The sequence below is a fragment of the Arthrobacter sp. PM3 genome, assembly GCF_003352915.1.
In the GTDB taxonomy this organism is placed as follows: Bacteria; Actinomycetota; Actinomycetes; order Actinomycetales; family Micrococcaceae; genus Arthrobacter.
Genome location: NZ_CP022314.1, coordinates 1,121,915 through 1,178,617 on the forward strand (window position 1 = coordinate 1,121,915; position 56,703 = coordinate 1,178,617).

At 68.7% G+C, this 56,703-nt stretch carries 51 protein-coding genes, 1 pseudogene and 1 riboswitch (1 of these 53 running past the window's edge); of the genes and pseudogenes, 30 read left to right on the plus strand and 22 right to left on the minus strand.

What is annotated here, in order from left to right; genetic code table 11:
* The 3 genes and pseudogenes from CFN17_RS05195 to CFN17_RS05205 form a co-directional block, all read left to right on the plus strand.
* A pseudogene (locus CFN17_RS05195) lies at positions 1-304 on the plus strand (lipoyl synthase); the annotation flags it as partial.
* A gap of 34 nt (positions 305-338) precedes the next feature.
* Positions 339-1,733, plus strand: a complete 1,395-nt coding sequence (locus tag CFN17_RS05200; protein ID WP_208750291.1) for an ATP-binding protein — start codon at positions 339-341, stop codon at positions 1,731-1,733.
* Between the two features lie 44 nt (positions 1,734-1,777).
* On the plus strand, positions 1,778-2,401 hold the full coding sequence (locus CFN17_RS05205; protein ID WP_208750292.1) for a dihydrofolate reductase family protein: 624 nt from the start codon (positions 1,778-1,780) through the stop codon (positions 2,399-2,401).
* Between the two features lie 16 nt (positions 2,402-2,417).
* On the opposite strand, the gene CFN17_RS05210 is transcribed toward CFN17_RS05205, so the two are convergent.
* Positions 2,418-4,880 (minus strand): bifunctional lysylphosphatidylglycerol flippase/synthetase MprF, encoded by a 2,463-nt coding sequence (locus CFN17_RS05210; protein WP_261792372.1) that lies wholly within the window; start codon positions 4,878-4,880, stop codon positions 2,418-2,420.
* 419 nt (positions 4,881-5,299) lie between these two features.
* Here CFN17_RS05210 and CFN17_RS05215 point away from each other — a divergent pair, with 419 nt between their 5' ends.
* From CFN17_RS05215 to CFN17_RS05225, 3 genes are all read left to right on the plus strand, one after another.
* Positions 5,300-6,682, plus strand: a complete 1,383-nt coding sequence (locus CFN17_RS05215; RefSeq protein ID WP_208750294.1) for an esterase family protein — start codon at positions 5,300-5,302, stop codon at positions 6,680-6,682.
* A 69-nt stretch (positions 6,683-6,751) separates the two neighbouring features.
* A complete protein-coding gene (locus CFN17_RS05220) occupies positions 6,752-7,450 on the plus strand; it encodes an ABC transporter ATP-binding protein (RefSeq protein WP_208750295.1) in 699 nt (232 codons plus the stop codon).
* The gene (locus CFN17_RS05225) at positions 7,447-8,733 is read left to right on the plus strand and encodes an ABC transporter permease (protein WP_208750296.1); all 1,287 of its coding nucleotides are present in this window, start codon (positions 7,447-7,449) and stop codon (positions 8,731-8,733) included. Before CFN17_RS05220 ends, CFN17_RS05225 begins: the two co-directional genes overlap by 4 nt.
* A gap of 47 nt (positions 8,734-8,780) precedes the next feature.
* Here CFN17_RS05225 and CFN17_RS05230 read toward each other — a convergent pair whose 3' ends face one another.
* The 4 genes from CFN17_RS05230 to CFN17_RS05245 all read right to left on the minus strand — a co-directional run bounded on the left by CFN17_RS05230 (position 8,781) and on the right by CFN17_RS05245 (position 13,374).
* Positions 8,781-11,357, minus strand: coding sequence for an AMP-binding protein (locus CFN17_RS05230; protein ID WP_208750297.1), 2,577 nt, complete (start codon positions 11,355-11,357; stop codon positions 8,781-8,783).
* A gap of 120 nt (positions 11,358-11,477) precedes the next feature.
* Entirely contained in the window at positions 11,478-11,762 is a 285-nt protein-coding gene (locus CFN17_RS05235; RefSeq protein WP_208750298.1) for a DUF1540 domain-containing protein, read from the minus strand.
* A gap of 128 nt (positions 11,763-11,890) precedes the next feature.
* Positions 11,891-12,424: a GNAT family N-acetyltransferase gene (locus CFN17_RS05240; RefSeq protein ID WP_208750299.1), complete on the minus strand. Its 534-nt coding sequence runs from the start codon at positions 12,422-12,424 to the stop codon at positions 11,891-11,893.
* Positions 12,421-13,374, minus strand: coding sequence for a DMT family transporter (locus CFN17_RS05245; RefSeq protein WP_208750300.1), 954 nt, complete (start codon positions 13,372-13,374; stop codon positions 12,421-12,423). The genes CFN17_RS05240 and CFN17_RS05245 overlap by 4 nt, the downstream gene beginning before the upstream one ends.
* A 70-nt stretch (positions 13,375-13,444) precedes the next feature.
* Here CFN17_RS05245 and CFN17_RS05250 point away from each other — a divergent pair, with 70 nt between their 5' ends.
* Positions 13,445-14,341, plus strand: coding sequence for a LysR family transcriptional regulator (locus tag CFN17_RS05250; protein WP_208750301.1), 897 nt, complete (start codon positions 13,445-13,447; stop codon positions 14,339-14,341).
* Between the two features lie 23 nt (positions 14,342-14,364).
* Here CFN17_RS05250 and CFN17_RS05255 read toward each other — a convergent pair whose 3' ends face one another.
* On the minus strand, positions 14,365-15,690 hold the full coding sequence (locus tag CFN17_RS05255) for a carboxylesterase family protein (RefSeq protein WP_208750302.1): 1,326 nt from the start codon (positions 15,688-15,690) through the stop codon (positions 14,365-14,367).
* A gap of 5 nt (positions 15,691-15,695) precedes the next feature.
* Positions 15,696-16,406 (minus strand): FadR/GntR family transcriptional regulator, encoded by a 711-nt coding sequence (locus CFN17_RS05260; RefSeq protein WP_208750303.1) that lies wholly within the window; start codon positions 16,404-16,406, stop codon positions 15,696-15,698.
* A gap of 124 nt (positions 16,407-16,530) precedes the next feature.
* Between CFN17_RS05260 and CFN17_RS05265 the strand changes: the two genes are divergently transcribed.
* The 3 genes from CFN17_RS05265 (at position 16,531) to CFN17_RS05275 (ending at position 20,804) form a co-directional block, all read left to right on the plus strand.
* Positions 16,531-17,922: an SLC13 family permease gene (locus CFN17_RS05265; RefSeq protein WP_208750304.1), complete on the plus strand. Its 1,392-nt coding sequence runs from the start codon at positions 16,531-16,533 to the stop codon at positions 17,920-17,922.
* A gap of 78 nt (positions 17,923-18,000) precedes the next feature.
* Positions 18,001-19,227 (plus strand): CaiB/BaiF CoA-transferase family protein, encoded by a 1,227-nt coding sequence (locus CFN17_RS05270; protein ID WP_208750305.1) that lies wholly within the window; start codon positions 18,001-18,003, stop codon positions 19,225-19,227.
* A gap of 20 nt (positions 19,228-19,247) precedes the next feature.
* On the plus strand, positions 19,248-20,804 hold the full coding sequence (locus tag CFN17_RS05275) for an acetyl-CoA carboxylase carboxyltransferase subunit alpha/beta (protein WP_261792438.1): 1,557 nt from the start codon (positions 19,248-19,250) through the stop codon (positions 20,802-20,804).
* Positions 20,805-20,828: 24 nt separating this feature from the next.
* Here CFN17_RS05275 and CFN17_RS05280 read toward each other — a convergent pair whose 3' ends face one another.
* On the minus strand, positions 20,829-21,575 hold the full coding sequence (locus tag CFN17_RS05280) for a lipoyl protein ligase domain-containing protein (protein ID WP_208750307.1): 747 nt from the start codon (positions 21,573-21,575) through the stop codon (positions 20,829-20,831).
* A gap of 16 nt (positions 21,576-21,591) precedes the next feature.
* Between CFN17_RS05280 and CFN17_RS05285 the strand changes: the two genes are divergently transcribed.
* Entirely contained in the window at positions 21,592-21,981 is a 390-nt protein-coding gene (locus CFN17_RS05285) for a DUF2177 family protein (protein WP_208750308.1), read from the plus strand.
* Positions 21,982-22,010: 29 nt separating this feature from the next.
* Here CFN17_RS05285 and CFN17_RS05290 read toward each other — a convergent pair whose 3' ends face one another.
* Positions 22,011-22,814: a thioesterase family protein gene (locus CFN17_RS05290; RefSeq protein ID WP_208750309.1), complete on the minus strand. Its 804-nt coding sequence runs from the start codon at positions 22,812-22,814 to the stop codon at positions 22,011-22,013.
* Between the two features lie 172 nt (positions 22,815-22,986).
* Here CFN17_RS05290 and CFN17_RS05295 point away from each other — a divergent pair, with 172 nt between their 5' ends.
* From CFN17_RS05295 to CFN17_RS05305, 3 genes are all read left to right on the plus strand, one after another.
* On the plus strand, positions 22,987-23,694 hold the full coding sequence (locus tag CFN17_RS05295; protein ID WP_208751346.1) for an endonuclease/exonuclease/phosphatase family protein: 708 nt from the start codon (positions 22,987-22,989) through the stop codon (positions 23,692-23,694).
* Between the two features lie 105 nt (positions 23,695-23,799).
* Positions 23,800-25,065, plus strand: coding sequence for an alkaline phosphatase family protein (locus CFN17_RS05300; protein ID WP_208750310.1), 1,266 nt, complete (start codon positions 23,800-23,802; stop codon positions 25,063-25,065).
* Positions 25,062-26,237: an alkaline phosphatase family protein gene (locus tag CFN17_RS05305; protein WP_261792373.1), complete on the plus strand. Its 1,176-nt coding sequence runs from the start codon at positions 25,062-25,064 to the stop codon at positions 26,235-26,237. Before CFN17_RS05300 ends, CFN17_RS05305 begins: the two co-directional genes overlap by 4 nt.
* Positions 26,238-26,281: 44 nt before the next feature.
* On the opposite strand, the gene CFN17_RS05310 is transcribed toward CFN17_RS05305, so the two are convergent.
* Positions 26,282-27,448 carry an alkaline phosphatase family protein gene (locus tag CFN17_RS05310; RefSeq protein WP_261792374.1) on the minus strand — a complete coding sequence of 389 codons (1,167 nt, stop codon included), beginning with the start codon at positions 27,446-27,448 and terminating at the stop codon, positions 26,282-26,284.
* A gap of 224 nt (positions 27,449-27,672) precedes the next feature.
* On the opposite strand from CFN17_RS05310, the gene CFN17_RS05315 reads away from it, so the two are divergent.
* A complete protein-coding gene (locus CFN17_RS05315) occupies positions 27,673-28,707 on the plus strand; it encodes an isopenicillin N synthase family oxygenase (RefSeq protein WP_208750311.1) in 1,035 nt (344 codons plus the stop codon).
* 37 nt (positions 28,708-28,744) lie between these two features.
* Here the strand turns inward: CFN17_RS05315 and CFN17_RS05320 are convergent, their stop codons facing one another.
* The 3 genes from CFN17_RS05320 to CFN17_RS05330 are packed head-to-tail and all read right to left on the minus strand — an operon-like array spanning position 28,745 to position 31,514.
* Entirely contained in the window at positions 28,745-29,212 is a 468-nt protein-coding gene (locus tag CFN17_RS05320) for an SRPBCC family protein (protein ID WP_208750312.1), read from the minus strand.
* 49 nt (positions 29,213-29,261) lie between these two features.
* Positions 29,262-30,974 carry a DUF5671 domain-containing protein gene (locus CFN17_RS05325; RefSeq protein WP_208750313.1) on the minus strand — a complete coding sequence of 571 codons (1,713 nt, stop codon included), beginning with the start codon at positions 30,972-30,974 and terminating at the stop codon, positions 29,262-29,264.
* A 30-nt stretch (positions 30,975-31,004) separates the two neighbouring features.
* The gene (locus tag CFN17_RS05330; protein WP_208750314.1) at positions 31,005-31,514 is read right to left on the minus strand and encodes a hypothetical protein; all 510 of its coding nucleotides are present in this window, start codon (positions 31,512-31,514) and stop codon (positions 31,005-31,007) included.
* Positions 31,515-31,619: 105 nt separating this feature from the next.
* Between CFN17_RS05330 and CFN17_RS05335 the strand changes: the two genes are divergently transcribed.
* Positions 31,620-33,077 (plus strand): DUF5129 domain-containing protein, encoded by a 1,458-nt coding sequence (locus tag CFN17_RS05335; RefSeq protein ID WP_208750315.1) that lies wholly within the window; start codon positions 31,620-31,622, stop codon positions 33,075-33,077.
* A gap of 63 nt (positions 33,078-33,140) precedes the next feature.
* Here CFN17_RS05335 and CFN17_RS05340 read toward each other — a convergent pair whose 3' ends face one another.
* On the minus strand, positions 33,141-33,335 hold the full coding sequence (locus CFN17_RS05340) for a DUF1918 domain-containing protein (protein ID WP_208750316.1): 195 nt from the start codon (positions 33,333-33,335) through the stop codon (positions 33,141-33,143).
* A 241-nt stretch (positions 33,336-33,576) separates the two neighbouring features.
* Here CFN17_RS05340 and CFN17_RS05345 point away from each other — a divergent pair, with 241 nt between their 5' ends.
* Genes CFN17_RS05345 through CFN17_RS05360 form a run of 4 tightly spaced genes read left to right on the plus strand, consistent with a single transcriptional unit; the run spans position 33,577 to position 41,270 of the window.
* Complete coding sequence (locus CFN17_RS05345; protein ID WP_261792375.1) at positions 33,577-36,717, plus strand: efflux RND transporter permease subunit; 3,141 nt, start codon at positions 33,577-33,579, stop codon at positions 36,715-36,717.
* Positions 36,714-37,181 (plus strand): hypothetical protein, encoded by a 468-nt coding sequence (locus tag CFN17_RS05350; protein ID WP_208750317.1) that lies wholly within the window; start codon positions 36,714-36,716, stop codon positions 37,179-37,181. The genes CFN17_RS05345 and CFN17_RS05350 overlap by 4 nt, the downstream gene beginning before the upstream one ends.
* Position 37,182: 1 nt before the next feature.
* Positions 37,183-40,338 (plus strand): efflux RND transporter permease subunit, encoded by a 3,156-nt coding sequence (locus tag CFN17_RS05355; RefSeq protein ID WP_208750318.1) that lies wholly within the window; start codon positions 37,183-37,185, stop codon positions 40,336-40,338.
* Between the two features lie 11 nt (positions 40,339-40,349).
* Entirely contained in the window at positions 40,350-41,270 is a 921-nt protein-coding gene (locus CFN17_RS05360; protein ID WP_261792376.1) for a hypothetical protein, read from the plus strand.
* 27 nt (positions 41,271-41,297) lie between these two features.
* Here CFN17_RS05360 and CFN17_RS05365 read toward each other — a convergent pair whose 3' ends face one another.
* From CFN17_RS05365 to CFN17_RS05375, 3 genes are all read right to left on the minus strand, one after another.
* Positions 41,298-42,311 (minus strand): class A beta-lactamase-related serine hydrolase, encoded by a 1,014-nt coding sequence (locus CFN17_RS05365; RefSeq protein ID WP_261792377.1) that lies wholly within the window; start codon positions 42,309-42,311, stop codon positions 41,298-41,300.
* Positions 42,312-42,595: 284 nt separating this feature from the next.
* Positions 42,596-43,789: a type II toxin-antitoxin system HipA family toxin gene (locus CFN17_RS05370; protein ID WP_208751352.1), complete on the minus strand. Its 1,194-nt coding sequence runs from the start codon at positions 43,787-43,789 to the stop codon at positions 42,596-42,598.
* Positions 43,790-43,800: 11 nt separating this feature from the next.
* Positions 43,801-43,998, minus strand: coding sequence for a helix-turn-helix transcriptional regulator (locus CFN17_RS05375; RefSeq protein WP_208750319.1), 198 nt, complete (start codon positions 43,996-43,998; stop codon positions 43,801-43,803).
* A gap of 221 nt (positions 43,999-44,219) precedes the next feature.
* Here CFN17_RS05375 and CFN17_RS05380 point away from each other — a divergent pair, with 221 nt between their 5' ends.
* The 5 genes from CFN17_RS05380 (at position 44,220) to CFN17_RS05400 (ending at position 48,189) form a co-directional block, all read left to right on the plus strand.
* The gene (locus CFN17_RS05380; RefSeq protein ID WP_208750320.1) at positions 44,220-44,777 is read left to right on the plus strand and encodes a dihydrofolate reductase family protein; all 558 of its coding nucleotides are present in this window, start codon (positions 44,220-44,222) and stop codon (positions 44,775-44,777) included.
* 111 nt (positions 44,778-44,888) lie between these two features.
* Positions 44,889-45,710, plus strand: coding sequence for a phosphatase PAP2 family protein (locus CFN17_RS05385; RefSeq protein WP_208750321.1), 822 nt, complete (start codon positions 44,889-44,891; stop codon positions 45,708-45,710).
* A gap of 2 nt (positions 45,711-45,712) precedes the next feature.
* The gene (locus tag CFN17_RS05390) at positions 45,713-46,510 is read left to right on the plus strand and encodes a VTT domain-containing protein (RefSeq protein WP_208750322.1); all 798 of its coding nucleotides are present in this window, start codon (positions 45,713-45,715) and stop codon (positions 46,508-46,510) included.
* Positions 46,511-46,514: 4 nt separating this feature from the next.
* Entirely contained in the window at positions 46,515-47,189 is a 675-nt protein-coding gene (locus CFN17_RS05395; protein WP_208750323.1) for a response regulator transcription factor, read from the plus strand.
* Entirely contained in the window at positions 47,182-48,189 is a 1,008-nt protein-coding gene (locus tag CFN17_RS05400; RefSeq protein WP_261792378.1) for a HAMP domain-containing sensor histidine kinase, read from the plus strand. The genes CFN17_RS05395 and CFN17_RS05400 overlap by 8 nt, the downstream gene beginning before the upstream one ends.
* 172 nt (positions 48,190-48,361) lie before the next feature.
* Here the strand turns inward: CFN17_RS05400 and CFN17_RS05405 are convergent, their stop codons facing one another.
* Positions 48,362-49,033 (minus strand): hypothetical protein, encoded by a 672-nt coding sequence (locus CFN17_RS05405; RefSeq protein WP_208750325.1) that lies wholly within the window; start codon positions 49,031-49,033, stop codon positions 48,362-48,364.
* Between the two features lie 3 nt (positions 49,034-49,036).
* Positions 49,037-49,239, minus strand: a riboswitch (cyclic di-AMP (ydaO/yuaA leader).
* A gap of 174 nt (positions 49,240-49,413) precedes the next feature.
* Here CFN17_RS05405 and CFN17_RS05410 point away from each other — a divergent pair.
* Together CFN17_RS05410 and CFN17_RS05415 are read left to right on the plus strand one after the other, a co-directional pair.
* A complete protein-coding gene (locus tag CFN17_RS05410; RefSeq protein ID WP_208750326.1) occupies positions 49,414-49,668 on the plus strand; it encodes a hypothetical protein in 255 nt (84 codons plus the stop codon).
* Between the two features lie 35 nt (positions 49,669-49,703).
* Entirely contained in the window at positions 49,704-50,846 is a 1,143-nt protein-coding gene (locus tag CFN17_RS05415; RefSeq protein WP_208750327.1) for a cation:proton antiporter, read from the plus strand.
* On the opposite strand, the gene CFN17_RS05420 is transcribed toward CFN17_RS05415, so the two are convergent.
* On the minus strand, positions 50,843-51,571 hold the full coding sequence (locus tag CFN17_RS05420) for a DNA alkylation repair protein (RefSeq protein ID WP_208750328.1): 729 nt from the start codon (positions 51,569-51,571) through the stop codon (positions 50,843-50,845). The two genes, CFN17_RS05415 and CFN17_RS05420, sit on opposite strands and share 4 nt — an antisense overlap.
* Positions 51,572-51,831: 260 nt before the next feature.
* Here CFN17_RS05420 and CFN17_RS19895 point away from each other — a divergent pair, with 260 nt between their 5' ends.
* Positions 51,832-52,857 (plus strand): glycoside hydrolase family 16 protein, encoded by a 1,026-nt coding sequence (locus CFN17_RS19895; protein WP_261792379.1) that lies wholly within the window; start codon positions 51,832-51,834, stop codon positions 52,855-52,857.
* Between the two features lie 80 nt (positions 52,858-52,937).
* Here the strand turns inward: CFN17_RS19895 and CFN17_RS05430 are convergent, their stop codons facing one another.
* Positions 52,938-53,567, minus strand: a complete 630-nt coding sequence (locus CFN17_RS05430) for an aspartate/glutamate racemase family protein (protein WP_261792380.1) — start codon at positions 53,565-53,567, stop codon at positions 52,938-52,940.
* Between the two features lie 351 nt (positions 53,568-53,918).
* Here CFN17_RS05430 and CFN17_RS05435 point away from each other — a divergent pair, with 351 nt between their 5' ends.
* Positions 53,919-54,239 carry a hypothetical protein gene (locus CFN17_RS05435; protein ID WP_208750330.1) on the plus strand — a complete coding sequence of 107 codons (321 nt, stop codon included), beginning with the start codon at positions 53,919-53,921 and terminating at the stop codon, positions 54,237-54,239.
* Between the two features lie 30 nt (positions 54,240-54,269).
* Here the strand turns inward: CFN17_RS05435 and CFN17_RS05440 are convergent, their stop codons facing one another.
* Positions 54,270-55,031 carry a glycoside hydrolase family 16 protein gene (locus CFN17_RS05440; RefSeq protein ID WP_208750331.1) on the minus strand — a complete coding sequence of 254 codons (762 nt, stop codon included), beginning with the start codon at positions 55,029-55,031 and terminating at the stop codon, positions 54,270-54,272.
* A gap of 48 nt (positions 55,032-55,079) precedes the next feature.
* The gene (locus CFN17_RS05445) at positions 55,080-55,508 is read right to left on the minus strand and encodes a nuclear transport factor 2 family protein (RefSeq protein ID WP_208750332.1); all 429 of its coding nucleotides are present in this window, start codon (positions 55,506-55,508) and stop codon (positions 55,080-55,082) included.
* A gap of 273 nt (positions 55,509-55,781) precedes the next feature.
* Here CFN17_RS05445 and CFN17_RS05450 point away from each other — a divergent pair, with 273 nt between their 5' ends.
* Positions 55,782-56,703: the beginning of a primary-amine oxidase gene (locus tag CFN17_RS05450; RefSeq protein WP_261792381.1), read on the plus strand. The gene runs 1,007 nt beyond the window's last position; 922 of the gene's 1,929 nt are visible here — the first part of the coding sequence; its start codon is at positions 55,782-55,784; the stop codon falls past the right edge of the window.

Below are 56,703 nucleotides of genomic sequence, written 5' to 3' on the forward strand. Positions count from 1 at the left end.
CGAGGCCGGCTGCGACCTGATCACCATCACCCAGTACCTGCGCCCCTCCGAACGCCACCTCCCCGTGGACCGCTGGGTCAAACCCCAGGAATTCGTCGACCTCCAGCACGAAGCCGAAGAAATCGGCTTCCTCGGCGTCATGTCCGGCCCCCTCGTCCGCTCCTCCTACCGCGCCGGCCGGCTCTGGGCCACCGCCATGCGCAAAAAAGGCCGCGACATCCCCGCCGAACTCGCCCACATCGCCGACGGCATCCAGGACTCCGGCACCACCCGCCAGGAAGCCAGCACCCTGCTCGCGGGATGAAACCGGCGTGAGGGGGTGCTGGTAGGGTCTGCGCATGGATGAAATTTTGGGGAAGTTCGTCGACAATTTCGCACGCTTGGTGGAGCTGGCACAGTCCGGGCGGCACCGGGTGCAGGCCGGGAATCAGCTTCTCACAACGCTCACCGAGCATTTGGGAGTCCCGGCGGAATCTGTGTCCGTCGTGGTGGAAGAGATACCGCCGCACCGGTTCGTGGACGCTGACATCCTCATGGCGGACCTCGCCGGCGAAGACCCCGGCTTCCGGCTGGCGGGGATCGGCGGCGGGGACCAGCGCCACCATCAGTCGCTGAGCGACATGCTGCAGCAGTCCTTGATGTATCCGCACTTCCCCCTGGCCCAGCCCGACTACACGAACCTGGCTGTCGGTCCGGACGAGCAGCGGCAAGCCGTGGCGCTGGGACTCTGGCTGTTCAGCCACGAAGGAAGCCCGATCGGGGTGCTGCAAAGGGATGCCATTCCCCGGTACGGCCGGCAGGTTGCGTCGCTTGAAGTCCTGGCCGGCAGCACGGACAACGCCGCGCGCTTCCTCTCCGAGTTCCGACGGCGGATGCAGCACCGAAGCGTACTCAAGGGTCAGGTCATTTCGCTCGTGATGGGCGAGTACGGTCCCAGCGCCGCCGGGATAACCTTCCACGCCCGCCCCACCTTGGCAGGGGACGCCGTCGTATTTCCCGCTGGTCTCCTTACCAAGGTGACTGACCACGTTGTGGGAATCGCTGAGCACCGGGAGTCCATCAAGAGACACGGCCAGCACCTCAAGCGCGGGATCCTGCTCTACGGCAAACCGGGGACCGGCAAGACGCACACCGTACGGTACCTGCTGGGCCGGAGCGACGGCGTCACTGCGATCCTCCTGTCAGGAGGATCGCTCGCCCGGATCTCGGAGGCCGCGGCCATGGCCCGGGCCCTCCAGCCCTCCATCGTCGTTCTCGAGGACTGTGACCTCATCGCCGAGGACCGGAGCTTTGGTCACGGTCCCCAGCCCCTGCTCTTTGAGGTGCTCGATGCCATGGATGGTCTGGCCAGCGACGCCGACGTCGCGTTCATCCTCACCACCAACCGCGTGGACATGCTGGAACGCGCCTTGGCGCAGCGTCCCGGGCGCGTGGACCTTGCCGTGGAGATTCCCCTCCCGGCCCTGCCGGAGCGTGTCTCCTTAATCAAGTTGTACGCCCGCGACGTTCCGTTCAGCCCTGACGCGGTTGAGGCTGCGGCTGCGCGCACCGAGGGGACCACCGCCTCGTTCGCACGCGAACTCGTCCGCAGGGCGGTCGTGGCCGCAGCACTGGAAGGCGTTTCGGTTGCCGACAGGCATCTGGGTGTGGCGGTCGAAGACCTCATGGCCGACGGTGCGGCCCTGAACCGGAGCCTTCTCGGAAGCGGCACGGACGGCGTACCCTCGAAATGATCCCGTCGTCGGGGCGATGACGGGCGGCAGGGAAAGAGCACGGCATGGGGCTGATCCATATTGACCTGTTCACTACTCTCGACGGCGTCGCGCAGGCGCCCGGCGGCCCGGACGAGGACGCCGGGAACGGGTTCGCCTTCGGCGGCTGGCAGGCGCCGCTCTTCGACGACGTCGTCGGCGGGCAGGTCGAATCCGGGATGGCGGGAATGGACGCGCTGCTGCTGGGGCGCCGCACTTACGACATCTTCGCCTCCTACTGGCCGCACCAGGACGGGAACATTGCGCGCCTATTCAACCGCATCCCGAAGTACGTGGCCTCCCGCCAGGCACCCGGCCTCGACTGGGCCGACTCGACTCTGCTCGGTCCCGATGTCGTCGCTTCCGTGCGTGCACTGCGCAACCGGCACGAGCACATCCATGTGATCGGCAGTCTCGACTTCGCGCAGACCCTGTTCGCCGAGCGGCTCTTTGACCGGCTCACCCTGTGGGTCTATCCGATCCTCCTCGGCAGTGGAAAGAAGGTCTTCGCCGACGGGGTGGTTCCGACAAACCTCAGACTTATCGAACCTGTCATCGCCTCACCGAAGGGCGCCGTGATGCAGCGCTACGCACTCGCCGAAGGCACGCCCGGCGTCGGCGACATGTCAGCCGCCGTCCAGGACGGCTGAGCCGGGACTCCCGCCCTCAGTTCTGCCGCCGGGCGGCGCGTCCCGCCGCACCAACCCGTTCACTCATGATGCTGCGAACGAGCCGGAACCCTTCGCCCAGCGACAGGTCCGGCAGGTATGCGCGGGTGAGGGCATTGGCGATCCCGGGCAGGGCCGCCGAGTCCGGATAGACCATGTAGAGAGGGACATAGCGGGGGTGGAACTTGGTCTTGAACGCCAACAGGGACCGGAACCCGTAGACGGGTTCCAGGGCGGAGCCCAGGCGATCCAGCAGCCGGTCCAGTCCGGCGGTCCCCGGCGCGAGTGCCGGGGTGCCGTCCGGCGGCGGGGCCGGCGTCACACGCGCCAGCGGCGCCCCGGAAAGGCTAATAAATTCGCAGCCCTCCTCCTTGAGGCTGGTTGCCGCGGAAGCAATCAGGAACTCGACGGCGGGCCGGAAGCCGGTGCTGCGCCTCCTCATGAAATCCAGGGTCCAGCCCACGATCCGGCTGTTCCGGTAGACCGGAAGCCACGAGGTGACCGCATGCACCTGTTGTTGGGCGTCAACGGCGAGCAGGCAGCGCACTTCGGGGTCGTTCAGTTCGTCGATGCCGCCCAGGGTAAACCCCATTTCCGGCATCTTGCGGTCCGCGACCCATTCTTCGGAGATGGCCAGGATCTGGGTTTGGATGCCCAGGCCGGCGGTGGGATACCTGACCCATTCGGCACGGATTCCGGCTTTGGCCGCGTTGTTCAAGGCCGTGCGGACGTCCTGGAACCTCTTGCCGGTGAACGACAGGGTGTCCAGGGGCAGGACGGTCTCCTGGGCCACTTGGACAGAGTCCCAGCCCAGGCCGGAGGCGGCATCCCGGACGTCCGCTGACACGGAGTAGAAACATGGCGTCCACCCGTGGGACCTGGAGAAGCCATAGAACTCCTCCACTGCCGCAGCCGTCAGGCTCTTGGGTCCGACGGGTCCGCCGGCCGTCAGGGCGATGCCCGCAATCACGCGGTAAGCGACAAAACTCCGTTCGTCGCGGGAGAACCAGTACGTGTTCCCGGTCCACATGGTCATCCAGGAGATCGAACTGCCTTCCTCGGAGGTGAGAATGGCCAGGGCCCGGTCCTTGTCATCGCCGTGCCTGGGATGCGTGGGACGGACGAACGATTTGAGCACCAGCACGCCTGTGACGGCCCAAAACACAATGCCGACACCCTCATAGAGCAGGACTGCCAGGGTGCTCTCGGGGAAGAAGGCCGGCGGAACGTCCACTGTGAAGCCCAGGGGCAGGAACCGGTCCGGTGCGTCAGCCACCAGGTCGGCGAGCGCGGGCACCGGGGTGAACCCCGCTGAGAGGACCAACCCCGCCCCGATGTAGATCAGCCCCAGAACGACGGCCAGTCCCAAAACCTGCAGGCCCAGCCTGGTGTAGGTCCCGGGCGGTGCTGTGACGGGAAACAACCTCCGGCATGCCAGCAGCACGCCGAAGATCATGACAGGGACCAGAAGCGGGACCACAAGCGCCACCGGTTGGGTGCTGTGACCGGGCTGGCTCGCATCCACTAACTCCCCCGCGACCGTGTCCGGCCCTGCCGCCTGCAGCACCCCGACCAGGACGACGAGCGCCAGCAAGGACAGCCCGGCCTGGACCACCAGTGCGGCGCCCCAGGCGAAGCGCCGGCCGCGCCGGAGACCCTCGGCGAGCAGGAGCAGCAGGAACGACGGGACTATTGCCATGAAGATTGCGCCGGCCCCGGCCCTCAGTTGCAGATGGGCGGCCTCACAGTCCCGATGTTGGGCAGGGACCGCACAGATGGCCTGCAGCGCCTGGGGGTCCACGGGACGGATATCCGTGAACAGGTAGCGCAAAACGGAGAGCGGCCCGACGGCGTGCGGAGCCAGCCCGGCAACCACCGGACCGACGGCCGATACGGCCACGAGCAGGGCCACCAGCACCCGGCCCTCGTGCCGTGAACTCACCGGACGCACGAGCCGGGGCCGGCGGCCCAGCAGAACAGGTCCCAGGAGCGCGCCCGCGGCTCCGGCCCCCAGCCGGGCGAGGTCGGCGAATCCCCCGTTGTAGAGGGCCAGGAGAATCAGGAGTCCGAAGAGTCCCAGGCGGAACCGCCGCCGCCACAAGGTGCCCATCGAAGCCGTGGCGGCCATGGCGGTCCCGCAGACGAAGGCGCTCGGGCCCAGGAAGAACGTTCCGCTCATTTCCCGGGCCCAGTCCCCCATCAGGGCCCGGGTGGCCACCCAGAATCCTTCGGCCGCGAGGAGTCCGGCGAGCTGGGTCAGAACGGCCGCGAGCGCGAACCTCTTGCTGCCCATCAGCCGTTCCAGCGGCAGGCAGGCCGCCAGCACCAGCGCGGTTCCCACCAAATAGCCCGGCAGGTCCCTGGCCCAGAAGGCTGCAGTCAGTGGCGTCCACCAGTGATTCGGCAACGACTGCGCCGTCATCGCCACCCCCGCCCTCCAGTGCGGCGCGGGCCCGGACATGATGCTTGAGCTCAGGACCCCCAATGTCCAGAAGGCGACGACGAACGCCACTGTGACGGGAGCCCCCCGCATCGCCGAGAGAAGCCAACGCACCGGCCTGCGGCGACTGAACCGCCTGGGCTCGGCAACGGGCGGCGACTCTGGCACGGCGAATCCTTTCAGGACCTCGGGACACTCACGGCAGGCCCATCCTGTCGCTTCCATTTGACCACTGACGTCAGGGCCGGCAAAGGAAGCGTCAGCCGGTGCGCCCCCGGCGTCGGCCCGGGGCGGGAACGATGCTGGCACCACTCAAACTCCCAGCTTCGGCTACGGCTGGCGTGCTATAAAAGCCCCGGATGCGCCTGCAATTTACTGCTGGCGCCGTCGGGCCCGGCGGAGCGCCGGCAGTACGCCAATCGCGGACAGGAGGAAACACGGTGGGGCCCCTCCTTGATTTCAGCGTCACTGATCAGGCGTTGCTCTTTTCCTTCTATGCCCTGTCCGCCATGGCGGTCCTCTTCCTGTTCCTGCGTGCCGGGTTGCTGCCACGCCCTGCCCGGAAGCGGCCCCAGGCCGGCGAAGCCGGCGACCCGGCACCGCAGCCACCGCAGTCACCGCAACTGCCCGGACGGCGGAGGTGGATCGTCACGGCGGCCCTCGCCGCGGCTGCCGGGGCCCTGGCCGGCGCCGTGGCTCTAGTCGTCTGCGAGATGCTGCTGAACGTCTTTGGCCTGCCGCTGGACCCTGACACCCGGGTCTGGGTGATCTGCGCGTTCGCCGGCCTCGGCCTTGCTCTCGTGAGCCTCTGGCGGTCCCGGTGGTGGCGGAAGGCGGCCGCCGTCGTCGCCTCCCTGCTTTTCGTTGCGACGGCAGCGCTCGGGATCAACGCCGGATACGGCCTGAACCCGACGCTGGGTGCCATGTTGGGCATCAACCAGGCCAAGCACTTGACGCTGCCTAAACTGAACCCGGCGGCGCAAACCCAAACCGCAACAGTCCTCTGGAAGAGCTGGACGCCGCCTGCCGGAATGCCGGACGCCGGGCAAGGCGGATCAGTCACCATTCCGGCTGATGCCTCAGGCTTCCACGCCCGGGACGCCTTCCTCTACCTGCCGCCCGCCGCGCTGGTGGACAACCCTCCGCCGCTGCCGATCATCATCATGATGATGGGGCAGCCGGGCGGGCCCGAACAGAGCAAAACCGCCGTCCAGGAACTCGACAGCTTTGCCCGGCAAAACCACGGGCTGGCGCCGCTGCTCCTCACGGTGGATCAGCTGGGCAATCCCTACAAGAATCCGGTCTGCGTCGACTCCGCCAAGGGCAACGTCTACACCTACGTCACTACCGACGTCGTCAACTACATCCGCAAGAACCTCAACGTGGCCAGTGACCGGACGCAGTGGGCCGTGGCCGGATACTCCAACGGCGGCGAATGCGCTCTCTCGTTCGCGGCCAAGCGGCCGGAGATTTTCGGCTCGCTCCTGGACATCTCGGGCGAGCTGGAACCCGTGGACGGCACCGCCGCGAACACGGTGAAGACCGTTTTCGGCGGCAACCAGGCCGCGTTCACCGCGGAGAAGCCCGCAACGATCCTCAAGGCCCACAAGTACACCGATGAGCTCGCCATCTTCACCAGCGGGGCCCTTGACTCGAAGTACGGGCCGCAGAGCGCGTGGGCCGAAAAGGACGCGAAGGCCGCAGGCATGACAACCTACCGGTTCGTTGGGCCCGGGATCGGACATCGCGGGGACGCTGTGGGCTATGGCCTTCATGCCGGGCTGCCGCTGCTGTTCCAGAGATTCGGACTCGCCCCGTCCTGAATATCCCCGTCACGAGTGCCGCCCCTCTTTCCTGACCATCATGTATTCCCACCACCTGATTGGAACCCCATGTCTGTGCCAATCCTGGCTGCCCAGGGCCTCACCAAGACCTACGGGCGCGGGCCCGACCGCTTCGACGCCCTCAAGGGTGTCACCCTGGAGATCGACCACGGCGAGTCCGTGGCGATCGTGGGGAAGAGCGGCTCCGGCAAATCCACGCTGATGCATATCCTTGCGCTCCTGGACAGCCCGGCCGGCGGGCAGCTCCACGTCAACGGGACTGACGCGAAGACCCTGAGCGGCCGCAGGCTCAACGCGCTGCGGAACACGATGTTCGGTTTCGTGTTCCAGCAGTTCTTCCTCAACCCGGGTTCCAGCGTGCTGGAGAACGTCGTCCTTCCCCTCAAGATCGCCGGCGTCGGCAGCCGGGAACGGCGCACCCGCGGAATGGCCGTCCTGGACCAACTCGAACTGGGCGACAAGGCGCGCAACAAGGCCGCCAACCTGTCCGGCGGCCAGAAGCAACGGGTCGTGATCGCGCGGGCCCTGATCAACAATCCCCAGGTCCTGTTCGCTGACGAGCCCACCGGCAACCTCGACACGTCCACAGGGCGCATCGTCGAGGACATCCTGTTCGACCTCAATGCCAACCACGGCATCACGCTGATCACCGTGACCCACGACCACGACCTCGCCGCCCGCTTCAACCGCCGTCTCTATATCCGCGACGGCCTGCTGATCAACACCGACGAGGAGCACGCGGCATGAACCCGCTCGAAATCCTGAAGACCGCCATGGCGAACAGCTTCCGCAGCAAGTTGCGCACGCTGCTGACCATCCTGGCGATCTTCGTCGGCGCATTCACCCTGACCATCACCAATGGCCTGGGCACCGGCATCTCCAACTACATCGACAACCAGGTGGCCGCCGTCGGTTCCAGCAACTCCTTCACCGTCAGCAAAACCGACACCAGCGGCAACCCCGGCTCCGGGCCACGGAAATACGACGGCAGCACCAGGGTCCTCGCGGCCGGCGGCCGGCCGGGGTCAACCCAGCCGGCCTTGGGGCAGGCCGACCTGAACACGATCGGCGCCATCCCGGGCATCACCGGCGTCACCCCGGTGACCCGGCTCAGCCCGGACTTCATCCAGTGGAACGACCACGACAAGTACCAACTGTCGGTCAGCCCCCTGGCCGGCGCCCAGCCCCAGCTCGCGGCCGGTGCTCCCCTGGACGATTCCGGAACCGAGCCGCAGCTGATCCTTCCCTCCAGCTACGTGGGCCCGCTCGGCTTCGCGGACAACAACCAGGCCGTCGGCCAGGACACCACCATCGGTATCACCGACGCCACCGGAACACCGCACGCCATCACCGCCCGCATCACCGGCGTCGAACAGAGCGCCCTCCTCGGCGGCGGAGGTGCCTTCATCAATAAATCCCTCTCAACCGCACTTGCCGATGCCCAGGGCACCGGCGCACCGGCCGCGTCAAAATCGGTCTGGGCGAGTGCGACCGCCACCTTCGCGCCGTCCACCACCGCCGAGATCAACGACATAAAAGGCAAGCTCGCCGCTGCCGGCTACACCGCCCAGACCCTCGATGACCGGATCGGCACCGTCAGGACCGTCATCAACGGGATCATCGGTGTTCTGGACGCCTTCGCCGTCATCGCCCTGGTCGCCGCCGGATTCGGGATCGTGAACACCCTGCTGATGTCCGTGCAGGAACGCACCCGGGAAATCGGCCTCATGAAGGCCATGGGCATGGGCAGCGGTTCCGTCTTCGCGCTCTTCAGCACCGAAGCGGCGTTCATCGGCTTCCTGGGCAGCGCCATCGGTTCCGCCGCCGCAATCGGGCTCGGCACCGCTGTCAGCGGCGCCCTCGCCCGGGGACCGCTTAGCGATCTGGAAGGCCTGCAGATCCTCGCCTTCGCCCCCGGCACCGTGGCGGGCGTCATCGTCCTGGTCATGGCCATCGCCTTCATCGCCGGAACCCTCCCGGCCTGGCGTGCAGCGCGGCAAAACCCCATCGACGCCCTCCGCTACGAATAATGCGCCTTCGTCGCCCCCGACGTCTTCACGATCCAGGGACGAGGCTCTCACGTACGACCCCCACCCGTACGAGGAGCAGCGCACAAGGACCCGGCGGGCCGCTGCTGCCTGTCCCGCCTGACCGCCCTGACCGCCCTGACCGCCCTGGCGGCCACGCCGGCCACGCGCGTGCAGACCAGCCAATAAGCCACCCCCGCAGCGAGCGAGGTTGCCACGGCCAGCGCGGGGCTGAGCACCGCGAGCGGCGGGTAGACCACCCAGTGGACGAGGTAGGCGTAAAGGGAGGCGCTGGCCAGCACCACGGTCACGCGGCGGAGGCCCTTGGGTACCGGGATGCCGGGCAGCCAGATGAGCAGCAGGATTCCGGCCAGGAGCGTGCATTCGCGGCCCGCGTTGTCGAAGAACCCCGGAACGGTCAGGACGGCAACGGCCGAAACCAAGCCGCGCCGCGCCACGGTCCGGGCCCGGGCAATGGCCCAGCCCAGGGCGAAGAGCCACAATGCCGGCGCCGTGTGCGGCACGTCCGGGGGTATGAGTTCATACCGGGTGAGGAGCCCGGCGCCGGTGAGCGCCAGCGGGAAGAGCAATGGGAACCGGCGCTCGGCGCGGTCCACCCACGGAACAGCCAGCAGCAGTGTCGATCCCAGGATCAGGTAGACGAGAATTTCTATGAACCAGAAATGCCACTGGGTGGTCACCGCCGCCGGGCCGAGGACGGCGTTGAGCAGCACGATGTTCGCGGGTGTGTAGTTGTCCGTGACCACGTAGGCCAGCGCGATGAACGCCACGCTCGGCACCACGATTCTCGCCAGTGCTCCCAGCTGCCGGCGCAACCGCGGGAGCCGGTCCCCTGCGAGCTGGAAGCGTGCGAAGTTGTACCCGGCCGCCGCCATCAGGACATGGGCAGCGCCCTGCCAGCTGAACAGCCCGACGTGCGTGCTGACAATCAGGACGATCCCCACGGCCCGCAGCACGATGCCCGTCTCTATCGGCGCAAAGAGCCGCCGCGTCCTTCCGCCCCGCGCCGGGCGGGTCCGGGCTTCCAGGTCGCGGACGGGGGTCAGGTGCCAGTCCGCCGGAAGATGGCCCAGGGCCTGCTCCAGCCTGACCGATGCGGCCACGTAGGACAGGGAGTCCCCGCCGAGGGAGACAAAGGTGTCACTGTCCGCGATCCCGGCGACCTCCAGGGCGTCTTCGAAGATCGTCCGGACAGTGTCCGGGCCGCCAGTTTCCGCTCGCGGCGCCGGTTCCGGCCGGGACAGGGCCAGCACGGCCTGGTAGTCCAGTTTGCCAGTAGGCAGCCGCGGGAGGCGTTCGACGGCGTGGACCTCCAGGGCCGCACGCGGCAGCCCCACCCCCTGGGCCAGCACTTTGCCCAGCAGCTGAGCGTCGTGGTCGCCCTCAACGGCGACGACGACGCCGTCGTCCGTCCCCGCACTGGCGGCCCGGACACCGAGGTCCGCCAGGAGCCGCTCCACCTGGCCGAGGTCAACCCGCAGTCCCACGATCTTGACGAACCTGCTGCGCCGGCCCACCACCTCATAGACGCCCGCCGGGTGCAGCCGGGCGAGGTCGCCGGTGCGCAGCTCGGTGACCGTGCGGCCGGCGGCGAGATCCGCCGGGCTGGAAGCATAGCCGAGCATGACGTTCGGGCCGGTGTAGACAAGTTCGCCGTCCTGCAGTCCCGGCACGGGGTCGATCCGGAACGAGCCGCCCGGCACAGGGATGCCGACCGCCCCCGGAATATCGGCCGCCAGTTCCGGAGGGAGGTACGCCATCCGGGCCGTCGCCTCGGTCTGGCCGTACATCACGAACAGGTCCCAGCCGCGGCGGCGCCCCAGATCGGCGTAGCGGCGCACCGCGTCCGGCGCCAGCCGGCCCCCCGCCTGGGTGACGTACCGCAGGCTGGGCAACTCCATGTCCGCGAAGCCGACCCGTTCCAGCAGCTCGAAGGTGTAGGGAACAGCGGCCAGGGCGGTGGCGCCGTGGCGCCGGAAGAGCTGCCAGAAACACGGATCGACCACGGACAGGCCTGTCAGGACCAGGCCGGCGCCCCGGAGCAGGTGGCTGTTGATCACGGACAGGCCGTAGCAGTAAGACATGGGCAGCGTCGTGGCGGCACGGTCGTCCGGGCCGATACCCAGGTACTCGGCAATCGATTCGGCGTTGGCCTGCAGGTTCGCGTGCGAGAGCCGGACGAGTTTGGGTGAGCCGGTGGATCCGGAGGTGCTGAGCATGAGCGCCAGGTCCGGATGCAGCTCATGGCGGGTGCCGGGCCGGCGTTCCTCGAGGACCGTCCGGCCGTTCCCGGAGCGAAGGACGACGTCGGGGTCGTAGGCGGCGACGAGGGAGTCCAGGGCCGCCGGCTTGTCCTCGGGAAGGAGGATCAGCGGGTGCCCGGCCGTCAGAGCTGCCAGGTAGGCTACCAGCGAGTCGAGGTCGTTGGCTGCGGTCAGCGCGACAAGGCGCCGCTCGGTGCCGAGGCGGCCGGCCAGGTCATGGACGCGCTCGGCCAGTTCCCGGTAGGTGAGCGTCAGGGTGTCGGTGAGGATGGCGGGTCTGTTCCCGTAGCTCGCGAGATCGGCGGCAAAGGGCACCCGCTTGAAATCAAGCTGCGTGGTCACCCGATGAGGTTATTAGATTAGCCTCACCTAAGCAAAATTAGATTACAAAAGCTTTGCGTAATTGCCTGGGGCAACCGCATCCGGCGGCCGGGAGCAGCGGAGCTGCCGGGAGCCGCTGGACTATCTGTGCGCGTACGTGAGGCAGTCGGCGTTGTCGGCGCCGGGACCGACGTGCACTTCGGTGGCTTTGCACATGAGGTGGTCGTTGTGGGTGCATTCTGAACGCTGGCATGCCCCGACGTCGGCCAGGACCTTGGGCAGGCCGCCGTGGGCTCCGGTGTCGATGAAGGTGGCGCAGGACGCGTGGTCCTCGCTGCCGCCGACCGTGATGGCGGCCGCGTTGCAGGCCGAATGGTCGTTGAACGAACAGTTGGCGACGCTGCAGTCCGCGACGTGCGTTGTCATGGCAGGACCTCCCGTGTTTTCCGCCGCCCGGACCGGGCAACGCCCTCCGACCACGGTAGGCCAGCGCGGACCGATCAAAAAGACCCAATTCTGTGCCCTAATGGCCCGAACCGCGGTCATAGCGCCCCTTACCGTCGGGTCGGAAAGGTGCGGCTGTGGCGGCCCTCGGCCACGGCCGGGGAAAACCTGTCGTCTTCCAGGGTCCCTCCGTCGGCGAGCCAGCCCCGGTTTCCATAGAAGCTGATGGCCCGCCCGTTGCCTTGCGCCACCCAAAGAAACGCCCGGTCGTAGCCGAGTTCCATCAACTTCTGTTCGGCCGCCGCGAACAGCACGGAGCCGATGCCCTGCGCCCACCAGTCCGGATGCACATTGATTGCATACAGCTGCCCGGTTCCCTGGGCCGTGCCCGCGGGGGCCGGACCCAGGATGGCGAACCCGGCAACCGCGTCGCCGCTCTGGACGACCAAATGGATAGTCCCGTCGCGGGGCTCGACGATGTTGCGGCGCCATGCGGCCGTTGCGCGGCCGACGTCGAGTCCGTCGAGGTACTCATCGGTCATGATGCCGCGGTAGGTAGCCCGCCATGCGGCAACGTGGATCTCGGCCAGCCGTGCAGCGTCGTCTTCGATTGCCGGCCTGACGTTGATCTCCGGAGCTGTCATGACCCCGAATCTATCAGCCGTGGACGACCCGGCAGGGCCGCCGCGCCCTTGGTCCTGCGCCCGGCCAGCCAGATGGCGACAGTGTTCGTGGCAACGATCAGGGCGATGCCCAGCCATTCATGGAGGTCGAGGATCTGCCCCAGCACGAGGATCCCGGAGACCGCGGCGAGGATGGGATTGATACTCATGAACACGCCGAAGAATCCGGCCGGCACGTGCCGGAGGGCGATCAGATCGGCGGCGTAGGGAATGACGGAGCAGAGCAGGCCGGCAGCGGCAGCGTACAGCAGCGCAGGACCGGCGAAGGCCCCGTGCATGAGCAGATAGACGGCCACCGGCAGGTAGAACACCAGGGAGACGATGGCGGCCGCGGCCGGCGCCTGTAGCCCGGGCAGCCGCTGGCCCGCAACCCGGTTCAACAGAATGTAGGCGGCCCAGCAGGCGGCACCGGTCATGGCGATGGCGATGCCGGCGAGATCGCTGGCCGGTCCGGGCATCACCAGGACGAAAACGCCCAGGCCTGCGCTGATCCCGCACAACAGGTCCCGCCAGGTCCTTGACGCCAGCAGGGCGACCGCCAGCGGTCCGAGGAATTCCAGCGTGACGGCCAGCCCGAGCCCGATCCGTTCAATCGCGACGTAGAGGCAGATGTTCATCAGCGCGGTGGCCGCCCCCAGCAGGAGCACGGGCCACCACTGCCGCCACGTGAAGCGGTGAAAGGGAGGCCGGGCGGCCGGAAGGAGAACCGCGGCGGCCACCAGCTGGCGCACGGCGACGACGCCGGCCGGCCCGATCACGGGGAAGGCGTGGGCGCCGATGCCCGCTCCGAGCTGGTTGCTGAACCCGCTGCCGGTCATGGTCAGCACGCCACGAAGCAACGACGGCCGCGTCGCGGCCGCGCCGGTGCTGCCCGGGGCCGGGACCGCGCTGACTGCTGAAGAAGCTTCCATAAGACAGAAGTTTCCGGGCAGAACCGCGCAGCGAAAAATGCGTCCGATAGTCGTTCTATACGATGAGCGTATGAATGTTGAGCTGCGGTATCTCCGTGCCCTCGTGGCTGTGATGGACGCTCAGACTTTCACCGACGCCGCCATCGCGCTCGGGACGTCCCAGGCGGCGGTTTCGCGGTCCGTCGCAGCCTTGGAGCAGGCTCTTGGCCTGCGCGTTCTGCAACGCACCACCCGCACGCTAGTTCCGACGCCAGCCGGGGAACGGGTCATCGAACACGCCCGCCGCGTCCTCGACGAGGTCGCGCTGCTTGAACACGTCGCCCTGGACCAAAGCGGGGAGCTCAGGGTGAGCTACGCGTGGTCCGCCCTCGGCCGCCGTACCGTGGCCTTGCAGCGGAAATGGGAAGAAACCCACCCGGGGGTCCGGCTGATCTGGGTGCAGTCCAGTTCGCCGTCCGGCGGCCTGGCGAATGGGTCCGTAGAGGTGGCCGTGGTCAGGCGCGCCCTCAACGATCACCGCTTCGCGGTCACGGCCATCGGAACGGAAGCGCGCTTCGCCGCTGTGGCCCGGGCAGACCCGCTGGCCCGGAGGCGGACGCTGCGCATGTCCGACTTCGCCGGCCGAACGATCGCCGTCGACCACCGTACAGGCACCACCACGGAAGATCTCTGGTCCGGCGTCCCCGGGCCGGCGTCGGTGCGGCTGGTGCAGGGTGTCGACGAATGGCTGACGCTGATCTCCACGGGACAGGCCATTGGCATGTCCTCAGAGGCAACAGCGGCACAGAATCCGCGGCCCGGGATCGCGTACCGTCCGGTCCGCGATGCCCCGCCGATTTCGGTGCTCCTCGCATGCTGGCGCGACGACCCCTCTGTCCTCGTCGCGGATTTCATCCGGCTGGCCGGGGAAACGTTTGGTCCTGACGCCGCGGCGACACCGTCCGGCAAAGCCCCTACCCGGCACTGACCGCCCGGCCGGCGGTGCCCGCCTCAGACTGAGCGGTACCGGAGCGTGTCCGGGATTTCGCCCCGCGCCCCCAGGCTCTCCCCGCGGGCGAACTTCGCCCACAGGGCCCGCATCGCACGTCCCGTGGCGTTGATGTCATCCCAGCTGGCCCCGGCCAGCAGCCCCGCGGCCTCCCACGTCCGCTGGTGGCCGAACAGCAGGGGCAGATCGACCGTGTGCGCCGCGCCGTAGGGATTTCCCGGTGCGCGCCAGGACAGCACGTAGCTGTGGGCCGTTCCGCCCGCGCGCACATGCCGCCGTGCAAATTGCCTCGCCGACTTGCCGTAGACCAGCTCCGTGACCACCCGGTTAACGGCTTTGAGCAGCGCACTGCCGACCGCCGGAATGCGGCCCACGCGATTCAAGTACGGGTTGCGCGGGAAGAACAGCCGGGCTTCCTCCGCTGTATGGCCGATCAGGATCTCAATCCCCGGGGCAGCCGCGTTCCAGGCCTCCGCGATCCCGGATTCCGCGGGCAGGGGTGCATGCCCGTACTGGGTCCCGAACGGCATGGCCGCCCTGAGCCCGAACTTCCGGGCCGCGTGCGCGACACCCGCCTCGAGGGCCACGACGTCCATGGCCGGGGTGGACTCCGTGACCGCCTCCGCGGCGATGCCCATGGCGGCGTTCATCTTCTCCCGCCCGCGGGAGAGTCCCAGCGGCGCGCTTTGGATGATGGCCCGCTGGAACAGCGACGCCGCGTCCGGCGTGGCCATCAGATGCGCGACGGCGTCGGCCCCGGCAGACTGCCCGAAGGCGGTCACGCGCCCCGGGTCGCCGCCGAACGCCGCAATGTTGCGCTGCACCCAGCGGAACGCCTCGACCTGGTCCTGGAGGCCGAGGTTCGCGGGCCTGCCCTTGCCGGTTGCCAGATATCCGAACAGCCCCAGCCGGTAGGTCACCGAGACCACGATGACGCGGGTCTCCGCAACGAGGGGTGCCGGGTCGAAGATCGCCAGGTCACCGGAGCCGGACGTGTAGGACCCGCCGTGCAGCCACACCATCACCGGCAGCCGCTCGCCCTCGTGACGGTCGGCGGGCAGCGTAATGGACAGGCGCTGGCAGTGTTCGTCGCCCGGAAGTTCGCCGTAGCGGGTGCCCAGCACGTCGTCCAGGAACGGCACCGGTGCCTGGGGGCAGGCCGGGGAGAGGGCGGTTGCCGGGAAGACTTCCGACCAATCCGCTGCGGGCACGGGCGGCGCGAACCGCTCCGCGGTGGCGTAGGGGATGCCGGTGGCCCGCACGACGTCGCCGTCCAGCCACCCGGTGACGGGACCGCACGGCGGGGCAAAGGCAGGGGTGGCGCCCATGGGCCTTAGCTGTTCTTCAGCAGGGCCACATCGGAGACGAGGTCGATGTGCTCCAGCATCGCCGCCGCCGCGGCCGCGGGGTCCTTGGCCCGGATCGCTTCGGCGATCTTGCGGTGGGAGGCGAGCGACTGCTCCGGCCGGCCGGGCTGCCCGAGGGATTCGAGCCGGGTCTCCAGCACCATGCCGGCAATGAACGTCATCAGCTGGGCCAGGACGGCCGAATGCGCCGCCGCGGTCACGGCCTGGTGGAAGAGCTCGTCGCCGCGCGCGCCCCGGTCCCCCGAGGCGACTTCATCGGCCATGGCCTCGAGGGCGTGATCGATGGCGGCCATGTCCTGCCCGGTGCGCCGGGCGGCGGCGAGCTCGGCAAGCTTGACCTCCAGAGTGCTGCGCGCTTCGACGATCTCGGGCAGCCGGCTGCGGTGCTCGCGGAGCCCCTTGATCACGGACGGGACGTTGGGCCGGTAGACCAGCACCGCTCCGGTGCCGTGCTGGACGTCGATCACGCCGAGGACCTCCAAGGCCACCAGGGCCTGCGCGAGCGTGGCCCGCGAAACCCCCAGCCGCTCGGCAAGCTCCCGCTCGGCCGGCAGCGTATCGCCCGGACCCAGCTGGGCGGACTCGATGAAGTCCATGATCTGCTCCACCAGCTGCTCGTAGAGCCGGGGCCGCGAAACGCGGGAAATCTGGTGCGTTGTTGCCGACTGCTTTGCCATGCGTGTCCTTCCACCCTGTCCTGATGCCCAAGACTACCGGAGAACTATTGACAAAGAGACCTAGTGTCTAGGAGGCTAGGCCACTAAGCCAGTCCGTCATCCACTTTAATCCGGAGGAACAACGATGTCCGCTCCCGTCCTGTCCATCATCATCCTGGCGGTGATGTTTCTCCTGGCCACGGTGCTGCCCCTCAACATGGGCGCCCTGGCCTTTGTCGGAGCCTTCGTGCTGGGTTCTGTCGTGCTCGGCATGTCCACGGCCGACATCCTGGCCAACTTCCCCGGCGGCCTGTTCCTGACGATCGTCGGAGTCACCTACCTGTTCGCAATTGCCCAGAACAACGGGACGATTGACCTGCTGGTCCGGGGCGCCGTGCGGCTGGTGGGCAGCAAAGTGGCCCTGATCCCGTGGGTCATGTTCGCCATCACCGCGGTGATTACCGCCGTCGGCGCCCTCTCCCCGGCCGCCGTTGCGATCATCGCGCCGATCGCCCTCAGCTTCGCCGCCAGGTACAAAATCAATCCGCTGATGATGGGCATGATGGTCATCCACGGCGCCCAGGCCGGCGGCTTCTCCCCCATCGCCGTCTACGGCGTCACGGTCAACGGCATCATCGCCAAGACGCAGCTTGAGGCCAACCCCATGGCGATCTTCCTCGCCAGCTTTCTCTTCAACCTCGCCATCGCCGCGGTGCTCTTTATGGTCCTGGGCGGCAGCAAGCTGCTTACCACCAAGACCGGACGACTCGTAGAGCAGGCAGCGGAGTCGCGGATCGCCGTCAGCGTCGGGACCCGGGCGGCCGGCGTCACCCTTCAGGGTTCGGGCTCGGACATCTCTTCGTCAGGCGTGACCGGCAAGGGGACCTCGGGCCCGGTCCAGGCCGGAGACCCGGCTGCGGCCTCGAGCGGCGCCCGCGCCAATGTCCCGCAGTTCGTGACCGTCCTGGGCCTGATCGCCCTCGCGGTCATCTCGCTGGGATTCAAGGTGGACGTCGGATTCGTCTCCATCACCATCGCCATCATCCTGGCGCTCGTCTCGCCGGCCGCCCAGAAGGGCGCCGTGAACAAGATCAGCTGGTCCACCGTCCTGCTCATTTGCGGCATGCTCACGTTCGTTGGTGTCCTGGAGGAAGCCGGCACCATCAAGTTTGTCTCCGACGGCGTGGCCGGCCTCGGCATGCCGCTGCTCGCGGCCCTGGTGATCTGCTACATCGGCGCCGTGGTTTCCGCTTTCGCCTCGTCCACCGCCATCCTCGCGGCCCTCATCCCGCTGGCCGTCCCGTTCCTCGCCACGGGCGAGATCGGTGCCGTCGGGCTGATCGCGGCCCTGGCCGTCGCCGCCACCATCGTTGACGTATCCCCGTTTTCCACCAACGGGGCCCTGGTGCTCGCCAACGCCTCCGAGGACGTGGACAAGGACAAGTTCTACAAGCAGATCCTGGCCTACAGCGGCGTCGTCGTCGCCGCCGGACCCGCCATCGCCTGGCTGGTCATGGTGGTCCCCGGCTGGATGTGACCGGCCGGGATGCGGCCGCCACTCTCATCAACCCGCCACAACACCGGCAGCCCACTAGCAAAAGAAGGAACATCCGTCATGAGCACTGAACCAACGCCCCGGCCCGAAGGCCCGCTGTCCGGCTACCTGGTGGTGGACCTGAGCCGCGCCCTCGCCGGCCCGCACGCGGCAATGATGCTGGCAGACCTCGGAGCGCGGGTCATCAAGGTCGAAAACCCGGGCACCGGGGATGACACCCGCGGCTGGGGCCCGCCGTTCGTGGGCCCCGAGGACGATCCCCAGGCCACCTACTTCCTGTCCTGCAACCGCAACAAGGAGTCCATCGCCCTGGACCTGAAGAGCGACGACGGGCGGACCGTCCTGCGTAAACTGCTCGAACGCGCCGACGTCGTGATCGAGAACTTCCGCCCCGGCGTCCTGGACCGGCTCGGGTTCTCCGCCGCCGGGATGCATGCCCTGAACCCGCGCCTGGTGATCCTGTCCATCACCGGCTTCGGCCACGACGGGCCGGAATCCCGGCGCAGCGGCTACGACCAGATCCTGCAGGGTGAAGCCGGGCTGATGTCCCTCACCGGCTCCGGACCGGACGATCCCCAGCGCGTGGGGGTGCCCATCGCCGATCTGCTCTCCGGCATGTACGGCGCCTTCGGCACGCTCGCGGCCCTGCTGCAGCGGGAACGGACCGGCCGCGGGCAGATCGTCCGCACGTCCCTGCTGGCGGCCCTGATCGGGGTCCACGCCTTCCAGGGCACGCGCGCCACTGTGGCCGGCGAAGTTCCCCGGGCCCAGGGCAACCACCACCCCTCAATCGCCCCCTACGGACTGTTCCGCTGCCGGCGGGGCCGGGTGCAGATCAGCGTGGGCAGCGAGAAACTCTGGGCCACGTTCGCCGCCACGTTCGGGATCGACACCCGGCCGGAATTCGCCACCAACGCGGACCGCGTCCGGAACCGGGAAAAGGTGATCGAAGAGGTGGAGCGCGTGTTCTCGGACTACGACGCCGGACCGCTGCTGGCCAAACTCAACGACGCCGGGATCCCGGCCGGCAAGGTCCGGACTCTGGACGAGGTGTACGCGTGGGATCAGGTGCATTCCCAGGGCCTGGTGATTGACGTGGACCACAAGGTCCTGGGCAATGTGAGCCTGCCGGGGCCGCCGCTGCGGTTCTTCGCGTCCGCCGACACCGCAGAAACCACCCTCCAGGCCCACACGGCTCCGCCGCTGCTGGACCAGGACGGGGACCGGATCCGGCAATGGCTGGGGCTCTCCGCAGCGGGCGGATCCGGCCGGGGGGAAGGCCGGTGAGCACGAGACTGGAACAGAATATGCGGCGTCTGGACGCCGCCGGCCTCATCGCAGCCGTCCTGGATCCCGGCTCCTACCGCAGCTGGGACACCGCGGTGACCGATCCGGCTCCGGACGCAGCCTACCGGGAGGAACTGGCCGCGGCCCGGGCCAAGACCGGTGTGGACGAATCCGTCCTCACCGGCGAAGGCCGGATCCGCGGCCGCCGCGTGGCCGTCGTCGTCAGTGAATTCCGGTTCCTCGCCGGCTCCATCGGCCAGGCCGCGGCGGAACGGATCGTTGCCGCCGTCGAGCGCGCCACCCGTGAAGGCCTGCCCCTGCTCGCAGGGCCGGCCTCGGGCGGCACCCGGATGCAGGAAGGAACCATCGCGTTCCTGTCCATGGTGAAAATCACCGCGGCCGTGCGGACCCACCGGCAGGCCGGACTGCCCTACCTGGTCTACCTGCGGCATCCCACCACCGGCGGCGTCATGGCCTCGTGGGGCTCCCTCGGCCACATCACCGCCGCCGAGCCCGGCGCCCTGCTCGGCTTCCTCGGCCCCCGGGTCTACGAGGCCCTGCACGGCGAGCCGTTCCCCGCGGGCATCCAGAGCGCCGAAAACCTCTTCGACAAGGGGCTGATCGACGCGGTGGTCCCGCCCGGTCAGCTCTCCGGCGTCCTCGACTGTGCGCTGCGCATCCTGGCCACCGGCCCGGGCCCGCTGCCGGCGCCCCCGGCGACGCTGTCCGTGATGCCGTCCCGCATCGGCGCCTGGGAATCGATCGGCATCTCCCGCGATCCGCGCCGTCCGGATCTGCGGCAACTGCTGGCCCACGGCGCCCGGGATGTCCTGCCGCTCCACGGCACCGGCCAGGGCGAAAAGGATCCCGGTCTGCAGCTGGCCCTGGCCCGTTTCGGTGCGGAATCCTGCGTGGTGATCGGCCACACCCGGCCCAAACCCGGGCGGCCGACGGCGATGGGCCCGGCGTCGCTGCGGGAGGCACGCCGCGGCATGCATCTGGCCGAAGAACTCCGGCTGCCGCTGCTCACCGTCATCGATACGGCCGGCGCGGCCCTGTCCCCGGAGGCCGAGGAAGGCGGCCTGGCCGGCGAGATCGCCCGTTCCCTGCATGACCTGATCGGGCTGAACGTTCCCACGGTGTCCGTCCTGCTCGGCCAGGGCGCCGGCGGTGGTGCCCTGGCGTTGCTTCCCGCGGACCGGACCATCGCGGCCCAGCATGCCTGGCTGTCTCCCCTGCCGCCGGAGGGCGCCAGCGCAATCGTCCACCGGAGCACCGACTTCGCACCGGCGATGTCCGCGGCCCAGGGCGTCAACGTCGCATCCCTGTACGCGGCAGGGCTCGTGGAGCACCTCGTGGACGAACGGCCCGACGCCGCACACGAGGCGCAAGCGTTTTGCCGGCGCCTCGGCCTCGCGATCGAATACGAGCTCGCCGCCCTCGCCGGGGCCGGGACCGCCGGGCTGCTCACCGGACGGCTCGGGAAATACGCCCGGCTGGGCAACTACCTTGCACCCGGGCACAACGTACCCCGGGACCCTGTCCAGGCCGGCGGGGCCGGCCGGGGGCAGAGCTGACAGGGACGGCTTACGGGGCCGCGGCTACAGCAGGCTCGCGAAGTCCGCTTTGCTGAGCGCGGCGTAGCGGCCGTAGGCGGCGACCACGGCGGCCTCGATGGCAGCGACGTCGAGTCCCGGCACGAGGTCATCGGCCGCCCCCGCCGTCGCCGGGTCCCACTCCAGGCCGAGCGCGGCGTAGCTGGCCTCCAGGACAGCGCGGATCGGGGCGGAATTCTCCACCACGATCACTGAACTGAAGAGCCAGCCGCCGGCGACCACCCGCTGGGCCGTGCCTACCAGTTTAATCCGGCGCTCCGGGACCTGCGGGTCGGTGCCGTGCACGCTGAATTCGCCGGGGCAGTATTCCCCCGGGATCTCGCCGACGCCGGCATCCACGCCCGCGTCGCGCAGCGCCCGGGCGAGCAGTTCGCCAAACAACGCAAAGCGGCCCTTGGCCCCGGCGATCGCGTCGGCGTCGGGTTCCAGGTGATCGATGACCAGCGTTCCCTGGTGGTACGCGGCGGCGCGGCCCCCGGCTTTGCGGACCAGGGGCTCGAAGCCCTGCTCCCGGCAGGCAGCGGCTGCGGCCTCGAACCCGGGCAGGTGCGTGTCGCGCTGCCCGAACGCCACCGTGGGAACCGGGCGGTAGAGCCGCAGAGTGGGACCCAGCGCGCCGGCCTTGACCTTCTGGAGCAGCCCGAGGGCGAAGTCGAGGTCGGCGGCGGCGCCGAGGGATTCTTCCTGCCGGACCAACGTCAGTGTCCGGGGTCCGGCCGGTGCCTGCGGCATGTTGTTATGCTCCCTTATGGTCATCCTGCAATTCCTCGTCGTAGCGGCCGCGTTCGCCGTCATCGATGCCATCTGGCTCAAGACGATGAACCCGTTCTACCGCCGCCAGATCGGTGACCTGCTGGCCGACAAGCCCAATCTAGGGTACGCGGTGGTGTTCTACGTGATCTACATTGCAGGGATCGTGTTCTTCGCCTTGGGCCCGGCGCTCGACGGCGGCACCTGGCTCACCGCCGTCGGCTACGGCGCCGCCCTGGGCGTGTTCGGCTACGCCACCTACGATCTGACCAACGCCGCCACGCTCAGGACCTGGCCGTGGCAGCTGATCATCATCGACATCCTGTGGGGCGCCGTTCTGACGGCCCTGGCCACCCTGGCCGGCTGGCTGGTCTTCCACACGAGCTAGGACCCGCCAGGGTCAGGATTGGCGCCGGGTCAGGACTTCCGCAGCGTCAGGATCTGCTCGGCGCGGCCGAACGGTCCGGTGAGGTCGTGCAGCACGGTGGAGGTCAGCCCGATCCCGTCCGTGCCGAACGAGACCTCGTTGTCCAGGCCCAGCCACTCCCCCTCCGGCTGCCGGTACATGTGGACCTGCAGATCCAGATTGGGAAAGGCGTAGCTGCCCTTGCCCGGCGGGACGCGGGCGGCGATGCCGTTGGCTGTGTCCACGAGCCCGATCAGCCGGGCGAGGTCACCGCTGTCGGCACGGTCGGTCAGCGGGTGGTCGGTGTGCAGCCACACCGTGCCGGAGCCTGCGCGGTGGCCGGCGGCGATCCGCATGTGGAGCGAGGCGATGTAGCCGCCGGGCCAGATTTCCGCGGCGTCGTACGGTTCGCAGTCCTCCGGCGCAGGGATCCGCGGATCCTCGAACGCCGCGATCGCGGAGGTGTCCGAGGTGATCATCCGCCAGGCGGTGGCCCGGATCGCCGTGCGTCCGGCCGCCACGAGCTCGGCCTGCACCAGCTCGATGGTCCGGCCGGGACGGAGCGTCGAGGTCACCACTTCAAACTCCCCGCCGGGGATAAGGCCAAGGATCTCGTAGCTGATCCGGGCCATGCGCATGTCCTCCCGCGGCTCATGCCTGGCCAGGCAGTCGGCCATGATGCCGGACGCGGGGGCCATGTGCTGCTCGTGTTCATTCCAGGCACCCTGCGCGTGGATCGTGGAACGGAACCGCCCTTCCCCCAGCACCTGGTAGTAGGAATCGCCCTCGGCCAGAACAGGCAGTTCAGCAGTCAACGTCGACCTTTCGCAGCTTCCATCGGAGAATTCCAGACCACCCTATCGCCTCAGGCGCCGACCGCCCGGCGTCCGCTGCGGACGCCATGCTCAATATTCAGCGTTCGGCCAGCCGGACTGGGTAGACTCGATCCCAGCGTCCGCGACTATTTACCGAAGGGGTGCCCTCCTGATCCGAGTCATCAGCTACAACCTCCGCAAGCACAAGGCCAGTGGTGAGCTGGTCGATCTGGCCCGCGATTTCGAAGTTGATGCTTTGTGCCTCCAGGAGTGCGACACCGAGGACCTGCCGGCCACCATCGGCAATCTGCACCTGGCCGACGCCACCCGAGGCAACCGGCTGGGGCTGGCGATCTACTACCGCAAGGACCGCTTCACGGCCTTCGACACCAAAACGTTCGCGTTGAAGAAGTCCCTGCACGACCGGGTCCTGGCCCCCGCGCACGAGCGGCTCATCGGCACCCGCGTCATGGACAACGAAACCGACCACGAACTCGTCATCGCGTCCTTCCACGCAGCGCCGCTGACGGCGTCGAACTCGCTGCGGCGCAACCAGATCCATGCCGCCCACGCGGAGCTCCTGAGCATGGGCGGCGGCTTGATGTCGCTGATGGTCGGTGACTTCAACTACCCGTTCTTCACCAAGTCCCTGACTGCGCAGATGAAGGACGCCGGCTACGACCTCTCGCTCAGCGACCGCCGGACCTACACCCGCTACAAGGTCTTCAAGGGCCACTTCGACTTCGCCACGTCGCAGGGGCTGGAAATTGAAAGCGTGGAGACGCTGCCCCGCGGCGCCTCGGACCACCTCCCCATCCTGATCTCGGCGGAATACGGCCAGGAAGCATCCGGGAACGGTTCGGGTCCGGCCGGTACGTAGGCGCCGGCCCGGTAAGCGCACCCGGAAAGAACACCCGGTGAACAAGCGGTGAACCCGGCATAGAAAGCACCCTTATCTTAACTTTGGCGTGATCTACTGCTGGGCGTGAACTTTTCCAGACGCACATTTCTGACCGCCGGAACGGCAACGGCCACCGCCTTGGCCACCGGCAGCACGCTCCGGGCGGCAACAGCCGCCACGCCCGCGCTGCCGGCACCCGCAGCCTCCGGAATCGACCACATCGTCGTCGTGATGATGGAGAACCGCTCCTTCGACCACTTCCTCGGCTGGCTGCCGGGGGCCGACGGGAAACAGCCCGGGCTGAGCTACATCGACCGCTACGGCATCCCGCACTCGACCCACCGCCTGACGGACTTCCAGGGCTGCGGCCATCCGGATCCGGACCATTCCTACGAGGGCGGCCGGATCCAGTACAACAACGGCAAAAACGACGGCTGGCTCCGCGCCGGCGAGAACGACGAGTTCGCCGTCGGCTACTACGACGCCGCCGACCTCGACTTCTGGCGGCAGGCCGGCCCCGACTGGACGGTCTGCGACCGGTACTTCGCGGCCACCATGGCCGAAACCTACCCGAACCGTTTCTACCAGCACGCCGCCACTACCGACCGGATCCATAACTCAACGGCCACCAGCGCGCTGCCGACCATCTGGGACCGGCTGGCCGCCGCCGGGGTGTCCGGCAAGTACTACTACGGCGACATCCCCTTCACTGCACTGTGGGGCGCCAAGTACCAGGGCATCTCGCACCACTACTCCGGGTTCCTCTCCGACTGTTCCGCGGGGACGCTGCCCGCCGTGTCCGTTGTGGATCCGCGCTTCACCGACGAGGGCTCGGGAACCTCCGGTGACGACCACCCGCACGCGGACATCCGCTCCGGCGAGACGTTCCTCGCAGAGGTCTACAACGCGGTGACTGCGGGCCCGGGCTGGGCCAACACGATGCTGGTGATCAACTACGACGAGTGGGGCGGGTTCTACGACCACGTCCCACCGGCGACGGCCCCGGACACCAGCCCGGCCACAGCCCTGCGCGGCTTCCGGGTTCCCTCCCTGGTGGTCTCGCCCCGCGCCCGGCGCCGGTATGTCGCCCACGACGCCTACGACCACACGTCCGTGCTCAAAGCCATCGAATGGCGCTGGAACCTGGCTCCGTTGACCCCGCGCGACAAGGCAGCGCGGAACATCGCCGAAGTCCTGGACTTCGGCGCACCGGCCAACCTGACCGCACCCACGTACCTTGTTCCGCCGTTCGTGGCCGGGCCCGCCTGCGCACCTGTAGGACCGCCCCCGGCCGAGGAATGGTCCGGACTGAAACAGAAAGCACTCGCCGACGGATGGAAACTGCCTTGAACACCACGGATCACCCGACGACGCCCGCAGGACACCGCAAGCGCGGACTCCGGCTGGCCCTGCGGGCCTGCACCGCGGCCATGGTCCTGCTCGCCGCCGCGGCCGGCGGCGCACTGGCCCAACCCGCTGCCACAGCGAGTGCCCCGGCGGCGACCCAGGGCCAGGGCTACCTGCCGGGCGCCAAGCACGTCTTCGTCATCAACCTCGAGAACAAGGGCTACGACTCCACCTGGGGACCGGGATCCGCCGCCCCGTACCTGTCCACGACCCTGCGCGCCCAGGGCGTGCTGCTCAACCAGTACTACGGCACGGCCCACAACTCCCAGCCGAACTACGTGGCGCAGATTTCCGGCCAGGGCCCCAACCCGCAGATGCAGGCCGACTGCCAGACCTACTCGCCGTTCGTCGGGACCGGGACGGCCGACCAGGGCCAGGCCGTGGGCGACGGCTGCGTCTTCCCGGCCAGCGTTCCCACCGTCGCCGGCCAGCTCACCGCGGCGGGCAAGACGTGGAAGGGGTACATGGAGGACATGGGCACCCCGTGCCGGCATCCGGCCCTGGGCGCGGTGGACGATACACAGAAGGCCAGGGTCGGCGACCAGTACGCGGCCCGCCACAATCCGTTTGTCTACTTCGCCGGGATTACCGGCTCACCGGATTGCGCCACGAACGACGTCGACCTCGGCGTCCTGAAAACGGACCTCGCATCGGCCACCACAACACCCAACCTGTCCATGATCACGCCGAACCTCTGCCACGACGGCCACGACTCCCCCTGCGTGGACGGGCAACCGGGCGGCCTGGCGAGCGCCGACGAGTGGCTCAGGCAGTGGGTGCCGGCCATCACTGCCTCCCCGGCCTTCAAGCAGGACGGTGTCCTGGTGATCACCTTCGACGAATCCGACGGGCCCCAGTCCGACGCCACCGCCTGCTGCGCCGAAACGGCCGGCCCCAACACCCCCGAACCGGGCATCACCGGCCCCGGCGGCGGCCGGGTGGGCGCCCTCGTGATCTCACCCTTCACGAAGGGCGGCACGTGGTCCACCACCCCTTACAACCATTACAGCCTGCTGGCCAGCATCGAAGACACCTTTGGCCTGCCGTACCTGGGGTATGCGGGGACGCCGGGCCTCAACCGGTTCGGGCTGGATGTGTACAACGCCGGAGTTTAGCGGCCCGCCGGGGCGCGGCCTCCATTTTGCCTGGCTGAGTACGGCTACGAGCCTGCGTTGAAGACGTCGGCGCCGAAGCTGTGCTGGCCCGGCGCCCCGGCGTAGCCCAGGCGCGGGAGGGAGAACGCGTCCTCGATGCTGGCCAGGAGGCTGAAGTGGTTGTAGGCCCGGTCCGACGTCGTGCCGCCCTGGGTGAACGGGGAGACAACAAGTGCACCGATCCTGCCTCCGGCCGTCCCGCCGGGCAGCAACTCTGCGGGCCCCACCGTCTTACCTTCGGACTCATCGAAGGTAATGACCAGCATCCCGTCCTGCTTGAAAGCCGGCGAGTCGAGGATCGCCGGGACCTGTTGGCTCAGCCAGGTGTCAGCGGCGGCAAGCCCGCCGGGACTGCCGTCGACGCAGGGGTTATCGTGGCCGTCATTGCACAGATTTGGCGAGATGTAGGCCAGGTTCGGGGTGGTGTCCACGGACTGCAGGTCGCTGGCCAGTGCGCCAAAATCCACCACGTTGCTCTGGCAGTCCGGTGACGACGTGACGGATTCGAAGTACACAAACGGGTTGTGCCGTGTGGCGTACTGGTCCCCGGCCTTGGCTGCCTGGTTGGTGTCCTTCGCACCGAGTTCGGGGTGCCGGCACGGCGTTCCCATGTCCTCCATGTAGCCCTTCCAGGTCTTGCCGGCGGCGCTGAGCTGCCCGGCCACCGTGGGTACGGAGGCCGGATACACGCAGCCGGTTCCCTCCGCCTGCCCGAGGGCGGCAGTGCCGGTCAGTTCGAACGGGGCGAACGTCGGGCAGTCGTCCCGGGTCATGGCGTTGGACCCCTGCCCCGAGATCTGGGCGAGGTAGTTGGGGTTCGAATTGTGGGCGATCCCGTAGTACTGGGACAGCAGGACGCCCTGCTCGCGCAGGGTCCGGGAAAGGTACGGGGCGTCGGAGCCGGACCCCCACACTTTGTTGTAGCCCTTGTTTTCGAGGTTGATGACGAAGATGTGCCCCGGGCGCCCTCCGGCCTGCCCGGTTGCCGTGCCCCCGGTGCCCGGCGCTGCACCGGTGCCGGCGCCGGCGCTGGCGCTCGAACCGGGGGTTCCGGAGTTCCCGGGGGTGCCGGGCGGCGAGGTCTCGCACGCGGCCGCTGTCACCGCCACTACGGCTGCCACAAGCAGCTGCGCGGCTATCCGACGTTGGGTTTTCGTGGTGTTACGGCGCATGGATTCCGGCTTTCTCGTTACCCGATCAGCGTTTCGTTGGCGGCACTCGTCCTTGAACTCTGCCACACCGCGATCAAGAAAACCCGCGAAGATCCTCGGCAACAGCTGGGAACCGGCACGTCCGGCTCCCCGGCCGCCGGCGGCGGCAGACCCGTCGCACGGTTCGGGGCCCGGGGTTGGAGCGCACAGTTCAGTAGTGCGGGCCATGGTGGTAGTTTGCAGTCATGGACGCACCATCGGATTCGATTCCGCTTCTGGACCTCAGTGCAGCCAGGGGACGGGACGGCGCATTTGACCCGGCGTTTATCGAGGCACTGCGCGATGCCACGCACCGGGTGGGCTTCTTTCAGTTGACCGGCTACGGGGCTGACCCGGCGGAGGTGGAACAACTCTTCGAAGTCACCCGGCAGTTCTTCGACCTCCCGCTTGAGTCCAGGCTGGAGCTGGACAACCGGCTCTCCCCGCATTTCCGCGGCTACACCAGGCTGGGCCATGAGGTCACCCAGGGGCGGCCCGACGCCCGGGAACAGCTCGACTTCGGACCGGAGCGGCCCGCCGTCGAACAGTACCCGCCGGAGCAGCCGTATTGGCTGGTGCAGGGCCCCAATCTGATGCCGGACCGGTCGCTGCCCGGGCTGCGCAGCGTTTGCATGGCCTGGGCGGACCGCATGTCCCGGGTCGGGGCCGAACTGTTGTCCGCCATCGCCGTGTCCCTGGACCTGCCGGAGGACTATTTCGCCGAGCCCTTCCGGGGCTCGCCGGCCTGGATGGCCAAGCTCGTCCACTATGTCGGCGGCGTCGTCGCCGACGCCGGGCCGCAGGGGGTGGGCGCGCACGCCGACTACGGATTCGTCACCCTGCTCCTCCAGGACCAGGTGGGCGGCCTGCAGGTGCTCCCGCCGGGCAGCACCGACTGGATACCGGTGGAACCGATTCCGGGGGCGCTGGTTGTCAACCTCGGCGAGATGCTGGAAGTCGCGACCCAGGGTTACCTGGCCGCCACCATCCACCGCGTCGAGGCGCCGCCGCCCGGCGTCGACCGCTATACGATCCCGTTCTTCTGGTCGCCCCGGCTGGACGCCGTCATAGATCCGGTGCCCCTTCCGCCCGCGCTCGCTGCCCGGTCGCGGGGGATCACCGACGATCCGAACAACCCGATGCTCGCCTCCTACGGCGCCAACGTGCTCAAAGGCTGGCTGCGCGCCCACCCGGAGGTCGCCCGGATCCACCACCCGGAACTCGTCCGGGCCGCCCCGTAGTCCTCCCTGCAGGCGTCCCGGCAGTCCGGCCGGTCCCTTAGGCTTTCCGCTGCGCGACGACACCGGCCAGCGAGGCCAGGCCCTTTTCGAAGTCCGCACCGACCATCTTGTCCATGTTCATGAACAGGGCAAAGACTTTGCCGAGGCCCTTGTTTTCTCCGGTCATGGTCCATGTGACATCGGTGCCGCTGGCTGACGGCGTAAACGTGAAGGTAGTCGGGTTCACCGCTTTGAACGGCTTGGTGAACTCGAGCCGGATCCTGATGCTGCGCGGCTCGGCGATGTCCACGATTTCCATCGTGCCGGAGCCGGCCTTGCGGTTGCCGCTCCACGCATACTTGGCACCGATGCCTGACTCACTGCCGGAGTAGCTCCGCTCCATGGCCGGATCAACGGCCTCCCACGGCGACCACTTGGTCCATTCGTGGAAGTTGTTGACCAGCGGGAAGATGTCCTCGGCCGGTGCGGGAATGACGGCGCTGCGCGTGACTTCGAAAGTAGACATGCCGCCATCCTAGGCGGTGGCCGGCCCCTGCGGCCGCAAGGCAGACTGTTCAGGCCTGCAGGGGGATGACGTCGATCCGCCCCTGCGGATCGGCCACGACCAGCACCCGGGGAGCCGACACACCCTCCAGCGCGGCCGCCAGCCGGTCCTCCGGAGTCCGCGACGCCGGCGCAACCGCAGGCGCAACTCCCGATGCGGGAGCCGGCGGTCCGGCCGCCGCCTGGACGCCCGCCAGGGCGTCCGCGCGCCGCCAGACCAGCGCGTCTGCGCGCCGCCAGACCATCACGTCCGCTCCCGTGACCTCCGTGATCACACGGCGCAACGGTGCCGGGTCGGCCGCCGTCACCAGAATCACGTGGCCGATGGTCCGCGGCCGGACCGGGCCGGCGGCCGCGAGCACGGCACGGTCCTGCCGCCAGACGGCAAAGTGGTAGCCGAACACGAGCCCCGTGGCGACCAGCAGCCCGAATGGGGCACGGATCCGGTCGACGAGGCTCCCGCCGCTGACGCCGCCCAGGAAGAACTCGAACACCCTGAACCCGATCACCAGCAGGGTGATCACGGCAACCACGGCGCTCAGGCCGAAGACGGCCACCAGGTAGATGCGCCGGGCGTTGAGTCCAGTGGCCGTTACGCTGCCGGTACCCGCCGCCGGAGCCAGTGGACGCCAGGCGAGCCACCAGACGGGGCCGCCGACCAGGAGCGAGCTGATGCCGCCCAGCAGCAGGGTCCGCGCCCCGCTGACCGCCAGCGGCGTCGCCGCCAGAGCCAGGACCGAGTTGACGATCACGCCGATTCCGGATGCCGCCGCGACCAGCGCGACACCCGAGGTGACCAGCCGCCCGCCTTGCAGGGTGGCCTCCGAGCGTGTACGCGCGATGTTCCGGTGATAGACCCAGACGAGGCAGCCGATGCACGCCGCCGCCACGGCCGGTGCAAGGGGCTCCAGCAGCAGCTCCAGCGGTTCCGTCCGGTCGAACAGCAGCCGGAGGAACACGAACAGCGCCACCCCGGAGCCGGTGAGCGTCAGCACCCCGGCACCCAGTACTCCGACGGCGATCAGCACGACGTCGGCCAGTCCGGTGCGCAGCTTCCGTCCGCCCTCGTGCTGCCAGTGCCACCACCAGATCAGGCTCCCGCCCGCTGCCCAGACCAGCGACTGCAGCGCCGAAACCCACCAGGGCTTTCCCACCGACGCCTCGGCCGCCGCTCCCCGGAGGGCGGCATCAAGCAGTGTGGACAGGGCCGAAACGGCGCCGCCCACGCCCAGCACGAGCCCCAGGACCGCGCCCAGAACCGTGGGGACGTCCGTCAGGTCCGTCGGGTTCTTGCGCGGATGGCGCCACATCCACCGCTGCCAGAGCCAGACCGCCGCCCACACCAGGCCGGTGGCCAGCGATAACCGCCACTCCGGGCCCTGGGCGCCGATCAGGTCGGCGAACGTGCTGAGCAGGTTGGTGGAGGCGATCAACAGGGACAGCATGTAAATGCCGGTCAGGTACAGGCCCCAGCCGACGGAGGACCGCTCCTCAGGGTCATCAAGCCGCCGCCACACGGTCCACCACAGGAGGGCCGCAAGCGGGCCGCCGATCAGGGCGAAGGCCAGCGAGCGCGCCAGCCCCGCGACGTCGTCGACCGCCAGCTCGGTTCCCGTCACGAACAGGCGGCCCAGCAGCCCGCCAAGCCCGACGGCGGTGATCACCACCAGCGCGAACAGCAGCGCGTACGTAATCAGGCGGCGCACGGTCCGCTGGGCGCTCATCGCCGTGCCGTTTTCATGGCTTGGCTGTTCTCATGGCTTAACCGGGCCCGGGCACACCCTCAGCTGCCAGGGCGCGTTGTCGATCAGCCAGCCGTTCCCGGAGCGCACGAGGTCGAACACGTCTTCGATCTGGTATTCGCTGCTGCCAAACGGGCCGCCCGGCTCGGACACGGTGATCAGGACCCGCACGTCCGCGGATTCCGGACGCTCGGTGGTGGAGACCAGAGTGACCCGCAGATTCCGGGCGGCAGGGGCGCCCTCGCTGCCGCACCTGGTCCGCGCCGCCGCCGTCAGGTAGGCGGACGCGGCCCCCTCGTCCCCGGCAATGACCGCCGCGGCGTAGCGCTGCACGACCCCTGCGGGGCTCGACTCGGCCAACGGCGCCGGTTGCCCGCGGGTGAGCACCACGGCCAGGGCCACGACCACGATCACCACGATCACGGCCAGGACAGCCCACAGGGTCCGGCTCGGGTTGACGTCCCCAGGCCCGGGCGGTTCCGGCGGCGCTGCAGGCTGCGGTCCTTCTGGCTGGGGGCTCATGCCGCCAGTATGCCTGCCGGGCCCGGACACCGTCATGATGTCTTTCGTCCCGTGTTCCGTGGCGTCAGCGTCGACGCGGCCGGGGCCAGCCACTACGCTCGAAAAATGGGAATCATGCGCAAGGCCCTCGCCGCCGCGGTCCTGCTGATGGCCGGAGTGCTGGGCGGAGCGCACGCGGCGCTCGCCGTGACGCCGACCGCCGTCGTGATCGAGGACCGGGCCGGGGTCCTGGACCGCAACCGGCTCCTGCCTGCCGTCGAGGCCACCGATTTCTACCAGCCGACCAAAGTTGCGGTGTACACCTACAACGGCACGGCCGCGGACAACCTCAACGAGGAAGTCCTCAGGTTCGCCCGCGCCGAACACCCCGAATGGATCAGCCCCGACGGGCAGAAATGGGCCGACGGGCTGTTCATCTTCGCCCTGGACCCGACGGGCCGGCACGTCGGGACGTACATGGGCGAGGACCGCAAGGTCTCCCCCGACCAGCGCGAGGACATCCAGAACGCGTCCAAGGAGCTGCTCCGCGATGCCCAATGGACCGACGGTACGATTGCCGGGATCCGGCGCGGCGCCGAACTCATCAACCAGCCGTGGTACCGGTCCACGGCCTTCCTCGTGACGGCCTGGGCGGCGGTGGCCGCCGCGGTCTGCGGCGCTGCCGCCTGGCTGATCGTCCGCTGGCGCACCCGTGTGTCCTGCCGCAGGGAGCTCGAACGCGGCGACGCCAGCTACGCGAACGTCAGCATGGACCTGCAGGTCACCGAGCTCAACGCCAGCACCATTCCGGAGTCCTCACGGTACGGCAGCACCGTGCTGGAGAAGCACCGCACCTTCCTGGCCCGGTACAACACGGCCACCGCGTTAGCCAATCAGGTCCACGCCCTCAGCAGCCGGGACCTGAGCCGCCGGCCCAACCTGAAACTTGTCCGCAGCTACGCCGATGCGGCGGCCGAACTCGACGCGCTGGACGACGTCATCGCGGACACCAACACGCTGCTGAACCGCGGCGCGGCGTGGCCGGCCGCGTGGGAGCACCAGCTCGCCCCGTTCCGCAGTGACCTGAACGGCGTCGAGGAACTGCTCAGCCAGCGCCGCGGCGAGGGCTCATCGGCGACCGCGGCCGCCCTGAGGTCCTTCCGCGACGAAAGCCGCAGCGATCTCGAACGCTGGACGGCAGAGCTCGCGGACGGCACCATCACACCCGAGACGGCGCTGGACCGGCTGCGTGATGCCCGGACCCGGCTGTCAGACCTCCTGAAAAACCACGCCGAAACCGTGATCGGCGCCTACGCCCGCAACGAAAAGGAAGCCGGCCTCATGCGCAAAGAGATGGAGGCCGCGCAGACGGGGGCGCGGCCGGGGGCCAGGTACGGCCGCACCTGGGAGCCAAGCATCCTCGGCACGGTGTACCCGTCCTACTACTTCTTCTCGGTGCCGACCTTCAATTCAGGCCTCAGCACCGGGGTCAGCAGCGTCAGCACTGCCCGCGGCGGCACCACCACCGGGTATGGCTCCAGCGGCGGCAGCTTTTCCGGGTCCGGGAGCTCGTCGAGTTTTTGAGGCTGTGTCCGTTTCCCGGCCGGGTCTGCGCTTAACGGCCGAGCTGCGCTTAACGGCCAGCCGTTAGGTGCCGTTGCCGGGCCGTTCGACGACGAAGTCCCCGCCGGGGAACATGATCGTCTCGTGGCCGTCGTCAAACCTGACGTGGTACGGCGGCGCGCCGTCGGCTCCCTTCACTTCGAGGATCAGTCCGTGCCGGTCCGCGGACTCGACCGTGGTCCCCCGGACGATGATGCGGTCCCCTGCGGCTGCCTTCATGGCGATCACCTGCATTTCTCTTGACGCCTGTGTGCCCGAAGATCATTATTGCTCTTGACGGCTGGGGGCGCTATGGCCTTGGACCTAGGAGCCGCGCCGTGCGTATAAATTCAGCACTTTGCCCGGTACCAATCGGCGCACTCTCCCCGGGAAATCACTCCCCCGCAGGACCGCCGCCACACCTCCTTTCGCGCACGGCGAGAACTGACGGCAGTCCTGCCGCGCCCGGGTGGTGCCGGCCATGATGGCGGCCATCCTCCGCTTAGTCATGCAGTTCCGGCTCCTGGTGCTGGCGGTTGCGGCGGGCATCGTGGCGTTCGGCTTCACAAGCCTGCCGGGCATGTCCGTGGATGCCTTTCCGGAATTCGCTCCGCCGCAGGTGGAGATCCAGACCGAGGCCCTGGGCTTGTCCGCCGCCGAGGTGGAACAACTCGTCACTTCCCCCATGGAGGCCGACCTCCTGAACGGGGTGGCCTGGGTGGAGGCGATCCGGTCCAAGTCCGTGCCCGGCCTGTCCTCGATCCAGATGGTCTTCAAGCCGGGGACTGACCTCTTCCGCGCACGCCAGCTGGTCGCCGAACGACTGACCCAGGCCCGCGCACTGCCCAACGTTTCCGCGGCGCCGGTACTGATGCAGCCGCTGTCCTCGACCAGCAGGGTCATGATGGTCCGGCTGACCTCCAGCACCATGTCGGCCATCGACATGTCCATCCTGGCCCGCTGGACCATGAAGCCGGGCCTCTTAGCCGTGCCGGGCGTTGCCAACGTGGCGATCTGGGGCCAGCGCGACCAGCAGCTTCAAGTCCTGGTTGATCCGGCCCGGCTGCAGGCCAAGGGCGTGACGCTGGACGAAGTTATCAAGACGACCGGAAACTCCGTGTGGGTCTCGCCTTTGAGCTACCTGGAAGCATCCACGCCGGGCACCGGCGGGTTCTTCGAGACGAGCCACCAGCGGATCGGCATCCAGCATGTCCTGCCGATCACCACCCCGGAGGATCTGGGCCAGGTTCCCGTCGAGGGGGCGGCCGGTCACCTCCTGCTCAAGGACGTGGCGACCGTGTCGACGGACCACCAGCCGCTGATCGGCGACGCCCTGCTGGGCAAGGACGCCGAACTGCTGCTGGTGATCGAGAAGTTCCCCGAAACGAACACGATGGACGTGACCAGGGGCGTTGACGAGGCCCTGCACGCACTCCAGCCGGGACTGCCCGGCGTCACGATCGATACCAGCGTCTACCGGCAGGCCTCCTTCATCCAGGAAGAGATCGGTACCTTGGGCATCGCCCTGCTGGTCACGCTGTTGCTGATCGTGGCGATGTTCGGCGGGTTCTTCCGCTCCTGGCGCACGGCCCTGATCAGCCTCATCACCATTCCGGTGTCACTGACAGCGGCCGCCCTGGTGCTGGATCTGCGTGGCACCGGGATGAACACTATGGTTCTGGCCGGCATGGTGCTCGCCCTTGCCGTCATCGTCGGCGATGTCGCCGAAGACCTGGCCGGGATCGCCCGGGCCGCCCGTAACGACCCGGCGCAGGCACGCGAAGCCCTGATCCCGGCGGCCCTGCAGTCCGTCCGCACGCCGATGCTGTACGCACTGCTGATCATGGCGCTGGCGGTCACGCCCGCACTCTTCATCGCAGGCGAGAACGAGGCCCTCTTCGGACCCCTGATCCAGAGCTTCCTGCTCGCCCTCGTTGCGTCCATGGTCGTCGCGGTGACCGTCACGGCGGCCCTGGCGTACTACCTTCCCGTGGGCTCCGCGGCGGCGGAACGCCGGCCCCTGCGGCGGCTTGAGGGCGCCTACGGCCGGCTCCTGGCGCGCCTGAAGGCCCGGACGCTCTGGGTATTTGCCGCGTCCGCGGTGGTGGCCCTCGCCGGGCTGGCCCTCGTTCCCGTCCTTGCCGCCGGCCATCCGGTAGTGCCGGTCCTTGCCGACAAGACGCTGGTGGTGCACTGGAACGCGGTGGCCGGCACGTCCGATCAGGAAATGAGCCGGATCACCGAGGCGGCCGCGGTCGAATTGCGTGCCCTCCCCGGTGTGGCCAACGTCGGAGGACACGTCGGACGTGCGATCACCTCGGACCAGGTCGGCGACGTCAGCTCCGGCGAGCTGTGGGTGACTGTCGCCGCCGACGCGTCCTACCCGGACACCGTGACCGCCGTCGACCGGGTGATAGCAGGCTACCCGGGCCTGACCAGCAAGATCTCCACGTACCCGCAGGAACGCATCGACCAGATCCGGGAAGAGGCCGACGCCGGCTTTGCCGTGCGGGTGTTCGGACTCGACCCGGCCGTCCTGCGGCAGAAGGCCGCCGAAGTGCAGCAGGTCCTGGAGCACACGGCCGGCGTCGTCAATCCGCATATAGACCTTCCCCCTGAACAGCCGATCGCCGAGGTCAAGGTGGACCTCGCGGCGGCCCAGAAGGCCGGCATTGTTCCCGGCGACGTGCGGCGCGCGGCCGCCGCCCTGCTCCAAGGCATCGAAGTGGGCAACCTGTACGAACAGCAGAAGGTGTTCTCGGTCATCGTGAAGGGAACCGCAGACACCCGGAACAGCCTGGACAGCGTCCGCGACCTGATCATCGACACCCCCGGCGGCGGCCACGCCCGGCTCGGTGACGTCGCCCAGGTCGCCATGGTCGGGAACGAGTCCGTGATCCTGCACGATGACACCTCGCGGCGCGTCGATGTGAAAGCGGACATCCAGGGCCGCCCGCTGGCCGATATCCAGAATGACATCAACGCCAGCCTGCAGAAGATGCAGTTCCCCATGTCCTACCACGCCGAGATCCTCACCCAATACGCCCAGCAGCAAGCGAACTACCAGTGGCTCTGGCTGCTCGCGGCCATCGCCGCGGCAGGCATCCTGGTCCTGCTGCAGACGGCCACGGGCAGCTGGCGGCTCGCCGCCGCGCTCTTCCTGGGCCTGGTCGTAGCCCTGTCCGGCGGCGTGCTCGCCGCCCAGGCCACGGGCGGGATCAACGCGCTGGTGGCGCTGGCCGCCTTCGCCGCGGTCGTCGGGATCGCCGTCCGCGGCGCCCTCCTGCTGACCGGCCGCGTCCGGAGCCTGCAGGTGCAGGACCCGGCGGCACCATGGCCGGCGATCGTGGTGCGCGGCACCCGGGAAAGATTCGGACCTGTCCTGATGACCGCCCTGATGACAGGCCTGGCGCTGGTGCCCCTGGTCCTGTTGGGCGGCGTCGTCGGCACCGAGATCATTCAGCCACTCGCCGTGATCATCTGGGGCGGGCTGCTGACAACCACCCTCTTCACCCTGTTCGGTGTCCCCGCCGTGCTGCTTCGGCTCGAGCCGAAGCCGGCACCCGCCGCACCGACCCGCCAGGACACCGCCGCACGGACTGAAAGCCAGGACGCGTCATGAACGCCACACCGTCGCCGCGGGGAAAGAAGACCGCGGCCCTCATCCTCGGAGCAGTGCTGGCGGCTCTCACGGCACTGGGCGCGGCGGGCTGCGCCCCGGCACCGGAGGCCGCCCCGGCCGACGACGACCCCGTGACCATCAGCGAAGTGCCCGGGACGGACCTGCACCGCCTCGCCCTGACCGAGCACGCCGTCGACCGCGTCGGGATCCGGACCGACACGGCCGCGGCGGATCCCGCCACCGGGAAACTGACCGTCCCCTACTCGGCAATCATTTACGACAGCGCGGGCAAGACATGGGTGTATACGACCCCGGAGCCGCGGGTCTACGTCCGCCGGCCCATCACGGTCGAACGCATCAACGGCGCGGTGGCAGTGCTGAGCGACGGCCCGGCGGCAGGGACGGCCGTGGTGACGACGGGAGCCGAGGAACTGTTCGGCGCCGAGTTCGATACGGCCCACTGACATGCGCTGGCTCATCGGGATCAGCCTCAGGTTCAGGACCGTGGTGGTCGCCATCGCGTGTGCCGTGATGCTGCTCGGGTCCCTGCAACTGGGGTCCGCGTCCGTGGACGTCTTTCCCGAGTTCGCCCCGCCGCGGGTGGAAATTCAAACCGCGTGCCTGGGCTTGACCGCCCAGGAAGTCGAGGAACTGGTCAGCGTGCCGATCGAAGCCGCCGTGAGCGGCATGCCGGGCCTGGACGAACTGCGGTCAAAATCGGTGCCGCAGCTGTCCTCGATCGTGCTGGTTTTCCACCAGGGCACCGATCTGCTCAACGCCCGGCAGCAGGTCTCGGAGCGGATGGCTTCAGTGACGGCGGCGCTCCCGACGTGGGCGGCCCCGCCGGTGATGCTGCAGCCGCTGTCCGCGACCAGCCGGGTCATGAAGATCGGCATGACCTCCTCCGAGCACTCCCTCATCGAAATGTCCATGCTGTCCTACTGGACCATCCGGGCCCGGCTCCTGCGGGTCCCGGGCGTCGCGAACGTGGCCATCTGGGGCGAGCGCCTGCAGATGCTCCAGGTCCAGGTGGAGCCGGAGAAGCTCAAGGCGCAGAACGTCTCCCTCAACCAGGTCATGGAGGTCACCGCCGGCGCCCTCGACGCGGGCCTGCTGAAGTACTCGCCCGGACGGTTCATCGGCACCGGCGGTTTCATCGACAGCCCCAACCAGAGGATGGGGATCCGGCACGTCCAGCCGATCCAGACCCCCGCGGACCTGGCCCAGGTCACGATCCGGGAAAAGGACGGGGTTGCCCTGCACCTGGGTGATGTGGCCCAGGTGGTGGAGGACCACCAGCCGCTCATCGGCGACGCGGTGATCAACAGCGGGCACGGGCTCATGCTGATCGTCGAAAAGCTGCCCTGGGGCAACACCCTGGACGTGACCAAGGGTGTTGAAGAAGCCCTCCACGAGCTGCAGCCGGGCCTGAGCGGCATCAGCTTCGATACCACCATCTTCCGCCCGGCAAGCTTCGTTGAGGAGTCGATCTCCAACCTCAGCACCGCCCTGCTGCTGGGCTGCCTGCTTGTGGTCATGATCCTGGTCGCGTTCCTCTTCCAGTGGCGCACGGCGCTGATCAGCCTCATCGCCATCCCGTTGTCCCTGCTGACCGCCGCACTCGTGCTGTACTTCACGGCCAGTTCGATCAACACCATGGTCCTGGCCGGACTGGTCATCGCGGTGGGCGTCGTGGTCGACGACGCGATCATCGACGTCGAAAACATCATGCGCCGTCTGCGGCAGCACCGCGCCGCGGGTCTTAAGGGCTCGGGCAGCAACGAATCCGCGGCTTCGGTGGTCCTGAAAGCCTCGCTCGAGATGCGCAGCCCGATCGTGTACGCGACCCTGATCATCGTGGTCGCCGCCGTGCCCATCTTCTTCCTCGAGGGACTGACCGGCGTCTTCTTCCGGCCCCTCGCCATCACTTACACCCTGGCAGTCATGGCTTCCATGCTGGTGGCACTGACCGTCACGCCGGCACTGGCCCTGATCCTGCTGGGCAACGCCAAACTGGAACAGCGCGACGCTCCCCTGGTCCGGGTGCTCAAGCGCGGCTACCACGCTGTCCTGTCCAGGGTCATGAACCGGCCCCGCTACGGGTATGCGGCCTTCGGCGCGCTCGCCCTCGTGGGACTGGCCATTGTCCCCGTGATGGGACAGTCCCTGTTCCCCACGTTCAAGGAACGTGACTTCCTGATGCACTGGGTGTCGCAGCCCGGGACCTCCGCGGAGGAGGAGTACCGGATCTCGCAGCGCGGCTGCGCGGAGTTCCTCCAGGTGCCCGGCGTCCTGAACTGCGGCACCCACATCGGCCAGGCGTTCGCCGCCGACGAGATCGTCGGCGTCAACGCCGGCGAACACTGGATCAGCATCGACCGGCACGCGGACTACGACAAGACCCTCGCCGCCGTCCAGGAAGTGGTGGACGGCTATCCGGGCCTGCACCGTGATGTGCAGACCTACCTCAAGGAGCGGATCGAAGAGGTCCTGACGGGCGCCAGCGAACCCATCCTGGTCCGCGTCTACGGGGATGACCTGGCCACGCTCCGGGAGCAGGCCCAACGGGTCAAGGCCATCCTGGACGCCATCCACGGCACCGAGGACGCGCACGTCTCCCTTGAGGTGGAAGTCCCGCAGATCTCCGTCACCGTCAACCTTGCCGCGGCACAGAAATACGGGCTCAAGCCCGGCGACGTGAGGCGGGCCGCTGCGACGCTGGTGGCCGGCGAGGAAGTCGGGGACGTCTTCCGGGAGGGCCGGGCGTACGACGTCCAGGTCTGGAGCACCCCGGCGACGCGCGCCAGCGTGACCAGCATCGAGGACCTGCCGATCGACACCCCCAGCGGCCAGCGGGTCCGGCTCGCCGACGTCGCCGCCGTGAGCCTGCAGGCCGTACCGAACCAGATCGACCGCACCAACGGATCACGCCGCGTGGAAGTTGGCTCGTTCCTCGCCCAGGGCGCAGACCTTGGCGCAGTGGTCGGCGAGCTGCAGTCACAGCTGGACAAGCTGCAGCTGCCCCCCGGCTACAGCGTGCAGTTGCTCGGTGAGTACACGGAACGCGAGGCCGCCACCAACCGCCTCATGATCTTCGCCCTGGCGGCGCTGGCCCTGATCCTCCTGCTGCTGCAGACCTCCTTCCGAAGCTGGCGGCTGGCCGTACTGTCGCTGCTGACGCTGCCGATCGCCCTGGTGGGCGGGGTCATCGCCGCCTACATGACCGGCGGCGTCCTGTCCCTGGGTTCGGTGGTCGGGTTCCTGACCGTGATGGGGATCGCCGCGCGCAACGGCATCCTGCTCATCAACCACTGCCAGCATCTGGAACGGCACGAGGGCGAGCCTTTCGGCCGTGCCCTGGTGATGCGCGGGGCCTCGGAGCGGCTCTCGCCGATCCTGATGACCACCCTGGCAACCGGACTGGCACTGGTGCCCCTCGTGGTCATGGGCAATGTCCCCGGCCACGAAATCGAACACCCCATGGCCGTCGTCATCCTCGGCGGCCTGGTCACCTCCACCCTGCTCAACCTGTTCATCGTTCCGTCGCTGTACCTCCGGTTCGCCAAATCCCGGAAAACACTCGAACGGGAACGCGCTGCAGCCGGCCCGGCTACCGCCTGAAGGAAGATCCGATGTTTCGCAAGCACAATCCAGTTCTCAGTTGCCTCGCAGCCTGCAGCCTGATCACCGGCTGGCTTGTCGCCGTGCCGCTGTCACTCCTGACGGCCGGCGCAGCGCAGGCCGGCGCAGCACAGGCCGGCACAGCGGCTGCCGCTACCGCCACCGACTGCGGCCCGGGGTCCCTGCCCGACTTCAAGGCGGGCAGTTTCCCGGACTCGCCGGACGTGGACAACACCTGGCTGCCCATGGAACCGGGAACACGCTCCGATTTCAGCGGCACGGTCACGGATCTCACCACCAGCCCGCCGGAGGTCCACAAGCACCGCGTGGTGTCGATCGTGACGGGCCTGACCAAAATGGTTGACGGCGTTCGCACGGTAGTCCTGTGGGACCGGGACTACTCGGACGGAGTCCTCGAGGAATCCGAACTGGCCTTTTTTGCCCAGACCCGCAAGGGTGCGGTCTGGCTGCTGGGCGAGTATCCCGAGGAGTTCGATAACGGCAAATTCTCCGGCGCCCCCAATACGTTCGTCTCAGGAGTCGACAACGCCCGGGCCGGCATCGCCATGCTGGCCCACCCCGAACCGGGAACCGGCCCCTACACCCAGGCCTCAGCGCCCGCGATTGACTTCCTTGACTGCGGCCAGGTGGTCAGCCGCAAAGCCAATGTGTTGAAGATTGACGAGTTCAACCCCCTCGAGGGGGCCTCAGCCGGTCATCAGCAAAAGTACTACCGCGCCGGAGTGGGCAGTTTCAAGGTCACGGCCTCCGGCGGCGACAGCCAGGAAGTCTTGAACCTCGACTCGACCACAACGCTGAGTGCCGGTGCCCTGGCCGCCGTCAACCAGCGGGCCCTGGCCCAGGACCGCCACGGCTATAAGGTGAGCCCGGACGTCTACGGCACAACCGAGCGGGCCCGCGCGGGGTGTTGACGGCAGCGGACCGCTGAAACCGGCAGGTCAGAACAGCGCGGCGGTCACGGTGCGGGTGAGCTCCTGGATGATCCAGGTCCGGGGGGCCATGTCCGCGTAGCTCTTGCCGCGGGTGTACACGACGAACACGTAGGCCCGGCCGTCCTTGACCAGGATGCTGGCATCGTGCAGGTTTCCGAACAGCAGCCCGTACTTGTGATAAACCTCGATTCCGGGCGGAACAGCCGGCGGGATCAGCGTTTCGTAGTTCGTGTGCTGCATGTAGGAGAGCAGCTGGGCCGTGTGCGGCCCGTTCAGCAGCTGCCCCGTGTAGAGCAACTGAAGTATGCGGCCCATCTCGGCCGGGGTCAGCAGGTTCACCGTGCGGTCGTAGGTGATCCCGATGGACGCGGCATAATCCGTGATGCCCCGCTGACCGACGGCCTGAAGGATCAACGCCCACGAATCGTTGTTGCTTTGCTGGACCATCTGGCGGATTTGGACCCCGGCCGTCGAGGCGCCCATCCGGGCGGTCAGCGACGCACGCCCGGTCTCGACCAGGTGGTAGTAAGCCGATGCCGCCAGGATTTTGGCCGTACTGGCGGCCACGAAGTTTCCTTTGACCCCGTAGTTGTGGACCTCGCCGTTCGAGACGTCGATGAGCGACACCCCCAGCGCATACGCGCTGTTGGCCGCGATGATGCCGTTGATCCGGCTGCCCAGTTCAGGGCTGACGCCCCCGGCCGGGGCGACGGCGGGGACCTCCGCGGGCTTGGCGGCGGGAGCGGCGGCGGGTGCGGACACAGGCGCAGGCGGGGCGGGCGCGGAGGCGGGCAAATCGGTGGCTTCCGGTGCGGCGGCCGGGCCGGCGTCCGTGACTGCCGGCGGTGACGACGGCAGCGCCGTCACCGGCGGCGCCGTCACCGGGGGCGCGGCGCTGGTGGGCGCGGCGGCAACCGCGGGCGGGTCGGCCGGCGGCCCTGACAGTCCGGCGGCATAGACGCCGCCGGTGCCCACCAGGGCAACCGCGACGGCGGCAGCCGTCAGATAGCGGGCCCGCAACCGCCCTGAACGCCACGCAGACCACGCGACAGGCCGCGGACCGGGGTTTGACCCGCCGTCGGCCCGGTGCCCGCCGGACCCGTAGTGGCGCGCCGGCCCGGACATCAGGACGCTGCCCGGTTCACGGGCCCGCAAGCGTTCGCAGGCATGGGTCCTCCTCCGAAACTTGGCCGCGGTGATGCAATAAAGTTCCTGCATTCTTCACCGCCACCGCCTCCCGCGCAAGAGCCCGGGCCCATTAATCGGCGGCGGCCGGACGGCCAGCGCGGCGGCAACGCCGCCGCTCAGCCGCCCAGCTCGCGGCGCCGAAACCCGAGTTCCCGCTGCGCGCCACGCAGCGGGGACCCCGTGAACGGCAGCTCCTCCAGCCGGACGGTGCCGGCGGCGGCCAGTGCCGTGCTGTTGGCCGAGGCCGCCGCCCTCGGCAGAAGCCCCAGGACGGCGGCGAACTCGGCCCAATGCCTGGATCTGAGGTTCCTCGTCCTCCCCGCGATCGGCAGCGCCAGGGTCTCATCCCCGTACAGGAGCGTGCAGGGGACATCGAAGACCGGGGCCATTGTGCGTCCCGGCCCGCTGCCGAGAACGGCCAGGTTCTTGGCGTGGAGGTCGCCGTTGCCCGTGAGCCAGGCAAAGACAAACTGCAGGTAAAGGTTGCGGCTTGCCACCACCGGAGCCTTGCAGATCCCGGCCAGGGCCGAGGCCACCTGTTCGGCGCTGACGCCGTATTTGGCCGCCGGCGGCAGCCCCAGCACTTGCGTGCCGTCCTCCAGGGGAAGCCGGACCCAGTCCCCCGCAGGGCTTCTGACCCGGTCGAACCGCTCGACGAGGAGCCCGGGCATCCCGTTGCGGTCCGTGATAACCCGGCTCTTGGCCACCGGGATCTTCAGCGCCTTGGCGGCGCGCAAATGAGCGGCCTCGTTCACCACCAGGTGCGGGTGCTCCGGCGGGTCCAGCTTGAGCACGTAGCGGTGGCCGCGCAGGGCCACGGGCGTCGTCAGCATGGACGCGCTCGTTTTGCGCTGGACCCCGGGCAGGCCGTGGAGGTCTACCGTGTTGGCCAGTACGGAAAAGTCGAGGTCCTCAGGACGGGAGGTGTCGGCGAGGGCGGGCGGTTCCACCGGCGCGGCGCCAGCGGGAACCACCTGGACATCGCCGGGCACATCGGCACCGACAGCCAGCAGGAGGGTCAGTTCGTCGTCGAAGCTGGTCTTGGTCGCGGTCTTCAGGACCGTGAGGCGGTGCCCCTCCGGGAGGAGTCCGGAGAAGAAGGCCGGCAGGGCACCGGCGGAGGTCTCCACCGCCGCCCCGGACACCGGAAGTGACACGGCGACGGCGGGGCCGCCGGCGGCAACATAGGCCGGCAGGTACGCGAACCGCACTCCGCCGGTGCCGGTCCGGTTCAGTTGCCCGGCCAACACCCCGTTCTTGTAGACATCCGCGGACCGGACGAACTTCAGGTCCTGCAGGTCCGCCGGCAACAGCTCGGCCATCACTGCACCGTCAGGTGGAGACCCAGGACATTGCTGACGGCGATGACGGCCAGCAGCGAAGGGTTTCCGCGTCCCGTCTCCATGGCCCGGACGGTGCGCACCGACGTGCCGGCCAGGTGCGCAAGGTCTTCCTGCGTGATTCCCGCGTCCCGCCGGGCGCTGCGGATACCCGCCGCGATAGACAAAACATCACTCATCCCTTTGCCTCCCTCCGCGCCGCTCCGTTGCAGAGCAATAGGCAGAATGCTGCCGGTTCCGCGGGTAACGGCTCCCATCCTGCCGCACCAGCCGCATTTCGGCAAGATCCTGCCGGATCGGCAAAGAAGGGGGTGACTGGACGCCCGGAGCGCCCAAACCGGCAGCATCCTGCCGCGGCGTACGCTGGAGGAATTCGCTGGAAGGAAACCGGGGAGCGGCAATGCGCAAAATCATCCTGTCCATGCAAGTGTCCCTTGACGGGTTCTTCGAAGGCCCGCACCGCGACCTCAGCTGGCACATGGTCGACGAGGAACTCCACAGCCACTTCAACGACGAGCTCAGGGCAATGGGGGCTTTCCTGGACGGCCGCGTCACCTACGAGCTCATGGCAGACTACTGGCCGACGGCCGACGCGGACCCCGACGCCAGCGCCCCGGAGGCCGAGTTCGCCCGGATCTGGCGGGACATGCCCAAAATCGTGTACTCGCGGACGATGACGTCGGCCGGCTGGAACACCACCGTGGTCCCGGAAGTCGTTGCCGACGAGGTCCGGGCGCTCAAGGAGCAGCCGGGCGGGGACCTGGCCCTCGGCGGGGCGGACCTCGCCGACACGTTCCGGCGGCTGGGGCTGATCGACGAGTACTGGCTGTACGTCCATCCGGTGGTCATTGGACGCGGGACACCCCTGTTCAAGTCAGCGGACACCAGGACGAGGCTCCGGCTCGTGGAGACGCGGGGCTTTGGCAACGGGGTGGCGCTGCTGCGCTACGCCGCGTAGCCGGCACCGCCGTGGCACTACGCGGGCGCTTCTTAAGGATTTCTTAAATGCCGGGCGGAAGAGTGGAACCGGCGCCACTTCCGGCGCCCCCGTCCCGAGCCGGAGGATCCCATGACCGGACCCGCCCCTGTTGAGCCTGCTGCCTGCGTCGCCCGCGGCGCAGCCGCTGATCTCACCGTGGCGTCCGCGCAACCAGCCGCGCATACCGACGCCGCACATCCCGCCGGGCAGCCGCAGCCATGGACCCTCCCGCACGTGCGTCACTGGCTGCTCCTGGGCATCCTGCTGTCCGCCGCGGTCCTGGCAATCGGGCTGGCGGCGCAGTTCACGCCGGGGTTCAGCGCGGCCGAGCTCGGCGTCGACCAGGACCTCAGCCGGCATCACGCCGCCGCCCTGACCGCGGTCGCGATGGCCCTCAACGTCGTCTTCGGGCCCGTGGCCGGCCTGGCGCTGATCGGGGCCGGCGCCCTCGGCATCTGGCTGTTCCGCGGCGGCCTGGTCAAGGCGACCGGCTTCGGCCTCGTCGCGTTGTCCGGCTGGGTCGCTTGTGAGCTCTTCAAGATCATCATCGCCCGCCAACGGCCCAACCCTGCCCTGCTGTTCGACCCGCTGGCGCCGGAGACCGGTTCCAACAGCTTCCCGAGCGGCCACGTGTGTTTTGCGGTGGCCCTGGGTTTTGCGCTGTTCTTCCTGGCCCGCGGCACCCGCTGGTCCACGGTCACCGCCGTCGCGGCACCCGCGGCGGCGCTCATCGTGGCGTGGTCGCGGCTGTACATCGGCGTCCACTACCCCTCCGACGTCGCGGCGTCCTTCCTGTCGGCGGGCGCGGCCGTGGTGGTGGTCACGGGGCTGTGGAACGTGGCCGCGCCGCGGCTTACCCGGCGGCCCGGTATTCCTTCCGCCCCGCCGTCGCCGCTCCTGGAGAGGAAGTGAGCATGCACACTGTAGGCATTTCAGCCCTTCTGCCGGCCGCATCAGCCGCCGGGACCCCCTCACTGCTGGACCCGGCAAGCCTGCTCGCCGGCCTCGGCCCGGGAGCCCTGGGCGTTATCGCGCTCATGGTGTTCATCGAATCGGGCGTGCTGTTTCCCTTTCTTCCCGGCGACTCGCTGCTCTTCACAGCGGGCCTGCTGCACCAGCAGCTGCACCTGACGCTGCCCGTGCTGATCGGCGTCGTGACCGCGGCCGCCGTCGCCGGCGACCAGGTCGGCTACATGCTGGGGCGCACCTTCGGCCGCCGCTGGTTCAAGGACGACGCCCGGATCCTGAAGACTGCACACCTGACCACAACGGAGGAATTCTTCCGGCGCCACGGCGGCGCCGCCGTCGTGCTGGCCCGGTTCGTGCCCATGGTGCGGACCTTCGCGCCGCTCAGCGCCGGGATCGCGAGATACGGCTACAAGTCCTTCACCCTGTGGAATGTCACCGGCGCGCTCGTGTGGGCCGCGTCCGTGACGCTGCTCGGCACCTGGCTGGGTCACTTTGAGATCATCGCCAGGAACATCGACCTGATCGCCGTGGCGATGGTCCTCGTATCCGTGCTGCCCCCGGCTGTGAAGCTTCTCAAACTCCGCCGCCGCGGCACCGGACCCGAAACCCCCGGCCCAAGCGCCGCCGGCACGGGGGAAGTCGACGTGAGCGACGGCGACGGGACAGACGCCGATGACGGGGACGACACGGGGGCGCGAACCGCGAACGGAGCCCTGACCCGGGAAATGGCCGCGGAAGAATAGCCCCATGACAACCGCTGACAGGCCGGCCCTGCTGCTCATCGAGGACGACGCGGTCCTGGGGCCGCTGATCGCCGAGCTCCTGGACCCGGATTACCGCGTCCGGCTGGTCACTAATGGCCACGACGGCCTGCACGTGGCACTGACGGAGGCGTGGGACGTGATGGTGATCGACCGCGGGCTGCCCGGGATGGACGGCATCGCCGTCATCGCGGCCCTGCGCTCCAAGGGCGTCGCCACGCCAATCCTGATCCTGACAGCGCTGGGCGACGCCGGCGAGAAAATCAGGGGCCTGGACGCAGGCGCCAACGACTACGTGACCAAGCCTTTCGACGCCGGTGAGCTGGCGGCACGGCTGCGGGCACTGACCCGTACCTTTCCGGCCGCACGGGCGCCGCTGGCGATCGGCGACTGGGAACTGGACCCGGCGTCGCGAACGGTCCGGTCCATCTACGGCCACACGGTATCTCTGACCGCGAAGGAGGGCCAGCTGCTCGCGGCCCTCGCCACGGAGCCGGACCGCGTCTTTACCCGGGACGAACTCCTGACGGCCCACTTCCACCCCACCGACCAGCCCGGTGTGATCGACACGTACGTCCACCACCTGCGCCGGAAGATCGCCCGGACCGTCGTCCGCACGGTCCATGGTGTCGGCTATCAGATCGGCGACGCCCGTGAGTAGCGGCGGGGTTCCCGGCGGGGATCCGGACCGCTCCACCCTGCGGAAGGCCTCGCTCAAAGTCGCGCTGCGGATCAGCGCCGCGTGCGCGGTGATGGTCCTGGCGCTGCTCGCCGTTACGGCCCTCTATCTGCTGAACCAGCTGGCCCATCCCAAAATGCCGGGGACGGCGTCACCCGGGACGGCGTACGCGTACCTGGATTCCCGGGATGTGCTCGAGGCCATGGTGATCGCGGGGGCGGCAGGGATCGTGCTGGCGGGCGTCACCGGCTGGCTCAGTGCGCGCAGCGCCATCCGTCCCCTCGGCGATGCCCTGGCCCGGCAACGGCGTTTCGTCCAGGATGCCAGCCACGAGCTGCGTACCCCGCTAACCATCCTGGATACCCGGATCCAGCTGGCCCAGCGCCACACCGAACCCGGCTCCCGGCAGGCCCGGGACCTGGCCCGGATCCGGGACGACACCGCAACGCTGACCGGGATTGTCAACGAGCTGCTCCTCGCGGCCACCGCCGGAGTGCCCGGCCGGCCGGCAGCACCGGCCGACCTTGCCCGCACCGCCGCCGATGTCGCCGAAGGCCTCCGGCTCGTGGCGGAGGAACGGGGCGTGCACCTGGACGTCACCGCGGACGCCCGGCCGCTGGCCCGGATCGACGGCAACGCCCTGCGCCGCGCCGTGCTGGCTCTGGCGGACAATGCGCTTGCCCACACCCCGCCGGGCGGCCGCGTGGGAATCACGACGTCGGTCGAGCAGAACCGCGCGGTGATCACCGTCGCGGATACGGGGACGGGAATCACCGGCGTCGACCGGGACCGGATCTTTGACCGTTTCGTGCGGACCGCCGGCAACGGCGGACCGCACGGGCAGCGGAGCTTTGGCATCGGCCTGGCCCTTGTCCGGGAAATCGCCGTGGCGGCGGGGGGCGCCGTCGAGGTGGCTTCCACCGGCGCGGCGGGAACGGTCATGAAGATGACGCTGCCGCTGGCCGGGACCGCCGGGCCGTGAGCGGCCCGGCGGCGGGGAAAGCCGGCACATAGGAAAGACCGGCGATCGCCTGCCCCCAAGGGAATTCGATCGCCGGTCTTTCCGGACTGGTTGGCGCTGCCTTGCTGCGCCCTATACTGCGGCGCCCTGCACTGGCAGGGCCCGCTCACTGGCCTGCGAGCGCCCGGACAACTTAGGCGCGGACGAAGGTCACGCCGCCGGTCGCGGTGAGCCAGGACAGCGGGTGGACGATCGTCTGGTTGGAGCCGTTCATGCCGCCGCTGACCACCTGGCCGTTGCCGGCGTAGATGCCGACGTGGCCGGACTGGACCACCATGTCGCCGGGCTGCGGGGTAGCCACCACAGTTCCGAGGCCAAGGAACGCCCGGGGGCCGATGTCGCCTACGGGCTTGCCTGCCGCGCCGAGGGCCTTTTCCACCATGGCGGTGCAGTCCTGGGTGATGCCCAGCTGGCTGTACGCGGCGGACAGCATGATGGCGTTGCGGCTGCCGGCAGGGGCCGCGGCGGCAGGGGCAGCCGGGGCGGCCTGCACCTGGACGGTCGGCTTGGGCGCGGCCGGGGCCGCTGCGGGCGCGGCGGCGGGAGCAGCGGCAACAGGCTTGGGCTGTTCGATGACCGGCGCGGCAATCGAGGAAACCGCGGGGCGGTCAAAGCTGATCTTGACGGTTGAATCGGCGCTGACGGGCGCACTGACCTGCGCCTGGACGTCAACGTTCGACGCCGGAGCGGAGTCCCGCTGCACAGGTGCGGTAGCGGCGTTGGCCGCCATTCCGCTGGTGAGGACCAGGCCGGATGCGGCGGTGATGACGGCGGCATGGCGCGCAAAAGTATTGATTGAAGTCATGGATGTACCTCTCCCAATGCCTGCGAGGTGAGCTGTCGGATTCGGATGGGAGGCACCCGGCCGCACTCCAGGGCCCGGCGTAGCGGGCACCGTGCGGCTTCACCCCAAGGCCTGCATGTCAGCAAGCCGAAAGTGGTTTCCCCGCCTCTGCCGGTCGTTGCTGCGAGTTACCCCCGTGCCGCGGCAGAGTTAGGCAATCGGCTGGGGAGCGCCCGTATCGGAGACAACAGGCACATATCCACCGTAACGCGATCCGCGGTCAAAAGTCACATTCAGGTAACGGCCGCCACGTTTCGGACCCGCCGAAGCCCATAGGGCTGCACCTCATCCGAACACTAGGATGATGCCATCAGCACCACCTTCGAAGCGGAGGCCCGAAAATGAACAGGCACTGTGTCGCGATCTGCCAGCTGAGCAACCAGCCCCAGGAGGATTTCGACGTCAACACCGAGCTGCTGATCCTGGACGGCCAGGACGTCCACGTCTCCACCTGGGACGCGGAACCGCGGGACGGCGGCTTCGATGAGCACGTCTTGAACGACCGGGTGGACGCCCTTGGGTTCATGGTGGTCAACGACTGGGCGTTCCTGGACGGCAAGGCCTACGCGGTGGTGGAACGGCGGTCCGGAACCTAGGCGCGGTGCACGGCGGACACGACTAATTTCGTGCCGTGACGTTCCTGACCCTGGCGCTGATCGCCGTCGTCGCCCTGGCCGGCCCCCTGCTCGCACTGCCGGTGCGCTGGCGGCTGCCGGTGGTCCTCGGGGAACTGCTGGCCGGGATCGTGATCGGGCGCTCCGGCCTCGCCCTCGTGGATCCTGCAGATCCCACATTCAGCCTGCTGGCCAACATCGGCTTTGCACTGATGATGTTCGTGGCCGGAACCCATGTTCCCGTGCGCGATCCTCACATCCGCTCGGCGCTCGGCCACGGCACCCGCCGGGCCGTCGCAGCCGCCGCGGCAGCGGCGGCGGTTGGAACCGGGATCGGCCTGCTTTTCGGAACCGGCCATGCTCCCCTCTACGTCGTACTGCTGGCGTCGTCATCGGCCGCACTGGTCCTTCCGATCGTGGACTCCCTACGGCTTGGCGGCCCCCACGTCATCGCCATGACCGCGCAGGTGGCTATCGCCGACATCGCCTGCATTGTGGCGCTGCCGCTGCTGGTGGATCCGCCGCACGCAGGCCGGGCGGCGCTGGGTGTCCTCACGGTAGCGGGCTGCGCGGCGGTCCTCTTCTTCGTGCTGCGCTGGCTGGAGGACACGGGAATCCGCGGGCGCGTGCACCGCCTCTCGGAAAACCGGAAGTTTGCCCTGGAGCTAAGGATCCAGCTCGCGGTGCTGTTCGCCCTTGCCGGCGTCGCGACCTTCAGCAGCGTGTCGGTGATGATGGCGGGCTTTTCCTTCGGCCTGGTGGTGGCCGCCGTCGGCGAGCCGAGGCGGCTGGCCCGGCAATTGTTCGCCCTCAGCGACGGCTTCCTGGGCCCGGTGTTCTTTGTCTGGCTCGGCGCGTCCCTCACCCTGAAGGACCTGGCCGGGCATCCGGACATGATTGCCCTCGGGGTGGCGCTGGGGGCCGGGACGCTGGTGTCCCACGCGAGCCTCGCCTTCCTGGGGCTCCCCTTGCCGCTCGGCGTACTGTCGGCAGCCCAACTCGGTGTGCCGGTGGCGGCCGCGAGCATCGGCACCCAGCTTCAGGTCCTGCTCCCGGGCGAAGCGGCGGCCCTGCTGGTGGGCGCCCTGATCACAATCGCCGCCAGCGCCGTCGCCGGGTCCCGCGCGGCCAGGAAGTTCGCCCTGCCCCAAGGGACCTAAGAAGTCGAAGGGCTGAACTGCAGCTCCGGCCTTCGCCGGGCCATCTCGGCCAGGACCCGGGCCACGGCCTCTGTGGCGGCGTCAAAACCTGCACCGGTGTCACTCTGTGCGCCGGCGGCGCCGGCGGCAAGACTGCCGGCGGCGGACAGCAACTCCCCCGAGGACCCGCCGAGCACGGCACGGGCCTGGCGGACGAACCTGGCCCAGTCTCCGGAGCCGGCACGCAGCGCCGGCAGCGCGGAGAGAAGCGCGGCACGGCGCAGCCAGACATCGGACTCGCGCACCCACCGGTCCAGCACGCTCTCGGCACGGGCCCTGCCCGGCGGGTCAAGGCCGTCCACCAGGGGGCCGAGGACGTCGATGGCGAGCGGATCAACGAGCTCCCGGACCCGCGCATCCCGGATGAAGCCCTCCAGCCGGGTGAGATCCGAGTTGGTCAGCAGTCCCACGTTGGCCTGCAGGAGCACCACCGCTGCGAGGCGGCGTTCGAACACCGGCACCGCCCACAACTCCGCGCCGAGGGACGTGACCTCATCATGTGCCAGTCCCGGGTACCGGCGCCCGGCGTCGCGCACCGCCCCGCGCACGGCCCCCACGGACGCACCGTAGAACCGCAGGGCGCGGCCGCCGGGTTCCCCGCCAAGCCGGGCACGCATCGTCTCGGCGCGGCTCCAGGAACTTTCCCGCTGCAGCGAGAGGTCAATGAATTCGCCGGCATCACTCACGCGTCCATTCTTCCCCGCTTAAAGCGGACGCGTCACCGGGGTTTGCGGGCCATGGTAACGATCCGGTAACGTTGGCCCCTGGTCGTGAAGGCCAGGCCCGAATGCAGGGCCCCGGACTGCCCCCTTACCGGGCCCGGTTGCGCCGTTCGGCGCCTGCTCGCCCGTGCCGTTGCGGCAGGGGCCGGATGAAGCTTCCCGCATCCTCCGCCGCACTGCCCGCTGCGGTGGTGTGCGCCCGTCACAATGCCCGGAGGGGTCCGTTGTTTAACAAATCACCGATCAAAAGCGCAGCACCAATCAACAAACTCGCCGTCGCGATGGCCATGGGCGCGCTCGCCCTGACCGGGTGCAGCGTCGCCCCCACGGCCGGGGTCTCGGCCACGTCCCCCACACCGTCGGCCAGCCAGGAGTCCCGCCCGGCCCCGGGAGCTGCGGCGCCGAAGCCGGCCGCCGCCTCCGCCGTCAAGCCCGCCCCCGGAACTGCCACGGCCGGGCCCGTAGACGTCGCAGCGGAAGCCGCCCCCGCAGCCGTCGCACCGGCCGCACCTGCCGCCGTCGCACCTGCTCCGCAGGCGGCTGCTGCGGCACCGGTTCCCGCGCCCGTTACCGCCCAGGCCGACGTCGCCGCCACCGGCGACGGTTCGCAGGCCGCCGCCGTCCGGGGCTGGGGTGCGGTTGTGGCCGGCGACGAGTTCTCCAAGGCCGGCGCCCCGGACTCCACCAAATGGAGCGTCTTCAAGGGGACCGGACACGCCGGCAAGGGCGTCCGGAGCCCGCAGGCGTGGTCGGTTGCCAACGGCGTGGCGACCGTCAGCGGCGACTCGGCCGGCACCACGGGCGGCATGTCAGCCAAGTTCGCGCAGCAGAAATACGGCAAGTGGGAAACCCGCATGCGGACCAACGCCCGCGACCCGAAGTACCACCCGGTCCTGATCCTGTGGCCCAACAACAACGCCTCGCCCAACTGCGCCGAGATCGACTACGCCGAGGGCAGCACCAATACCGCCCAGATCAAGTTCTTCCTGCACTATGCCTGCGGCGGATCCAGCTTCCAGACCACGGCGGCCAAGACCATCGACACCACGCAGTGGCACAACTATGCCGTGGAGTGGACCCCGGCCGGCATCACCGGCTACATCGACGGCGTGAAGACCTTCTCGGACACCAACCCGGCGCACCTGCCCTCCGTGGGCATGCACCAGACGCTGCAGCTGGACTGGTTCCCCGACGGCTCGGCGACCAAACCGTCGCAGATGCAGATTGACTGGGTGCGCGTCTACAAGTAGCCGCCGCTCCTGCCGGCAGCCCCGTTCCCCTTCGGGCGCGGGGCTGTCCTGCCTTCTGCCGCGCCTGTCCCAGGATTGAGTCAGGCACGCTGCAGCTCCCGGACGGCCACGGCGGAGACCAGCATCGACCCGGCCGCGGTCACGGCATCGACGACCGGGACGCCGAGGCGGCCGCGAAGCACCTCCGCCATGCCGATGCTGCTCAGGCCCGTGCTGGCCTGGACAATGACGTCGGCGCCGGCCTCGACCAGCATGTGGGCCGCGGCGAGGGCGTCGAAAATCCCGGCAGGCATCAGGAAGGCATCAGGCGTTTCGACCCGTCCTGCGCCGTCGATGAGCAGCATGCGCTCGCCCAGCGTGGCCGAAATCGGACCCGGCACGTGGGCCCCGAGTCCGAGGACTCCGATCCGGCCGCCGAACGTCAGTGCCGCAGCCGCCGCCGCGGAGCCCGCCCCGATGACCGGAATGTCGACGGCGGCACGGGTTTCGGCCAGGCCGGGATCCGACGCGCAACTGATGATCAGGGCATCGGCGTCGCCGGCCATTTCCCGGGCCAGCTGAACTACCTTGGGCGCCGCAGCTTCCAGGGACGCCTGGTCATGTACGCCGGATGGCTGGTCCGGAATGCAACGGGAGGTCACGGTAAATCCGAAGGCTTCCTGCAGGAGCTTCCCGTGGGCGTGAAGGAGGCGGCGGTCGGAGGTCGTCATTACCCGGATTAGTCCAACGTGCATGACATCTCACCTTTCCGAACGGATTCCTTGGCAGGAGGCTACCGTGTGAGTGTTTCGGTGACTTTGCGGGCAGATGACCACTGGACGCCCCCGTCTGGCACGGGGGACGCACCGCCGGAGGTGCTGGGACGCGAGCTGAACACCCCGGAGCCGTAACCTGCGCATCACCTTGGCAAAAACTTCGCCGTCGTTAAGGTTGTGTGCCCGGCGCCGTTGTATGGTGTGTCACGGTGGTCCGCCTTTGGATCCGGGGCAAACACCCGGGATGGGGGGAAGGCGGATGACCGGTTCCGGGCTCAGCCGGAACGATGATCAAAGGAATAGCCCATGTCGGTGGAGCCGTCGTCCCCTCCCGGACGCCTCGAGGAACAGGAACACGTTGACTTGGCATCCGGCCCTGGATACGCCGCCGATGCTGCCGGAATCCGACATCAAGCCGCCAGGATTATCGAAGCCGTCCTGGCCGACACCGCGCCGGAGCATGCCCGCGCCAGGGATCTTCTCCGCCAGCAGATTGCTGCGCACCCCGGGCACCCGGAACGGGCGCTGGTCGAACACCTCGCCGCGCTAAAAGCTGTGCCCGGACCGGACTACGGGATGCCTGGCGCGGCAGACATGGCCGGGCCGAGCGGCCACTCCGCGCAATAGTCCGGCCCCGGAGCCTGCCGGTACCGGAGCCTACTTGTAGACCCGGATCCAGTCGAGCTGCATCTGGCTTGGATTGGTGGGGTTTCCGTTGGGAAACCAGTCGAGCTGCACCGACTGGTGCATCCCCACAGTGGGCTGGTGCGCCGGGTTGGTGTCGCTGAACCACAGCATCCCGTCGAGGTAGCCCTTGATCCCGGCAGGAGTCCACTCCAGGGCATAGTTGTGCCACTGGGTGGTGTCCAGGGTCCGTGCCGCCCGCGTCTGGAAGTTCGGGCCTTTGCAGGCGTGGTGCAGGTTGAACTTGATTTTGGTGGTGTCCGCGGTGCCTTCCGCGTAGTCGATTTCGGCGCAGGTGGGCGAGATGTTGTTGTTCGGCCAGAGCATCACGACCGGGTGATATTGCGTATCCCGCGCGTTGGTCCTCATCCTGGCTTCCCAGCGGCCGTACTTTTGCTGGGCAAACCTGGCTGACATGCCGCCGGTGGTGCCCTTGGCATCGCCGCTGACGGTCACCACGCCGCCGGCTACCGCCCAGGCCTTCGGACTCCGGACACCCTTGCCCGAATGCCCCGGACCGTCATAGACCTTCCACCTGGCGGGGTCGGGCGCCCCGGTGTAGTTGAACTCATCGCCGGCCAGCACTGGCCCCCAGCCGCGGACGACGGCGGCCTGGACCCCGTCGGATACCGCCGTCACGGCATCCGACCGTTCGAGGGCGGGGGCCGCACCGCACCCGCTAAGTGCCAAGGAGCCTGCCGCGGCGAGCGCCGCGGCCCTGCGCTTCGTAAACATCGGGTTCTCCTGTGCTCTTGAGTTCGTGCCGGACGGCGGTCCCGGCACTCAGCCGGTCGGGTCCGCGGGCTGATCCGGGAGCCGGCCCGCCAGCAGCCGGACGGTCTCGGCGATGCCAACGTCCTCACGTTCAAGCTCTTCCATGTACAGCCGGCCGCCCGTGATGAGTCCGTCGCGGATCTCGAAGATCGTCACGCCGCGCATGTCGAAGGGCTGCCCGTCCGTGCGGGTGCCGGCCCAGGTCCATTCACTCCAAACGGTGTCGCCGTGGTCCACCGATTGGACTGCCTCTGCGTGAAAGTCCGGAATCCCGGCGAACATGGCGGCCCAGTTCGCGTGCATCTGTGCCCGTCCCACAAAGGCCCTGGCGGGGTGGGCCGGCTGCACGCTTTCGTAGGAGTCGTGGAACAGCGCGGCTGCTGCCTCGAGGTCGTGGTCATTGAGCGCCGTCAGCAGGCGCTGGATAACTTCGCTCATCGATCACTCCTCGGTGCGGCGTCAACGTCAAATCTACGCCGCGGCCCCGCAAGCCTCCAGACCTGGCCGCCCCCAGGTTCCGAACTGATCTGCAGGCGGGGACATCGTGCGCGCCGGTGGCGTTAGTCCAGTAAATCGAGGACCCGTTGGGCACCACTTGGGCCCCCGGCCGGCGCGCCGATGCAACGGGCTGGAAGTCTCTGGTCCGATGACCGGGACCGCGCCTAAACTCTACTCACTCGCTTGTCCTCCGCGTCCTCAAAGGAGAGTTCCGTGAGCACTGCATCCCCGTTCCATCCGCTGGATCCACTCGGCCCGGAGGAGTTCCGCTCGGCCGCCGCACTGCTGGCCAGTGCCCATGGCGTCTCAGCGCCCGCCTGGCGGTTGACGGCCGTTGAGCTGATCGAACCGGACAAGGCCGCCGTCGCCGCCTTCGAGTCCGATCCCGCGGGGCCGGTTCCGGAGCGCGTTGTGGGGGTGAACTGTTTCGAACGGGCCTCAAACGCCGTCTACCAGGCACGTCTGTCGCTGACCCGCGGCGCGGTCATCTCCTTCACCCTCATGCCGGGCGTGCAGCCGAACCTGACCGTGGACGAGTGGGAGGAAGCCGATGAGGCCCTGCGCACCCATCCGGAGGTGATTGCGGCGTTGGCCAAGCGCGGCATCACGGACATGTCCCTCGTGTTCATGGACGTCTGGACCTACGGAGCCGCGGTGATCCCGGAACAGTACAGGGACCGGCGGATCGGCTGGTCGGACACCTGGCTCCGGGCCAGCGCCGGCGCGAATCCCTATGCCGGCCCGGTCAACGGGCTGCACTGCATCATTGACGTCAATTCGATGGAACTTCTGGAGATCGAGGACGCCGTCGCGGTCGAGCCGCCGGACATCATGGGTGAATACGTGCCCGCGATGATCCCGGAGCGGATCCGAAACGCCAGCACGCGCGAGGAGCTCAAACCCCTGCAGATTGTCCAGCCGGAAGGAGTTTCCTTCAACCTGGACGGCAACCGGCTCAGGTGGCAGAACTGGTCCATGCGGATCGGGTTCAACTACCGCGAAGGCATGACGATCCACCGGGTCAGCTACCGTGACGGCGGCCGTGAGCGGCCGATCGCCAACCGCCTGTCTTTCGCCGAGATGGCTGTCCCCTACCGCGATCCCGGCGTCGATCATTACCGCCGCACCGCGTTCG

Coding starts and splice junctions, on each gene's coding strand:
- CFN17_RS05270 (WP_208750305.1), top strand. CDS start 18,001: ATGAGCACTGAACCAACGCCCCGGCCCGAAGGCCCGCTGTCCGGCTAC.
- CFN17_RS05250 (WP_208750301.1), top strand. CDS start 13,445: ATGAATGTTGAGCTGCGGTATCTCCGTGCCCTCGTGGCTGTGATGGAC.
- CFN17_RS05310 (WP_261792374.1), bottom strand. CDS start 27,448: ATGCGCCGTAACACCACGAAAACCCAACGTCGGATAGCCGCGCAGCTG.
- CFN17_RS05245 (WP_208750300.1), bottom strand. CDS start 13,374: ATGGAAGCTTCTTCAGCAGTCAGCGCGGTCCCGGCCCCGGGCAGCACC.
- CFN17_RS05395 (WP_208750323.1), top strand. CDS start 46,515: ATGACAACCGCTGACAGGCCGGCCCTGCTGCTCATCGAGGACGACGCG.
- CFN17_RS05265 (WP_208750304.1), top strand. CDS start 16,531: ATGTCCGCTCCCGTCCTGTCCATCATCATCCTGGCGGTGATGTTTCTC.
- CFN17_RS05375 (WP_208750319.1), bottom strand. CDS start 43,998: ATGAGTGATGTTTTGTCTATCGCGGCGGGTATCCGCAGCGCCCGGCGG.
- CFN17_RS05445 (WP_208750332.1), bottom strand. CDS start 55,508: ATGAGCGAAGTTATCCAGCGCCTGCTGACGGCGCTCAATGACCACGAC.
- CFN17_RS05225 (WP_208750296.1), top strand. CDS start 7,447: ATGAACCCGCTCGAAATCCTGAAGACCGCCATGGCGAACAGCTTCCGC.
- CFN17_RS05355 (WP_208750318.1), top strand. CDS start 37,183: ATGCGCTGGCTCATCGGGATCAGCCTCAGGTTCAGGACCGTGGTGGTC.
- CFN17_RS05200 (WP_208750291.1), top strand. CDS start 339: ATGGATGAAATTTTGGGGAAGTTCGTCGACAATTTCGCACGCTTGGTG.
- CFN17_RS05385 (WP_208750321.1), top strand. CDS start 44,889: ATGACCGGACCCGCCCCTGTTGAGCCTGCTGCCTGCGTCGCCCGCGGC.
- CFN17_RS05325 (WP_208750313.1), bottom strand. CDS start 30,974: ATGAGCGCCCAGCGGACCGTGCGCCGCCTGATTACGTACGCGCTGCTG.
- CFN17_RS05255 (WP_208750302.1), bottom strand. CDS start 15,690: ATGGGCGCCACCCCTGCCTTTGCCCCGCCGTGCGGTCCCGTCACCGGG.
- CFN17_RS05440 (WP_208750331.1), bottom strand. CDS start 55,031: ATGTTTACGAAGCGCAGGGCCGCGGCGCTCGCCGCGGCAGGCTCCTTG.
- CFN17_RS05350 (WP_208750317.1), top strand. CDS start 36,714: ATGAACGCCACACCGTCGCCGCGGGGAAAGAAGACCGCGGCCCTCATC.
- CFN17_RS05360 (WP_261792376.1), top strand. CDS start 40,350: ATGTTTCGCAAGCACAATCCAGTTCTCAGTTGCCTCGCAGCCTGCAGC.
- CFN17_RS05220 (WP_208750295.1), top strand. CDS start 6,752: ATGTCTGTGCCAATCCTGGCTGCCCAGGGCCTCACCAAGACCTACGGG.
- CFN17_RS05340 (WP_208750316.1), bottom strand. CDS start 33,335: ATGAAGGCAGCCGCAGGGGACCGCATCATCGTCCGGGGGACCACGGTC.
- CFN17_RS05320 (WP_208750312.1), bottom strand. CDS start 29,212: ATGTCTACTTTCGAAGTCACGCGCAGCGCCGTCATTCCCGCACCGGCC.
- CFN17_RS05390 (WP_208750322.1), top strand. CDS start 45,713: ATGCACACTGTAGGCATTTCAGCCCTTCTGCCGGCCGCATCAGCCGCC.
- CFN17_RS05260 (WP_208750303.1), bottom strand. CDS start 16,406: ATGGCAAAGCAGTCGGCAACAACGCACCAGATTTCCCGCGTTTCGCGG.
- CFN17_RS05315 (WP_208750311.1), top strand. CDS start 27,673: ATGGACGCACCATCGGATTCGATTCCGCTTCTGGACCTCAGTGCAGCC.
- CFN17_RS05430 (WP_261792380.1), bottom strand. CDS start 53,567: ATGACGACCTCCGACCGCCGCCTCCTTCACGCCCACGGGAAGCTCCTG.
- CFN17_RS05435 (WP_208750330.1), top strand. CDS start 53,919: ATGTCGGTGGAGCCGTCGTCCCCTCCCGGACGCCTCGAGGAACAGGAA.
- CFN17_RS05205 (WP_208750292.1), top strand. CDS start 1,778: ATGGGGCTGATCCATATTGACCTGTTCACTACTCTCGACGGCGTCGCG.
- CFN17_RS05405 (WP_208750325.1), bottom strand. CDS start 49,033: ATGACTTCAATCAATACTTTTGCGCGCCATGCCGCCGTCATCACCGCC.
- CFN17_RS05330 (WP_208750314.1), bottom strand. CDS start 31,514: ATGAGCCCCCAGCCAGAAGGACCGCAGCCTGCAGCGCCGCCGGAACCG.
- CFN17_RS05345 (WP_261792375.1), top strand. CDS start 33,577: ATGATGGCGGCCATCCTCCGCTTAGTCATGCAGTTCCGGCTCCTGGTG.
- CFN17_RS05380 (WP_208750320.1), top strand. CDS start 44,220: ATGCGCAAAATCATCCTGTCCATGCAAGTGTCCCTTGACGGGTTCTTC.
- CFN17_RS05285 (WP_208750308.1), top strand. CDS start 21,592: ATGGTCATCCTGCAATTCCTCGTCGTAGCGGCCGCGTTCGCCGTCATC.
- CFN17_RS05240 (WP_208750299.1), bottom strand. CDS start 12,424: ATGACAGCTCCGGAGATCAACGTCAGGCCGGCAATCGAAGACGACGCT.
- CFN17_RS05210 (WP_261792372.1), bottom strand. CDS start 4,880: ATGTCCGGGCCCGCGCCGCACTGGAGGGCGGGGGTGGCGATGACGGCG.
- CFN17_RS05235 (WP_208750298.1), bottom strand. CDS start 11,762: ATGACAACGCACGTCGCGGACTGCAGCGTCGCCAACTGTTCGTTCAAC.
- CFN17_RS05280 (WP_208750307.1), bottom strand. CDS start 21,575: ATGCCGCAGGCACCGGCCGGACCCCGGACACTGACGTTGGTCCGGCAG.
- CFN17_RS05275 (WP_261792438.1), top strand. CDS start 19,248: ATGCGGCGTCTGGACGCCGCCGGCCTCATCGCAGCCGTCCTGGATCCC.
- CFN17_RS05335 (WP_208750315.1), top strand. CDS start 31,620: ATGGGAATCATGCGCAAGGCCCTCGCCGCCGCGGTCCTGCTGATGGCC.
- CFN17_RS05410 (WP_208750326.1), top strand. CDS start 49,414: ATGAACAGGCACTGTGTCGCGATCTGCCAGCTGAGCAACCAGCCCCAG.